At 73.7% G+C, this 56836-nt stretch carries 53 protein-coding genes, 1 tRNA gene and 1 pseudogene (2 of these 55 cut by a window edge); 23 read left to right on the top strand and 32 right to left on the bottom strand.

Going from position 1 to position 56836, the window contains the following annotated elements; translation table 11 throughout:
- A protein-coding gene (locus tag N0B34_RS10315) for a hypothetical protein (RefSeq protein WP_263731283.1) crosses the window boundary here: on the top strand, positions 1-406 show its final stretch. Its footprint begins 899 nt before the window's first position; the window shows 406 of its 1305 coding nt (coding positions 900-1305); its start codon lies off the left edge, out of view; it ends in the stop codon at positions 404-406.
- 171 nt (positions 407-577) lie between these two features.
- On the opposite strand, the gene N0B34_RS10310 is transcribed toward N0B34_RS10315, so the two are convergent.
- From N0B34_RS10310 to N0B34_RS10300, 3 genes are all read right to left on the bottom strand, one after another.
- Positions 578-799 (bottom strand): hypothetical protein, encoded by a 222-nt coding sequence (locus N0B34_RS10310; protein ID WP_263731282.1) that lies wholly within the window; start codon positions 797-799, stop codon positions 578-580.
- 204 nt (positions 800-1003) lie between these two features.
- Positions 1004-1378, bottom strand: coding sequence for a hypothetical protein (locus N0B34_RS10305; protein WP_263731281.1), 375 nt, complete (start codon positions 1376-1378; stop codon positions 1004-1006).
- Positions 1379-1532: 154 nt separating this feature from the next.
- Complete coding sequence (locus N0B34_RS10300; RefSeq protein WP_263731280.1) at positions 1533-2285, bottom strand: alpha/beta hydrolase; 753 nt, start codon at positions 2283-2285, stop codon at positions 1533-1535.
- 358 nt (positions 2286-2643) lie between these two features.
- Between N0B34_RS10300 and N0B34_RS10295 the strand changes: the two genes are divergently transcribed.
- The gene (locus N0B34_RS10295) at positions 2644-2859 is read left to right on the top strand and encodes a hypothetical protein (RefSeq protein WP_263731279.1); all 216 of its coding nucleotides are present in this window, start codon (positions 2644-2646) and stop codon (positions 2857-2859) included.
- 73 nt (positions 2860-2932) lie between these two features.
- On the opposite strand, the gene N0B34_RS10290 is transcribed toward N0B34_RS10295, so the two are convergent.
- From N0B34_RS10290 to N0B34_RS10265, 6 genes and pseudogenes are all read right to left on the bottom strand, one after another.
- Positions 2933-3943 carry a LacI family DNA-binding transcriptional regulator gene (locus N0B34_RS10290; RefSeq protein ID WP_263731278.1) on the bottom strand — a complete coding sequence of 337 codons (1011 nt, stop codon included), beginning with the start codon at positions 3941-3943 and terminating at the stop codon, positions 2933-2935.
- A gap of 144 nt (positions 3944-4087) precedes the next feature.
- Positions 4088-4783, bottom strand: a pseudogene (locus N0B34_RS10285) (nucleotidyl transferase AbiEii/AbiGii toxin family protein).
- 122 nt (positions 4784-4905) lie between these two features.
- Complete coding sequence (locus tag N0B34_RS10280) at positions 4906-5478, bottom strand: type IV toxin-antitoxin system AbiEi family antitoxin domain-containing protein (RefSeq protein ID WP_263731277.1); 573 nt, start codon at positions 5476-5478, stop codon at positions 4906-4908.
- A gap of 219 nt (positions 5479-5697) precedes the next feature.
- Positions 5698-6015 (bottom strand): hypothetical protein, encoded by a 318-nt coding sequence (locus tag N0B34_RS10275; protein WP_263731276.1) that lies wholly within the window; start codon positions 6013-6015, stop codon positions 5698-5700.
- A 282-nt stretch (positions 6016-6297) separates the two neighbouring features.
- Positions 6298-6373 (bottom strand) — tRNA-Thr (locus N0B34_RS10270).
- Between the two features lie 116 nt (positions 6374-6489).
- Positions 6490-8082 carry an alpha/beta hydrolase gene (locus tag N0B34_RS10265; RefSeq protein ID WP_263731275.1) on the bottom strand — a complete coding sequence of 531 codons (1593 nt, stop codon included), beginning with the start codon at positions 8080-8082 and terminating at the stop codon, positions 6490-6492.
- A 131-nt stretch (positions 8083-8213) separates the two neighbouring features.
- On the opposite strand from N0B34_RS10265, the gene N0B34_RS10260 reads away from it, so the two are divergent.
- The 4 genes from N0B34_RS10260 to N0B34_RS10245 all read left to right on the top strand — a co-directional run bounded on the left by N0B34_RS10260 (position 8214) and on the right by N0B34_RS10245 (position 11166).
- Complete coding sequence (locus N0B34_RS10260) at positions 8214-8684, top strand: hypothetical protein (protein WP_263731274.1); 471 nt, start codon at positions 8214-8216, stop codon at positions 8682-8684.
- Positions 8681-9010, top strand: a complete 330-nt coding sequence (locus N0B34_RS10255; RefSeq protein WP_263731273.1) for a hypothetical protein — start codon at positions 8681-8683, stop codon at positions 9008-9010. Before N0B34_RS10260 ends, N0B34_RS10255 begins: the two co-directional genes overlap by 4 nt.
- A 45-nt stretch (positions 9011-9055) precedes the next feature.
- Entirely contained in the window at positions 9056-9886 is an 831-nt protein-coding gene (locus N0B34_RS10250) for a response regulator transcription factor (RefSeq protein ID WP_263731272.1), read from the top strand.
- Positions 9887-10008: 122 nt separating this feature from the next.
- Positions 10009-11166 carry a sensor histidine kinase gene (locus tag N0B34_RS10245; RefSeq protein ID WP_263731271.1) on the top strand — a complete coding sequence of 386 codons (1158 nt, stop codon included), beginning with the start codon at positions 10009-10011 and terminating at the stop codon, positions 11164-11166.
- On the opposite strand, the gene N0B34_RS10240 is transcribed toward N0B34_RS10245, so the two are convergent.
- From N0B34_RS10240 to N0B34_RS10170, 15 genes are all read right to left on the bottom strand, one after another.
- The gene (locus N0B34_RS10240; protein WP_263731270.1) at positions 11156-11764 is read right to left on the bottom strand and encodes a TetR/AcrR family transcriptional regulator; all 609 of its coding nucleotides are present in this window, start codon (positions 11762-11764) and stop codon (positions 11156-11158) included. The genes N0B34_RS10245 and N0B34_RS10240 overlap by 11 nt on opposite strands.
- A 54-nt stretch (positions 11765-11818) precedes the next feature.
- Positions 11819-13210, bottom strand: coding sequence for an HNH endonuclease signature motif containing protein (locus N0B34_RS10235; RefSeq protein ID WP_263731269.1), 1392 nt, complete (start codon positions 13208-13210; stop codon positions 11819-11821).
- Between the two features lie 232 nt (positions 13211-13442).
- Positions 13443-14579, bottom strand: coding sequence for a DNA polymerase III subunit delta' (locus N0B34_RS10230; protein ID WP_263731268.1), 1137 nt, complete (start codon positions 14577-14579; stop codon positions 13443-13445).
- The gene (tmk, locus tag N0B34_RS10225) at positions 14576-15238 is read right to left on the bottom strand and encodes a dTMP kinase (protein WP_318529983.1); all 663 of its coding nucleotides are present in this window, start codon (positions 15236-15238) and stop codon (positions 14576-14578) included. Before tmk ends, N0B34_RS10230 begins: the two co-directional genes overlap by 4 nt.
- 95 nt (positions 15239-15333) lie before the next feature.
- Complete coding sequence (locus N0B34_RS10220; protein WP_263731267.1) at positions 15334-16347, bottom strand: Gfo/Idh/MocA family protein; 1014 nt, start codon at positions 16345-16347, stop codon at positions 15334-15336.
- A 74-nt stretch (positions 16348-16421) separates the two neighbouring features.
- Positions 16422-19151 (bottom strand): type I DNA topoisomerase, encoded by a 2730-nt coding sequence (topA, locus tag N0B34_RS10215; RefSeq protein ID WP_263731266.1) that lies wholly within the window; start codon positions 19149-19151, stop codon positions 16422-16424.
- A 57-nt stretch (positions 19152-19208) separates the two neighbouring features.
- On the bottom strand, positions 19209-20093 hold the full coding sequence (locus tag N0B34_RS10210; RefSeq protein ID WP_263731265.1) for a phosphatase PAP2 family protein: 885 nt from the start codon (positions 20091-20093) through the stop codon (positions 19209-19211).
- Between the two features lie 59 nt (positions 20094-20152).
- On the bottom strand, positions 20153-20509 hold the full coding sequence (locus tag N0B34_RS10205) for a hypothetical protein (RefSeq protein ID WP_263731264.1): 357 nt from the start codon (positions 20507-20509) through the stop codon (positions 20153-20155).
- Positions 20510-20624: 115 nt separating this feature from the next.
- Positions 20625-21659 (bottom strand): alkaline phosphatase family protein, encoded by a 1035-nt coding sequence (locus N0B34_RS10200; protein ID WP_263731263.1) that lies wholly within the window; start codon positions 21657-21659, stop codon positions 20625-20627.
- Positions 21660-21753: 94 nt separating this feature from the next.
- Positions 21754-22845 (bottom strand): ABC transporter ATP-binding protein, encoded by a 1092-nt coding sequence (locus N0B34_RS10195; RefSeq protein ID WP_412175729.1) that lies wholly within the window; start codon positions 22843-22845, stop codon positions 21754-21756.
- Positions 22846-22853: 8 nt separating this feature from the next.
- Positions 22854-23846, bottom strand: a complete 993-nt coding sequence (locus N0B34_RS10190) for an ABC transporter permease (RefSeq protein WP_263731261.1) — start codon at positions 23844-23846, stop codon at positions 22854-22856.
- A gap of 1 nt (position 23847) precedes the next feature.
- Positions 23848-24828, bottom strand: a complete 981-nt coding sequence (locus N0B34_RS10185; protein ID WP_263731260.1) for an ABC transporter permease — start codon at positions 24826-24828, stop codon at positions 23848-23850.
- Positions 24825-25955, bottom strand: coding sequence for an ABC transporter ATP-binding protein (locus N0B34_RS10180; RefSeq protein ID WP_263731259.1), 1131 nt, complete (start codon positions 25953-25955; stop codon positions 24825-24827). The genes N0B34_RS10185 and N0B34_RS10180 overlap by 4 nt, the downstream gene beginning before the upstream one ends.
- Positions 25956-26051: 96 nt before the next feature.
- The gene (locus tag N0B34_RS10175; protein ID WP_263731258.1) at positions 26052-27740 is read right to left on the bottom strand and encodes an ABC transporter substrate-binding protein; all 1689 of its coding nucleotides are present in this window, start codon (positions 27738-27740) and stop codon (positions 26052-26054) included.
- Between the two features lie 60 nt (positions 27741-27800).
- The gene (locus N0B34_RS10170; protein ID WP_263731257.1) at positions 27801-30329 is read right to left on the bottom strand and encodes a beta-glucosidase family protein; all 2529 of its coding nucleotides are present in this window, start codon (positions 30327-30329) and stop codon (positions 27801-27803) included.
- 107 nt (positions 30330-30436) lie between these two features.
- Between N0B34_RS10170 and N0B34_RS10165 the strand changes: the two genes are divergently transcribed.
- From N0B34_RS10165 to N0B34_RS10140, 6 genes are all read left to right on the top strand, one after another.
- A complete protein-coding gene (locus N0B34_RS10165) occupies positions 30437-31180 on the top strand; it encodes a TetR/AcrR family transcriptional regulator (protein ID WP_263731256.1) in 744 nt (247 codons plus the stop codon).
- 60 nt (positions 31181-31240) lie between these two features.
- The gene (locus tag N0B34_RS10160; protein ID WP_263731255.1) at positions 31241-31564 is read left to right on the top strand and encodes a DUF2277 domain-containing protein; all 324 of its coding nucleotides are present in this window, start codon (positions 31241-31243) and stop codon (positions 31562-31564) included.
- A gap of 88 nt (positions 31565-31652) precedes the next feature.
- Positions 31653-32390, top strand: coding sequence for a response regulator transcription factor (locus tag N0B34_RS10155; protein WP_263731254.1), 738 nt, complete (start codon positions 31653-31655; stop codon positions 32388-32390).
- Positions 32387-34099: a sensor histidine kinase gene (locus N0B34_RS10150; RefSeq protein WP_263731252.1), complete on the top strand. Its 1713-nt coding sequence runs from the start codon at positions 32387-32389 to the stop codon at positions 34097-34099. Before N0B34_RS10155 ends, N0B34_RS10150 begins: the two co-directional genes overlap by 4 nt.
- Positions 34100-34121: 22 nt before the next feature.
- Positions 34122-35546, top strand: a complete 1425-nt coding sequence (locus N0B34_RS10145) for a bifunctional glycosyltransferase family 2/GtrA family protein (RefSeq protein ID WP_263731250.1) — start codon at positions 34122-34124, stop codon at positions 35544-35546.
- On the top strand, positions 35543-37801 hold the full coding sequence (locus tag N0B34_RS10140) for a glycosyltransferase family 39 protein (RefSeq protein ID WP_263731249.1): 2259 nt from the start codon (positions 35543-35545) through the stop codon (positions 37799-37801). Before N0B34_RS10145 ends, N0B34_RS10140 begins: the two co-directional genes overlap by 4 nt.
- Here the strand turns inward: N0B34_RS10140 and N0B34_RS10135 are convergent.
- Both N0B34_RS10135 and N0B34_RS10130 read right to left on the bottom strand, forming a co-directional pair.
- A complete protein-coding gene (locus N0B34_RS10135) occupies positions 37741-38226 on the bottom strand; it encodes a hypothetical protein (protein WP_263731248.1) in 486 nt (161 codons plus the stop codon). The two genes, N0B34_RS10140 and N0B34_RS10135, sit on opposite strands and share 61 nt — an antisense overlap.
- 57 nt (positions 38227-38283) lie before the next feature.
- Entirely contained in the window at positions 38284-38616 is a 333-nt protein-coding gene (locus N0B34_RS10130) for a hypothetical protein (RefSeq protein ID WP_263731247.1), read from the bottom strand.
- 217 nt (positions 38617-38833) lie between these two features.
- On the opposite strand from N0B34_RS10130, the gene N0B34_RS10125 reads away from it, so the two are divergent.
- Positions 38834-39355: a GNAT family N-acetyltransferase gene (locus N0B34_RS10125; protein ID WP_263731246.1), complete on the top strand. Its 522-nt coding sequence runs from the start codon at positions 38834-38836 to the stop codon at positions 39353-39355.
- 30 nt (positions 39356-39385) lie between these two features.
- Here the strand turns inward: N0B34_RS10125 and N0B34_RS10120 are convergent, their stop codons facing one another.
- Positions 39386-40066 (bottom strand): hypothetical protein, encoded by a 681-nt coding sequence (locus N0B34_RS10120; RefSeq protein ID WP_263731245.1) that lies wholly within the window; start codon positions 40064-40066, stop codon positions 39386-39388.
- Positions 40067-40184: 118 nt separating this feature from the next.
- Between N0B34_RS10120 and radA the strand changes: the two genes are divergently transcribed.
- Together radA and disA are read left to right on the top strand one after the other, a co-directional pair.
- Positions 40185-41648, top strand: a complete 1464-nt coding sequence (gene radA, locus N0B34_RS10115) for a DNA repair protein RadA (protein WP_263731244.1) — start codon at positions 40185-40187, stop codon at positions 41646-41648.
- 109 nt (positions 41649-41757) lie between these two features.
- The gene (gene disA, locus N0B34_RS10110) at positions 41758-42831 is read left to right on the top strand and encodes a DNA integrity scanning diadenylate cyclase DisA (RefSeq protein ID WP_412175726.1); all 1074 of its coding nucleotides are present in this window, start codon (positions 41758-41760) and stop codon (positions 42829-42831) included.
- 55 nt (positions 42832-42886) lie between these two features.
- Here disA and N0B34_RS10105 read toward each other — a convergent pair whose 3' ends face one another.
- Positions 42887-43525, bottom strand: coding sequence for a hypothetical protein (locus N0B34_RS10105; protein ID WP_263731243.1), 639 nt, complete (start codon positions 43523-43525; stop codon positions 42887-42889).
- 110 nt (positions 43526-43635) lie between these two features.
- Positions 43636-44343 (bottom strand): GNAT family N-acetyltransferase, encoded by a 708-nt coding sequence (locus tag N0B34_RS10100; protein WP_263731242.1) that lies wholly within the window; start codon positions 44341-44343, stop codon positions 43636-43638.
- A 63-nt stretch (positions 44344-44406) separates the two neighbouring features.
- On the opposite strand from N0B34_RS10100, the gene N0B34_RS10095 reads away from it, so the two are divergent.
- On the top strand, positions 44407-45330 hold the full coding sequence (locus tag N0B34_RS10095) for an A/G-specific adenine glycosylase (protein WP_318529982.1): 924 nt from the start codon (positions 44407-44409) through the stop codon (positions 45328-45330).
- A 12-nt stretch (positions 45331-45342) separates the two neighbouring features.
- On the opposite strand, the gene N0B34_RS10090 is transcribed toward N0B34_RS10095, so the two are convergent.
- Entirely contained in the window at positions 45343-45843 is a 501-nt protein-coding gene (locus tag N0B34_RS10090) for an amino-acid N-acetyltransferase (RefSeq protein WP_263731240.1), read from the bottom strand.
- A 68-nt stretch (positions 45844-45911) separates the two neighbouring features.
- Complete coding sequence (locus tag N0B34_RS10085; RefSeq protein WP_263731239.1) at positions 45912-46901, bottom strand: sugar-binding transcriptional regulator; 990 nt, start codon at positions 46899-46901, stop codon at positions 45912-45914.
- A 176-nt stretch (positions 46902-47077) separates the two neighbouring features.
- Between N0B34_RS10085 and N0B34_RS10080 the strand changes: the two genes are divergently transcribed.
- The 7 genes from N0B34_RS10080 (at position 47078) to N0B34_RS10050 (ending at position 56653) form a co-directional block, all read left to right on the top strand.
- On the top strand, positions 47078-48898 hold the full coding sequence (locus N0B34_RS10080; protein ID WP_263731238.1) for a glycerol-3-phosphate dehydrogenase/oxidase: 1821 nt from the start codon (positions 47078-47080) through the stop codon (positions 48896-48898).
- A 41-nt stretch (positions 48899-48939) separates the two neighbouring features.
- Complete coding sequence (locus N0B34_RS10075; protein WP_412175725.1) at positions 48940-49710, top strand: MIP/aquaporin family protein; 771 nt, start codon at positions 48940-48942, stop codon at positions 49708-49710.
- Positions 49711-49757: 47 nt separating this feature from the next.
- Positions 49758-51278: a glycerol kinase GlpK gene (gene glpK / locus N0B34_RS10070; RefSeq protein ID WP_263731235.1), complete on the top strand. Its 1521-nt coding sequence runs from the start codon at positions 49758-49760 to the stop codon at positions 51276-51278.
- Between the two features lie 74 nt (positions 51279-51352).
- Entirely contained in the window at positions 51353-52300 is a 948-nt protein-coding gene (locus N0B34_RS10065; protein WP_412175724.1) for an aldo/keto reductase, read from the top strand.
- A gap of 58 nt (positions 52301-52358) precedes the next feature.
- Positions 52359-53150, top strand: a complete 792-nt coding sequence (locus N0B34_RS10060; RefSeq protein ID WP_263731233.1) for an exodeoxyribonuclease III — start codon at positions 52359-52361, stop codon at positions 53148-53150.
- 97 nt (positions 53151-53247) lie between these two features.
- Positions 53248-54291: a DUF4190 domain-containing protein gene (locus N0B34_RS10055; protein WP_263731232.1), complete on the top strand. Its 1044-nt coding sequence runs from the start codon at positions 53248-53250 to the stop codon at positions 54289-54291.
- An 88-nt stretch (positions 54292-54379) separates the two neighbouring features.
- Positions 54380-56653, top strand: a complete 2274-nt coding sequence (locus N0B34_RS10050) for a glycoside hydrolase family 3 C-terminal domain-containing protein (RefSeq protein WP_263731231.1) — start codon at positions 54380-54382, stop codon at positions 56651-56653.
- 26 nt (positions 56654-56679) lie between these two features.
- On the opposite strand, the gene N0B34_RS10045 is transcribed toward N0B34_RS10050, so the two are convergent.
- Positions 56680-56836, bottom strand: partial view of a heme-degrading domain-containing protein gene (locus tag N0B34_RS10045; protein WP_263731230.1) — the 3' end only. 374 nt of this gene lie beyond the right edge of the window; only the last 157 of its 531 coding nucleotides appear in the window; its start codon lies off the right edge, out of view — the gene reads right to left on this strand; its stop codon occupies positions 56680-56682.

Raw genomic sequence — 56836 nt, 5'->3', positions numbered from 1 at the left:
CCTGCCGCACCCGCCGTCGACCGCCGCGCAGGAGCTGGCGCTGCGCGCCCTCGAGCACGCGCTGGTGGTGCTGCGCCGCGGACCGTTCGACCGCGAGGCCTTCGTCATGCTGGTCGAGGACTCGGGCACCCGCACCCTCGCCTGCACCGGTGAGCCGTCGCAGGCGCTGCGACAGGCACGGGACACGGCCCGTAGCTCCGGCGCCCGCGCCGTGGCGATCGGCTGGATCGACCGGCACCCGGCCGGTGTCCCCGACCCGCGTCAGGGTTTCCCGGCTGTGCTGATCGAGGCCTCGGAGGCCGGAGCACCAGGGTTGAAGGTGGCGCACCGGTTCGTCGAGGACGCGCTCGGCACCGGCCCGCTCGGTGACCCCGTGCTGGTGGGCGAGGTGCCGCCGCTGCTCTAGCTGCAGCCGCGGCTCGCTCCGGCTGGTGCGCAGCTCAGGTGGGACTGGATGCTCCGGGTTGCGTCGGCCTCCGGACGCAGGAGTCGCCCGGCGACGTCGTCGTCGGGCGACTCGGTTTGACCGGCCTCGCATGAGACCTGCGGGCGCGACGCTGCGTCCGCGTGGTGCGTCTCAGGCGATGCGGCGCTTGGCGCGGAACTCGTCGGCGATCTGCTGGGCCTGCAGGCTGATCAGGGCCCGGTAGTACTCGAAGAGGATGGCCACCCGCTCGGCGGGCACCTCGTCGTCGCCGTCGCGCGCCGCCAGCCACTCGTACTTCGCCACGCGGATCTCCGCGTCCGATATGTACAGCTGCCAGTCCGCTGTCGTCGGGAGCTCGTTGTTCGGTTCCATGCCGTGAGTCTGGCCCGGCCGGAGCGCGCCTGGGACGAACGTCCTGTGTTTTCGCCCCCCATGACAATGCGACGCGACACCGTGTCACATAACCCGGCCGGGTGAGCGACTCACCGCCGGGACCCCGGCTGACCTGCAAGGACACGTGCGCAGGGATCTTGGACGATTGTCATGGTCAAGCGTCCAGTTCACCCTTTACTGCCACTAGGCGAGACGGCTCCGGGGCGCTTCCGGCACCTCGACCGGGCCGTCGACACCGCTGCCGACCCAGCCGTCGGCACCGTCGCGGTACGGGCGGTCGGCACCGTCGCGGTTCGCACCATCGGCACCGTCGTCGTCCAGCTGCCGCTGCAGCCCGTCGAGCTCGGTCCGGAGCTCCGCCGCCGTCTGCGCCCACCGGCGCGCGTCGTCGTCGCGACCCCACACCTCCGCGTAGCCGCGCGCGCGGAACATCGCCAGGCTGAGGCGGACGGTGGTGTCGCGGACGCGCGCCCGCAGGAACGCGTCCCGCAGCCCCGTCAGCCCAGGGTCGCCCGGGTCCCCGACGAGCGGGTCCCGTCGATCCAGGGAAGCGGTCATGCCCTATCGATCGACCGGAAGGCGTCGCTCGGTAGGCCATCGGTGGGGGTGCGCCACGGATCGCGCCGCGGCCAACCCCCGGCCCCGTCAGGCACCACTCCCCGTCAGGCGCCACTCCCCGTCATGCGCCACTCCCCGTCAGGCACCGGTCCCGTCAGGCACCACTCCCCGTCAGGCACCGCTCGAGGAACCGCTCCGACTGCTCGACCTCGAACCACGGCACCTGGTGGTGGCCGCCGACGTGGGCCCGCAGCGTCTTGTGCGGAGATCCGAAGGCGTCGAACAGCGCCAGCCCGGAAGGGCGGTCCAGCTCGGGGTCGTCCCAGGAGAGGATCACCTCGACCGGGATCGTCACCCGCCGAGCGAGGGCGAGCACGGGCTCGGTGCCGAAGTACCCGCCCAGCACCGCCGCGCGGATGCGGGCGTCGGCCAGGATCAGCGGGATCCCGATGCCGGTGGCCAGCGTCAGGCCGGTGTACCCGATCGGCGCCTCGGCACCGACCTGCGGGAGGGCCTGCAGCGCATCGACCGTCGCGCGCCACTCCGGCACGGCCCGCTCGGCGATCGACGCGTTGAGCTCGACGACGATCGGCGCGAGCGGCTGACCGGCCGCGCGGGCGGCCAGCATCGCGTCGACCAGGCGCTGGTCCGCGGCGCTGCGCGGACGGTCGCCGTGCCCCGGCGCGTCGACTGCCGCGACGGCGTACCCGTAGGTGCCGACCAGGTGACGAGCACGCGCCACGAGGCCCGGCGCGCGCTTGTGCAGTCCTCCGCCATGACCCATCAGCACCAGGGCGGGGGGTGGCTCGACGGCACCGCTGGGGGTCCACAGGACCCCGGGGACGTCGTCGACCGTGAAGTCGTGCTCGTCGACGCCGTCGGCGGACGAGGAGGTGTGCAGGTGCATGGCGGACGCCTTCCGATCAGCTGACGGAGGGCTCCCGGCACCGAGCGAGCAGGCCGGTCAGTGACGACGCGGGGAGCACCCGTGGGACACAGCGGTCATCGGTGCTCACCCCCTCCGGTCGTCGGCCTCGCGCCGCCAGGATCCCGTTCGTCGGCGCGGGTGTCGACGACATTTCAGGGCCTCCACCTGCAGGGGGGACGCGGCGCTGGTGGTAGCGGACCTCGAGCGGCTGCAGGCGCTGCTGGAGCGGTGAACCCCATGCCGCAGAACGCCCCGAAAGGGGCACATCGGCCCCGTCCGCCTGCTAGCGTCGCCCCGGCCCTGGCGACCGCACAGGTGCGCTGATCAGGGGGTTCGCATGAGTGACGGTCGTGGTGCGCCGCGCGGCGGCGGTTGGCCGGACATGGTGGAGCGAGTCGTCATCGCGCTCGCGGCCGGCGGGTTCACCTCGTGGTCGATCTACCACACCCTGCTCACCTGGGTCCCGCTCGCGTACCTCGCGGCGTTCCTCGCCGTGGACGGCTGGCGACTCACGGGCCGGGCGCGTCTCGCGCGCCGGCGACGCAGCACCTGACCCCGAGCGCCTGACGTCGGCAAAGGCCCGCCTCAGCAAGGCCAGGCGTCGCAGCGCCCCGCGATCCTCGGGGTCAGGCGCGCGGGGCGCCCGTGCTGCCCCGCACCACCAGGCTGGTCGGGATCAGCTCGGTCCCCGGCCCGCTCCCGCCGGCGATCGTCTCGAGCAGCACCTGCAGGCAGCGCTCCCCCAGCCTGCCGAAGTCCTGGCGGACGGTGGTCAGCGGCGGGACGAAGTGCGCGGACCCGTCGACGTCGTCGAACCCCACCACCGACACGTCGTCCGGCACCCGCAGGCCGGCCTCCCAGAACGCGCGGAGCAGGCCGAGCGCCAGCTGGTCGTTGGCGGCGAACACCGCGGTCGGCAGCCCGCCCGCCACCAGCTCCCGCCCGACGGCGTAACCGCGGTCGGCGCTCCAGTCGCCGATGCTCGGCTCCCGCGACTCGAGGCCGGCGGCCGCCAGCTCGTCGTGCCAGCCCTGGATGCGCCGCCGTGCGTCGAGCCAGTCGGTCGGGCCCGCCAGGTGCAGCACGTCCCGGTGCCCGAGGTCCAGCAGGTGCCGAACCGCCTGGCGCGCGCCGGTGTAGTGGTCCACCGCGACCGACCGCAACGGTGCCGGCAGGTCCATCGGCCCCACCATCACCACGGGTACCGGGGAGGCGAAGGCCCGCACCGCCTCGACCGCGTCGTCGTGCGCCGCGAGCACCAGGACCCCGTCGACCCCCTCCGTCATGAAGTGCTCGAGCACGGAGGCGACGTCGTCCGAGCTCCACGCCGGCAACGTGGCCAGGGACACGAACAGCCCGAGCTCGCGGGCCGCGTTCTCGATCGCGATCAGCGTGCTGGTCGGCCCGAACAGCGCGGATCCGGACGAGAGGACGCCGATGGTGCCGCTGCGGCGGGTCACCAGCGCCCGTGCGGCGAGGTTGGGGCGGTACCCGAGGGCCGCGACGGCGTCGAGCACCCGCCGTCGCGTGGCCGGACGCACGCTGGGGTGGTCGTTGAGGACCCGGGAGACCGTCTGGTGGGACACCCCGGCGAGCGCGGCGACGTCGCTCATCACGGGTGGGCGTGTGCTGGACATCGGTCCGAATCCTCCACCCGTCCGGGGGCCGGAGGTGACCGGACGCTCCGTGGACCCGTGAGACACGAAGGCCCCGCGCCGGCATCGGTGCTGGTCGCGGGGCCTCCACCGGCGCGCCGGTCCGGTCGAGACCCTGAGTCGCCGCTAGCCGACGGCCCGCTCCCAGGCTGCGACGACGACGTCGTACGCCTGCGCTGCGGTGACCCGCGGGACGCACTGGTGCGACAGGGACGTCAGCCAGTGCTCCTGCGCCGGTGGACCAGCCGGGAACGACCACCGTTGGGGTGCGCGCCCAGTCGGTCCGGCGTGCTTGTACGCGCTGACAGCTTCAGCGTTGATCCACCCGCGCTCGGTGAGCGCCCACAGGTCGTACAGGTCGCGTGGAGCGTTGCGCGTCTGGTCGCACCAGGCGACGGTCTTGGCGCCGACGAACCCGGCGGGGGTGAAGGTCACCATCTGCACGGTGCCCAGACCGGCGTACCGCAGGTCCACAGGGCTCGTCGCGGTGGGCCAGCGGGCATAGGCGCGACCGTCGATGAGCTGCACCCTGACCGTGGCTCCGGCGATGGTCACGAGGGACGCGTCGGTGTCGCGCCGGGCGGCGGCCAGTGGTGGGGAAACCTAAACGGGGCCGAGGTGAGCTTCGAGACCGGTGATAGCGGTGTCCAACACGCTGGCGGCCGCTGGCCGGGGCCCGACGGACAGCAAATCGATGTCCTCACTCAACCGCAGGTCAGGCAGGTGTGTGCGCGCCAGGGCGGTACCGCCGTAGAAGATGACTCGGTCGGCGTGCGGGGCGAGGACGTCGAGCAGGTGGGAGATGACGCAGTCGCGGCGCACCTGCTCCTGCGGGACGCCGAAGCGGGCAGCCCACTGGGACGCTTCGGCGCTGGACAGGGAGTACCGCGACCGGGCTGCGGTGCCGACTCGCGCGCGGCGGGTAGGGCGCGGTGCGGGGCCGCTCACAGGGTCGCCGCCAGGAAGGCGGTCACGGTCGCGGCAGCGGTCATCGGTCCGGTGTCGAGCAGCTCGCGCAGGCGGGTCGTGTCGATCCGAGGGGCGAGGGCCCGGGCCGCGTCGGTCGCCTCGTCGGGGATGCCCCCCAGGTTGCGGCGCGTGACCAGGTCGATGAGGGTCTGCTCGGCGGTGGTGACGAGGAACGTCCCGAGAGTGCCGGGCACGGCGACGGTGGCCAGGGTGCCGGCTTGGCGGACCGTGAACACGACCGTGCCGCCCGTGGTCAGCGTGACGGGACGGTGCTGCTCCGGGACGGCGACTACGGTGACAGCCAGGGCGCGTGGGATGGCGTGCCACCAGCGGGCCGCGCCGACCCCGGCGAGGACGGGTACCCGGTCGCCGTACGCGGCGGTGGCGTACGCCATGGCGGCCTCCTCAACCGGCGGTGCCCACAGCTCCTCTGGGGCGACCGTGTCAGGCTTCGCGGTGTAGGTGCCTCGCGCGATCTGGACGAGCGTGCCCGCGTCGCGCATCCGGACGAGCTCCTTCTCCGGGTTCGCGTACAGTCCGCGCAGCATCACTGGTCGTACCGTGCGCAGGGGTGCGTCCGTGATCGTGGCCGGCACCCGGCCTACACCCTGTCCCATATGCAAAACACTACCGTTTAGGTAGCCTTCTGCATACAAGACACCGGCCGCGACCAGCGCATCCGACTGCGCCTGCGGTCGGTCTATCACCTAGACCGTCACGAGCTCGGAGCGCGTCCTTGCGCCCCACCGTGCCGCGCGGGGCCCGGTTCAGGCGTCGTCATCCCCGGACGCCGAAGGGGCAGCCGGGAACAGCACCCCCGCTGCCCGGTCTGCGTGCGCCGCCAGCCGGTACGCCCCCGCCGACAGCAACGACGCGCCCAGCAGCACGCACGCGTACCCCACCCACATCGCCGCGGTCACCGGGGACGTGCCCGATGACAAGTACGACGAGCTGGACGTCACCGTCGCCGCCGCGACCACACCGGCCAACGGGTTCGTGAACCCGACCACGGTGAAGAACACACCAGACCCGATCAGCCCCGCCGACGCCTTCGGGACCGTGGGAACCCTGTGCTGCTCAGTCATGGGACGCATCGTGACACCAGCACCGACAGTCCCGCAGGCGGTTGGGCGGACCTCATCCGACACGTCGACGGGACGGCTACTTGGTCCCCCAGTCCGGGCACAACGACTTCGGTGCCTGCATCGCGGCGAAACCAGCCCCGGGCTCGTCGGGGAACTGCAGCACCGCCCACGTCAGCACGTGATCCGGTGGGGTGAGGAGACCCTGGCTACCACCGGCTCCGCAATTGGCTCCCCCGTATACACGGGAAACCCGTCATCATGGCCTGTGACCTGCGGTGTTGCTGGAGCCGCCTGAGAGAATCGAACTCTCGACCTTCTCATTACGAGTGAGACGCTCTGCCGACTGAGCTAAGGCGGCGTCGTCGTGGGGTGACGCGGAGCGACCCCCGGCACGGCGAGCGGGCCCACTGTACCCGGAGCCCGGTCCGCCCTCCAAAGCGGGTCCGCGGCGGCCGCGCACACCGGGGGAGGGCGTCAGCAGCGCGTGCCGGCCTTGGGCGCCGTGCCGTCGAGGAAGTAGTCGTCCACGGCGTTCTGCACGCACGAGTTGGACAGGCCGTAGGCGCCGTGCCCCTCCCCGACGTGGGTGAGCAGGACGCCCGACGACAGGGTCGTGGCCATCTTCTGCGCCCAGACGTAGGGCGTCGCCGGGTCGTTGGTGGTGCCGATGATGACGATCGGCGGCGCACCCTTCGCCGAGTAGTCGGTCAGGTCCGTGACCTGCGGCACCGGCCAGCTGGCGCAGGTGGTACCGGAGTACGCGAAGAAGTCCCCGACGGTCGGTGCCGCCTGCTTGATGGCGGCGGCCTGGCTGCGCATCGTCGCCAGGTCCGACGAGCCGCGGGAGTCGAGGCAGCCGATGGCGGTGAACGCCTCGGTGGTGTTGGTGGTGTACCGGCCGGAGGAGTCACGGTCGTAGTAGGCGTCGGCCAGCTGCAGCAGGCCCGAGCCGTCGCCCTTCACCGCGGCGGTCAGCGCCTGGGTCAGCATCGGCCAGGCCTTCTGCGAGTACAGCGGGTAGGCGATGCCGGTGAAGGCGAGCGGCGCGGTGAGCCGCCGGGACGTGCCGGTGGGCAGCGGGGTGGTGTGCGTGTGGGTCAGCAGGCCGGCGATCTCCTTCATCGCCGTGTCCACGTCGCCCGTCAGCGGGCAGCCCTTGCCGCCCAGGCAGTCGGTGACGTACGCGCGCAGGGCGCTCTCGAACCCGGCCGCCTGGCCGGCCGCCACGGCGTCCGCGTCGAGCGTCGGGTCCAGCGCCGAGTCGAGCACCATGCGGCCGACCGTCTTGGGGAACAGCGCCGCGTAGGTGGCGCCGAGCTTGGTGCCGTACGAGTAGCCGAGGTAGTCGAGGGTCACGTCACCGACCGCGGCGCGCACCACGTCCATGTCCTTGGCGGAGCTGATCGTATCCACGTGCCCCAGCACCGCACCCGTGTTCTGGGCGCAGGCGGCGCCGAAGTCGGCCCACGCCTTCTCCTGGGCCTGCACGCCGGCGTCCGTCGACAGGTCGAAGTCGGCGGAGACCAGCTTGTCCATCTGCGGGCCGTCGTAGCACTTCACCGGCGCCGACCGCTGCACGCCGCGGGGGTCGAAGGCCACGAGGTCGTACTCGTCCCGGACCTCGGCGCTCACCACGGTGCCGGCCGTCTCGAGGAAGTCGACCGCCGAGGCGCCCGGGCCACCCGGGTTGACCAGGATCGACCCGACGGTGTCCGAGCCCTTCGCCTTCAGCCGTGCGACGGCCAGGTCGATGGTCGGGCCGGCGGGCTGGGCCCAGTCGAGCGGGACGGTGACGGTGCCGCACTGGGCGGTCTCGCCCTGCGGCGCCGCGACGCCGGAGCAGCCCTTCCACTGCACGGTCTGCGAGTAGAACCGGCTCAGGTCCGCCGGGACCGGGGTGGCGGGCGCCGACAGGGTGCGCGAGGCGTTGCCCGTGGGGCTGGTCCGGTGCTTGGCGGGGGCCGGCGTGCAGCCGGCCAGCACGAGTCCGACGACGAGCAGGGCCGATGCCGCTCCGAGGCGGGTCGACCGGCGCAGGCCGGTGGACGGCCGGGCGGCGATGAGCATGGCGCCCACCGTAACGGTCGGGGCTGAACAGTCTTGACGGAACCCGAACACAGGACCGACATGCCCCGAACCGAGGTCGGCGACAGTCCTCCTCGTCGGCGGGAGCGGCCCGCCCTGGTGAAGGAGTCGTCATGACGCTGCCCCTTGCACGCATCGTCGGGACCGTCGCGCTGACCGGTGCGCTCGCGCTCGGTGCCGCCGTCCCGGCGCTCGCCGACGGGACGTCCACCCCGGACGCGACCCCGGCGGCCACGTCGTCGCCCAGCCCCTCCACGCACGTGACGGTCGACGGGAACACCGTCACCATCACCACGGACCTGGCGACCGTCCAGGCCTGGTGCACCCGCGACCACAAGGCGCAGGCCCGGTTGACGGCCCTGCAGCAGCGCATCGAGGCCGGGGCCGACACCAAGGGCTCGGTGGCCTGGCTGCGCGCCAAGGCGGCCGCAGCGGCGACCGCCGGGCACCCCGAGCAGGCGAAGCGGCTCAACGAGCGCGCCGACCGGCGCCAGGACCGCCTGCCGCAGATCGCGAACGCGCTGACCCGGCTGAAGAACGCGGACACCACCGTGTGCTCCGCCCTGCCCGGCGCCGGCGCATGAGCCTGCGCGCGGACGCACGCCGGGGCGGCGTCGCGCTGCTGCTCACCGCGGGGCTCGTGGCCGGCCTGGCCGGCTGCGGCCTCGCGGGGCACGGCGGCGGGACGACGAACGGCTCGCTCAGCGGGACGGCGGGCGGGAGCGCGGCCCGTGGCGGGGCAGCGGCCGGCAGCCCCTCCGGCGGGACGGGGCCTGCTGCCGGAGGCTCGTCCGGCGCGTCGGCGTCGCCTGCCGCAACAGACGTCGACGGGCTGCAGCAGGCTGTCGACCAGGCCGGCAGCCTCGCCGACCAGGTGGACCAGGACATGGCGGGCGACGCCTCGTCCTGACTCCCTCGCCCGGCACGACGGGCGAGGCAGCCGACAGGAGGATCGATGGCGCAGGGCAGCGGGCTGGTGGTGCTCGCCGAGGACGACCCGGCGGTGACCGAGCTGGTGCGCCTGTACCTGACCCGCGACGGGTTCACGGTGCAGGCCTACGCCGACGGCTCGCACGCGCTGCAGGCCGTGCTGACCCACCGGCCCGTCGCCGTGGTGCTGGACATCGGGCTGCCCGGCCTGGACGGCATCGAGGTGTGCCGACGGCTGCGGGCTCGCGGGGACCGCACGCCGGTGCTGTTCGTCACCGCACGGGACGACGAGGTGGACCGGGTGCTCGGGCTCGAGCTCGGCGCCGACGACTACGTCACCAAGCCGTTCAGCCCCCGCGAGCTCGTCGCCCGGGTGCACGCGGTGCTGCGCCGGACGCAGCCGGTGGACGCCGAGCGGCTCACGCTGGGGCCCGTGACCGTCGACGTGCCCGGCCGGCGGGTGTGGGTCGCCAACCGTCCGGTGCACCTGACCGCCACGGAGTTCGACCTGCTGGCGCACCTGCTGCGCTCGCCGGGACGGGTGTGGCAGCGCGAGGAGCTGCTCGCGGCGGTCTGGGGCTACGCCGACGCGGGCAGCCGCACGGTCGACGTCCACGTCGCCCAGCTCCGCGCCAAGCTGGGCCCGGACGCACCGCTGCGCACGGTCCGCGGGGTCGGCTACGCGGCCGACGAGGCGGTGGGCGGCACCGAGCAGGGCGGACGCGCCGATGCTGACCAGGGGGAGCGCGCGTCCGGTGACCCGGGCGAGCCAGACGCAGCCGACCAGCAGGAGCGCAGCGCTGCCGACCCCGACCCCCGTGGACCCTCCGACCAGCGTGGGCGAGGTCGGCGGTGACCGGCAGGCCGGCGGACGATCGGTCTCCCGCCACTGTTCCGATCCCCGTCGCCAGCCCTCCGGACGCACCCCGCCGCGACGCCCCCCGTCGGTGGTACGGCCCCCTGAGCCTCAGCGTCCAGATGACCCTGGTGTGCGTCGCGGTCGCGCTGGTCGCCGCCGCCCTCTCGGGGGTGGCCGCCGCGCGCGCCGTCGTCCAGGAGGACCGCATCGCGGCTGCCGCGGCGGCGGCGCCCGAACCGGTCGCCACCACTCCGGCGGAGCGAGCTCGGGAGCGGGCGCGTGAACGGGCACTGGCGCGCGCCGAGGCCCGGCCGCTGCAGCGCGTTGAGCGGGCGGTGGCCATCGCCCTCGCCGTGGGGCTCGGCGTCGGTCTCCTCGCCGGCGGAGGTGCCGCCCGGCTGCTGACCCGTCCGCTGCGACGCACCGCCGTCGCGGCGGCCGCCCTGCAGCACGGCCGGCGTGACGTCAGGGTGCCGGCCGAGGGTCCTCCCGAGATCGCCGAGGTGGCCGACTCGCTGAACTCCCTGGCCGCGGCGCTGGCGACGTCCGAGGCCCGGCAGCGTCGGTTCCTGCTGTCCGTCTCCCACGAGCTGCGCACACCGCTCACCGCGGTGCAGGGGTTCGGCGAGTCGATCGCAGACGGTGTGGTCGAGGGTGAGCAGGCCCGGGAGGCCGGCCGCGTGGTGGTCGCGGAGTCGCAGCGGCTGGCCCGGCTGGTGGAGGACCTGCTGGCGCTGGCCCGGATGGGTGCGGACGACTTCCGGCTGGAGCCGGCCACGGTGGACCTCGGCGCACTGGTCGACGATGCCGGCCGCAGCTGGTCGGCCCGGGCGGCGACGTCCGGCGCGGTGCTGCGGGTCGAGCTGCCGCCCGTGCCGCTCGTGGTCCGCACGGATCCCGGCCGGTTGCGGCAGGTGCTCGACGGCCTGGCGGCGAATGCCGTCCGAATGACCCCGGCCGGCCGCCCGGTGGTGCTGGCCGCACGCGCGCCTGCTCCGACCGACCCGCCTGGGACGGCCGCCGTGCTGCAGGTGCGCGACGGCGGGCCAGGACTGACCGAGGCCGACCGTGCCGTCGCCTTCGAGCCCGGTGCGCTCGGCGCGCGCTACCGCGACGAGCGGCCCGTGGGCGTCGGCATCGGCCTGTCGCTGGTGCACGGTCTGGTGCAGCGGCTCGGCGGCGCCATCGCCGTCGACGTCGCCCCGGAGGGCGGTGCGGCGTTCACGGTCGCCCTGCCCGTTGCGGCACCGGCCGGCGCGCCGTCCCCTATGGCGTGACGGGCTGCTCCCCGCCGGTGAGCAGCGGGACGACGACCTCGTCGACGATCGCCCTCACGGCCTGGGCCGACGGCGCCCGCAGCGTCGTCGTCACCTCCTGACGCAGCAGGTCAGCGGCGAGGCGCAGGGTGCGCGACGTGACCCGGCTCGGGTCCACCTCGCCCCTGCGCTCGGCACGGCGCACCACCTCCACGACCGCGGCACCGCCGCCGCCGAGCCAGTGCTCGCGCAACGCGTACGGGGCGATGCCGGTCTCCCGGTAGAACTCCCCCATCTGCACGCCGAGCAGCACCATCACGTCCGAGCGCCCCGTCATCGCCTGCAGGATCTCGAGCAGGTCGCCGCGCAGGCTGCCGGTGTCCGGCACCGGTCCGGCGTCACCGGCGGTGCGGTGCCGCAGGGCCGCCAGCGCCAGGTCACGACGAGTGGCCCAGCGGCGGTAGACGACGCTGCGCGACGTGCCGGCCCGCGTGGCGACGGCCTCGAACGTCAGATCGGCATAGCCCCGCTCCACCAGCTCGGCCCACGCCGCCTCGAGCAGCGCCGCGTCGAGCTGAGCGCCGCGGCGTCGGCGCCGCGGGACCCCATCAAGATCCACGAGCGCATCTTATCGAGGCCCACGATTCAAGAGACACTGATGCCTCTAGTGCCGCTACCCGCCGCCCAGGACAGCCAGCCTCCCGGCGTCCGTGCGACCACCCGCTGTCGCGACGAGCGGTACGCCGTGGCGGCTGGTGAACGACCACCCGCCGCCCGACGACCGGCGAATCTGTACGTGGTGCCGGTGGACCACGTCGTGGTGGTGCCAGCACAGCAGGACGCCCGTGTTGACGTCGGTCTCGCCACCGTCCCGCACCCACTCGGCGACGTGGTGGATCTCGCCCAGCGCCGGCGGCGCAGTGCACCCGGGATATCGGCACGTGCCGTCGCGGGCCACCACCGCCCTCCGGCGGGGTCCGGCGTAGGTGCGCTCGGCGCGGCCGACGTTGATCACCTGGGAGTCCGGACCGAACACGAGGCGCGAGACGGCGGAGTCGCAGGCCAGTCGCGCGAGGACCGTCTGCGGCACCGGCCCGGCACCGACCAGCTCCGCCACCGCGAACCGGTCGACCTCCGCGACGGTTGGCAACCGGAACGGTCGTCGCGCTCCTGTGCGCGCGCCGCCCTCCACCACTCGACGCTCCGCCACTCGGCGCTCCGCAGCTCCACCGGCGTCGCGCAGGTCCGGGGCGCCGGCCTCGACAGCACGCCGCAACGTCTCGAAGTCGACGACGACGTCGAGGTGCGGTCGGACCGCTGCACCGGTGCCGACCAACCCGTGGTCGAGAACGAGCCGTGCCACGTCCGCCAACCCCTGCGCGCGACGCTGCTGCGTGGTCCGCCGGTCGTCCGGCGCCGGGGCCGTCATCACGGTGTCCAGCGCGGCGTCGACCGCAGCACCGTGCTCGGTCGTCAGGAAGCCGGAGAGGTGGTACCCGCCCTTCGTGGCAGCGAGCCCCACGAACTCCCGGTCGCACGCCTCTCGGTACCCGCGCTCGTCCGCCTCGGGATCGGCCGCAGCGGCCCAGCGCCGAGCCAGCCGGCGGAACCCGTCGGCGCCGTCCTGAGCGGCGTGCTCGACGAGGAACTCCTCACCGCACTCCTCCGCCGAGGCCGCGAGAGCGTCGCACCGCGGCTCGCTCGTCGCGACGACCGTCACCATCGTCCGCACCTGGTCCCGGCCCACCACCCCGGCCAGTGCTGCGGCGCTCGTGCCGGGCAGATGGGCACGCAGCACGCGGCCCGTGGTGACGAGCTCGCGCGCCCTGACGAACGACATCCCGGTGCGTGCGGCCAGCCAGTGCGCGAACGAGCGGGAACCGTCGGCCGCCCACATCCCGTCCTCGGCCGCCGACGCCGACAGCCACGCAGCGGCGGCGCTCAGGCGGTCCACCTGCTCGACGAGGTTGAGCAGCACGTCGAGGGCTTCACCGCCGAGAAGACCGCCGACCGACGAGGGCTGCCGCACACCCTCCACGACGGCGTCGACCGCCACAGTGAGCACGCCGACGACTCCGTCCGCCGCCGACCCGTGCACCGCCACCACCGCCCACCCCTGAGACCCGTCCCGCCAGGACCAACGATATCGGGTCCTTGCGCTATTCGAACGTGTGTTCGTCGCCCTGTGTGTTCGCTGTGAGCGATACGGCCCGTGCGCCGACGGCAGCGTCCACCGCATCGCCGCCCAGAAGCTGCGTAGAGATACGAGGCCGACTCTTACCTGAGCGCCCCTACCCTCAGCCCTGCGGCCGGAGCGCCACCGCCATCGCTTCGACCGCCAGCAGCGGCGCCACGTTCCCGGCCAGCCGCGTCCGTGCGATGCCCACGGCATCCATCCGCCGCAGCGTCTGCTCCGCGGTGCTGTCCGCCGCCAGCCCCCGCACCAGGGCCTCGTGCTCGCTGTTGACCAGCTCCACACCCGCCCCGAGCTGCACCACCAGCACGTCGCGGTAGAGCGACAGCAGGTCCACCATCGCGCGGTCCAGCACGTCGCGCTGCGAGCGGGTCGCGCGGCGCTTCTGCTCCTCCTCGAGCTGGCGCACCTGCGCCCGCACCGTCGGCGGCAGCGTCGCGGCGTTCTCGGCGCCGAGCGTGTGCAGCAACGCCGCACGCTCGGCCGCGTCCTTCTCGTCCGTCCGCGCGCGGGCCTCCGCCTGCGACGTCTCGACCAGCTCCCCCGCCGCGAGCACCGCGTCGCCGACGCCGCGGATGCCGCCCGCCAGCTCGAGCACGCGGTTGCGGCGAGCCCTCGCGTCCGCGTCCCGCGCGAGCCGGCGCGCGATACCGACGTGGCTCTGCGCGGCACGGGCCGCCACCAGGGCTGTGGTCGGGTCGATACCGTCCCGACGAGCCAGCAGCTCCGCGACCGCATCGACCGGCGGCACCCGCAGCGGCACCGAACGGCAGCGCGAGCGCAGGGTGACCAGCACGTCCTGGGCGCTCGGCGCGCACAGCACCCAGACGGTGCGAGCCGCCGGCTCCTCGATCGCCTTGAGCAGCACGTTGCCCGACGAGTCGTTCAGCCGGTCCGCGTCCTCGACCACCACCACCCGCCACCGGCCCTGCGACGGCGCCCGCGCCGCCAGCTCCACCAGCGGGCGCGCGGTGTCGACGCGGATGAACACGCCCTCGGTGGCCACCAGCGTCACGTCCGGATGGGTGCCCGCGAGCGTCGTCGTGCACTCGTGGCACACCCCGCAGCCGCCGCGTGGGCACTGCAGCGCCGCGGCGAAGGCCCGCGCCGCGTTGGACCGGCCCGATCCCGGCGGCCCGGTCAGCAACCAGGCGTGGGTCATCGCCGTCGGGTCCGCCACCGCGTGCGAGAGCACGGCGACGGCCGGCTCCTGCCCGACGACGTCGTCCCAGACGGTCACGACGAGGCCCGGCCCGAACGCCCGACGTCCCCCGCGGCACCCACCGGCACACCGCTCAGCAAGGGCTCCACACGCGCCCGGATCGCCGCTGCCAGCTCGTCGGCCGGCCGCGTCCCGTCCAGCACCAGCCACCGCCCCGGGTCCGCCGCCGCCCGGTCGAGGAACGCCTGTCGCGTCCGCCGGTGGAACTCGTCACCGGCGCGCTCGAGCCGGTCCGGCTCCCCGGTCAGCCGCGCCTTGCCCGCCACCGGGTCGATGTCGAGCAGCACCGTCAGCGCCGGCAGCAGCCCCTCGGTCGCCCACAGCGACAGCTGCTCGACGGCGTCCGCACCCAGGTCCCGGCCGACCCCCTGGTACGCCACCGACGAGTCGAGGTACCGGTCGGTCACCACCACCTCGCCCCGCTCCAGCGCGGGACGCACGACGGTGGTGACGTGGTGCGCGCGGTCGGCGGCGTACAGCAGCGCCTCGGTGCGGGCGTCGACGTGGTCGCCGTGCATCACCGCGGTGCGGAGCACGCGGCCCAGCTCGGTGTCCCCCGGCTCGAAGGTGAGCAGCACCGTGCGGCCGGTGTCCTCGAGCCAGTCGCGCAGCGCACGGGCCTGCGTCGACTTCCCGGCCCCGTCACCGCCCTCGAAGGACACGAACAGCCCGTTCACGTGCGCCAGGGTAGCCGCCGGCACCGACAGCGCCCGGCACGGCGAGGGGGACCGGCCGCCTCGACCGGTCCCCCTCCGCCACCGTCGGCTGCGGGTCAGCCCCGCGGCTCGCCCGGGTACACGACGCCGACCTGCCGCCGCACCTCGTCCATCGTCCGCAGCACGGCCAGCGTGCCCTCCCACGTCATCCGCGGGCTCTCGGTCTCGCCCGCGGCGACCCGACGCGCGACCTCGGCCGCCTCGTACTGCAGGCCGTTCTCGGCCGGCTGGGAGAACGTCCACACGCGCCCGTCCCGACGGGTCACCTGGAACGACGTCGGCCGGTAGAACTCCCCGGCCACCCGGATGTGACCTTCCGTGCCCGAGATGGAGGACGTGGTCGGCGTCTTGGCCCACAACGTGGTGTTCAGCGTGGCCAGAGCCCGGTCGCCGTACTTCAGCACCGTCGACACCTGCCCGTCCACGCCCGTCTCGGTGAGCACGCCGACCGCGTGCACCTCGTCGGGAACCCCCAGGAAGTCGTGCGCCCAGGCGGTGGTGTACACGCCGAGGTCGAGCAGGGCGCCGCCGGCCAGCTCAGGGGCGAACACGCGGCTGCGCGGGTCGAAGGCGAACCACTGACCGTGGTCGGCGCGCAGGTTGACGATCTCGCCGATCTCACCGGCGTCGATCACCTGGTGCAGCGCGGCGACGTGCGGCAGGAACCGCGTCCACATCGCCTCCATGACGAAGACGCCGGCCTGCCGGGCGGCGGAGAAGATCTCCTCGGCCTCGCCGACGTTGCGCGTGAACGCCTTCTCGACGAGCACGTGCTTGCCGGCCTTGATCGCCTGCAGGGCGTTGTCGCGGTGCTCGGAGTGCGGGGTGGCGATGTAGACGGCGTCGACCTGCGGGTCCTCGACCAGCTGCCGGTAGCCGACGTGGGTGGTGGGGATGCCGTGCGCCGTGGCGAACCGCTCGGCACGGTCACGGTTGCGGGAGCCGACGGCCACGAGCTGGGCCCGCGTGTGCTGCGCCACCGCATGGGCGAACACGGAGGCGATGCCGCCGGCGCCGAGGATGCCCCAGCGGATCGGAGGTGCGGTACGGGGGTCCTCGGTGCGTGGCATGGCGCCAACGTAGCGCTGCGGCGACCGCCTCGTCGCGCGCGCCCGAACGCGTCACGGCGAGCCTGGCGAACCCGTCAGGAGCGCGAGCTCGCCCGGCTCTTCCCGGCACCGGCACGGGCCCGGGGAGCGGCCTTCCGCTTGGTCGGGCCGGCCTCCCGCTTGGCCGCCAGCAGGGCGATCGCCTCTTCCGGGGTGATGGACTCCGGCGTCGTGTCCTTGGGCAGCGTGCGGTTGGTGACGCCGTCGGTGACGTAGGCACCGAACCGGCCGTCCTTCACCACGATCGGCTTGCCGCTGGTCGGGTCGGTGCCGAGCTCGCGCAGCGGCGGCGTGGCCACCGCACCACGGCCCCGCTTCGGCTGGGCGTAGATGGCCAGCGCGTCCTCGAGGGTGACGTCGAACAGCGCCTCCTCCGACGGGAGGGTGCGCGCGTCGGTGCCCTTCTTCAGGTAGGGCCCGTAGCGGCCGTTCTGGGCGGTGATCTCGGCACCCGTCTCCGGGTCGGTGCCGACCACGCGCGGCAGGGACAGCAGCTTGAGCGCGTCCTCGAGCGTGATCGTGTCCAGGGACATCGACTTGAACAGCGAGCCGGTGCGCGGCTTCGGTGCGGCGGCCAGGGCCTTCTTCTTCGCGGCCGCCGAGAGGTTCGGGTCGAGCTCCGGCTCGGGCAGCACCTCGGTGACGTAGGGGCCGTAGCGGCCGCTGCGCGCGACGATGGTGGTCCCGGTGGACGGGTCGGTGCCCAGCTCGCGGTCGCCGTCCGGCTGCGTGGTCAGCAGCTCGTGGGCCTTCTCGACGGTCAGCTCGTCCGGTGCCAGGTCGTCCGGCACCGACGCGCGCTGCGGGTCGGTGGAGCCCTCCAGCGGCGGCGCCTCGAGGTAGGGCCCGTACCGGCCGACGCGCAGCGTGATGCCGTCGCCGACGTCGATCGAGTTCACGTCCCGCGCGTCGATCTCGCCGAGGTTGTCCACCAGCCCGTGCAGCCCGCCGGACTCGCGGGAGTCGGAGCGGTCGCCGAAGTAGAACTCGGTCAGCCAGTCGACCCGGTCCCGCTGGCCCTCGGCGATCGCGTCGAGGCCCTCCTCCATGTCGGCCGTGAAGGAGTAGTCGACCAGCCGGTCGAAGTTCTCCTCGAGCAGCCGCGTGACGGCGAACGCCAGCCACGTCGGCACCAGCGCCTGGCCGCGGCTGGTGACGTAGCCGCGGTCCTGGATGGTCGAGATGGTGGCGGCGTAGGTGGACGGGCGGCCGATGCCGCGCTCCTCGAGGGCCTTGACCAGGCTCGCCTCGGTGTACCGGGGGGGCGGTGAGGTGCGGTGCCCCTCGGCGTCCAGGTCCGTGGCGGTCAGCGGGTCGCCCTGCGCCATCCGCGGCAATCGCGCCTCGCGGCCCTCGCCGGCGGAGCCGGCCGCGGCGTCGTCGTCGTACCGGGAGACGTCCCGGCCCTCCTCGTAGGCGGCGAGGAACCCGCGGAAGGTGATCACGGTGCCGGAGGCGGAGAACACGGCCTCGCGCCCGTCGCTCGCGGTCGCCGCGAGCCGCACCGAGGCCGTCTGGCCACGGGCGTCCGCCATCTGCGAGGCGACCGTGCGCTTCCAGATCAGCTCGTACAGCCGGAACTGGTCGCCGGACAGCTCGCGGGCCACCTGGGCCGGCGTGCGGAAGTGGTCACCGGCGGGGCGGATCGCCTCGTGCGCCTCCTGGGCGCCCTTCGCCTTGGCCGTGTAGATGCGGGCCGCGTCCGGCACGTACTCCGCGCCGTACAGCTCGGCGGCCTGCCGGCGGGCCGCGTCGATCGCCTGCGTGCTCAGCGCGGGCGAGTCGGTCCGCATGTAGGTGATGTAGCCGTTCTCGTACAGCCCCTGCGCGGTGCGCATCGCCTGGCGGGCGCTCATCCGCAGCTTGCGGCCCGCCTCCTGCTGCAGCGTGGAGGTGGTGAACGGCGCCGCGGGACGGCGGGTGTACGGCTTGGTGTCGAGCGACTGCACGGCGAACGGCGAGTCGGCCAGAGCGGTGACCAGGGCGGTCGCGGCGGCCTCGTCGAGCGCGACGACGCCGGACGACGAGCGCAGGGCGCCGCGGTCGTCGAAGTCGCGGCCGCTCGCGACGCGCGCCCCGTCGAGCCCGGTCAGCCGGGCGGAGAACGTCGGCTCGTCGTCGTCCGCCACCGCGAAGGTGCCGGTCAGGTCCCAGTAGTCCGCGGCGCGGAACGCCATCCGCTCCCGCTCGCGCTCCACCACCAGGCGGGTCGCCACGGACTGCACGCGGCCGGCCGACAGCCCGGGCCGCACCTTGCGCCACAGCACCGGCGACACCTCGTACCCGTACAGGCGGTCGAGGATGCGGCGCGTCTCCTGCGCGTCCACCAGCCGGTCGTCCAGCTCGCGGGTCGACGTGAGGGCCCGCTGGATCGCCTCGCGGGTGATCTCGTGGAACACCATCCGCTTGACCGGCACCTTGGGCTTGAGCTCGGCCAGCAGGTGCCAGGCGATCGCCTCGCCCTCGCGGTCCTCATCGGTGGCGAGGTAGAGCTCGTCGGAGTCCTTCAGCAGCCGCTTGAGCTCGGCGACCTTCTTCTTCTTGTCCGCATCCACCACGTAGTACGGCGTGAACCCGTTGTCGACGTCGACGGCGAACTTGCCGAACGGACCCTTCTTCATCTCCGCCGGCAGCTCGGACGGCTGCGGGAGGTCGCGGATGTGGCCCACGGACGCCTCGACGTCGTACCCCTCGCCGAGGTACCCCGCGATCGTGCGCGCCTTGGCAGGCGACTCCACGATGACGAGCTTGCGTCCTGCAGCCATGCTGTCCGGCCTCTCCAGCGTTCCGGCGCATCGGTCGAGCGCCGTTCCCGCCGAACCCTACGACCTTCCGTCAAGCGAGCCGGTGGCCCGGCGCAGCACCAGCATCGCGTCGAAGGTCAGCGCCGAGGCGGCGATCACCGCGCTCACCCCACCGGCGTAGGCCAGCACCTCGGCGGCCCGGGTGGCCGTGGCGGCGCGCACGGACCACGTGCGGACCAGCAGCAGCGCCCCGACGGCTCCCGCCGCGACGCCGCCGGCCAGCAGCACGCCGAGCACCACCGAGTACGTGCTCGGCCCCCGCTCGGTGCGGACCACCGGCACCTGGTCGGTGACGGTCGGCGCGGAGCGGCGGTAGGTGGACAGGGCGCACGCGACGGCGGTCCACGCGAGCACGACGAGGGTCGCGGCCACGGCGTCTGACGGACGGTGCCAGCGGCCGATCAGCGTCGAGACGCCGGTCGCCGCCGTGTACGCGCCGCCCAGACCGGCCACCCACGGACGGGCACGCGGCGGGACGACGAACAGCAGGGCCGCCGAGACGGAGGCCGCCGCGGTGGTGTGACCGCTCGGCAGCGTGTTGTCGCCGGTGCCGGGCTGCAGGTGCGGGCGCTGCAGCACCACCAGCTTGAGCAGCCGCGTGGTGCCGTTGGCGCCGATCACCAGCACGGCCACCTGCACGGCGAGCTCCCACCGGCGCCGGACCAGGGCCACCACCACCGAGACGGCCAGCGCCGCCGCGATGAACCACGTGGACACCACGTCGAGCACGCCGTGCGCGGTGCTCCACAGGTGCGTCTGGCCGAACCGCGCACCGTCGAACGCCAGCCGCTCCACCTGCTGACCGGCCACCGTGTCCACGAAAACCCGCCACAGCAGCCACACGCCGACGGCCGAGACGGCCGCCACCGACCAGGCGACCAGCGCCGCGCGTCGCCTGCTCACGGCCCCACGGTAGGCGACGGCACCGCTGCCACGCCGCCGGCCCGTCGGCCCACGGCCCGTCAGGCCACGGCGACCGGCACCGGCTCACCGGCGCCGACCACCAGCGCGTGCGTGCACGCACCCAGCCGGCCCCGCGCCTCGTCGTCCGCGTTGATGCACAGCAGGCAACCGCCACGGCCCTCGAGCCGGGCCGCCGCCTCGTCGATCGCCGCGGCCGCCCGTCCGGACCGCAACCGCGCCGCGCCGAGGTCGAGCACGACGAGCGAGGCGCACGCGGAGAGCGCGTCCAGCAGGGCCCGCAACCGGCCGACGTCCTCCCGCCCGAACGACCCCGCCGGTCGCACCTGGGCGGTGAGCCACCCCTCGCCCTCCAGCGGTCGGTGCTCGGACGTGCGCGGCACGGTGGGAACCGTCATGGCTGGCCTCCTGGTCGATGTGACCCGGTCAGCCCATCGCCCGATCCTGGGACGGTGCTGGGAGCCGACGTCGGGATGCCTGAGAGCGGCGCGGTCCCGACGACGACCCGCCCGGTCAGCCGCCGAGCCCGGGGATCGTCGTCGCCTGGGCCGCGGAGCCGAGCAGCGGCAGGCCGAGCAGCTGCTCGGTGGTGCGCAGCAGGGAGTAGTGGTCCAGGCGCGTGCCGATCCGGGTCTGCGCGGGGACGGTGGGCGCGACCACCAGCAGCGGGACGTGGTTGTCGTGCGCGCTGTCGTCCTCGTCCCACGTGATCAGCACCACCGTGGTGCCGCGGGTGTACGCGCTGCTGTTCAGCACCGCCGGCAGGTGCTCGCGCAGCCACGTGTCGCCGGTGGACACCGAGCAGTCGTGCATGTCGTGGCACAGGTCGGGCGTGACCAGGGAGAACGCGGGCAGCCGGTCGGTGGCTAGGTCGGTGGTCAGCTGGCCGAGGCCGACGTCCCAGCGGGCGCAGTCGGCCCGGAGTGCCGTGTAGTAGGCGGCCGGGTTGTGGCGGACGGCATAGGAGCCCGAGGAGCTGGGTGCGCACGGCGACGGCATCCCCTCCTGGTACGACCGCCACTGCTTGCCGGCGGCCGCCACCTGACCGAACAGGGACGGGCCGGACAGCGGGTGGACCGCGGGGTCGCCGTCGTCCGCGACGCCGTTGGTGGAGCCGGAGGTGGCCGCGAGGTAGTTGGGCAGCGACGGGTGCGTGACGCCGTGGTAGTCCATCGCGAGCGCGCACGAGGCGGCGAGCGTGGTGATGTAGGACGCGTCCGGCGAGCCGATGATGCTGGTCGAGGGCTTGTACTCGAACCAGATCCAGATCACGTGCTCCCAGGTGGCCGGCTGCGCGGCGCCGACGCACGGCCGGTTCGACGAGACGCCGGACACGCTGGGTGACGGCGCCGACGTGGACCCGTCGGCGGCCGTGGCGATCGAGGACCCGGCCTCCGCTCCCGCCGACGGCCGCGCGGACGCCGCGGTGGCCGAACCGTCGGACGGCGACGTGCCGACCGTGCACCCGGCCAGCAGCAGGAGCACCCCGGTGGCGCCGACCAGCGCCGACCGTCCCGTCGTCAGCCGACCCTGCACCCGAACGCGCACCCGCACACTGTGCCGCCCCCACCTACCGGGACGCGAACCGGCGGGCCGCCGGGGACGGACCCGGCGGCCCGCCGGCCGGCTCAGCGGGCCCGGCTCAGCGGGCTGCGAGCTCCGCCGGCACGGGCACCGGCTCGAACCCGGCGGCGGCCACCCGGTCCGGGTCGTGGCGCAGGCACGCCACCGACCGTCGCGGGTCGTCGCCGGCCACCGCCGGGACCACCAGCTCCGGCCGCACCGCCGCGCACGCGTCGAACGCGTACGGGCAGCGGGCCCGGAACGCACAGCCGGACGGCAGGGCCGCCAGGTCCGGCGGAGAGCCCGGGATGCCGCCCAGCTCGCGCTTCGGCCCGCGCAGCGGCGGGAACGAGTGCAGCAGACCGCGCGCATAGGGGTGGCGCGGGCGGCGGTACACGTCCTGGGCGGCGGCGTCCTCGACGATCTCGCCCGCGTACATGATGGCGATCCGGTCGGCGATCTCGATCAGCAGGGACACGTCGTGCGTGATGAAGACGACGGAGAAGCCGAGGCGTTCGCGCAGGTCGGCGATCTGCTCGACGATCTGCCGTTGCATCACCACGTCCAGGGCCGTGGTCGGCTCGTCCATGATCAGCACCTGCGGGTCCAGGGCCAGCGCCATCGCGATCATCACGCGCTGCCGCATGCCGCCGGACAGCTGGTGCGGGTAGCTGCGCAGCCGGTCGGTGGAGATGCCCACAAGCTCGAGCAGCTCGGCCGCCTTCTCCAGCGACTCGGCGCGGCCCATCCCGGGCCGGTGCGCCCGGATGCCGTCGGCGATCTGGCGGCCCACCCGGAACACCGGGTTGAGGGAGTTCATCGCCCCCTGGAACACGATCGCCGTGTCCTGCCAGCGGGAGGCGCGCAGCTCGGTGTCGCTCAGCGCCAGCAGGTCGCGGCGCGACCCGTCCCGGTCGGTGAACACCACCTCTCCCCCGGTGACCAGGCCCGGCGGGGGCAGCAGGCGAGTGGCGGCGTAGGCCAGCGTCGACTTGCCGCAGCCCGACTCACCGGCCAGGCCCAGCACCTCGCCGCGGTGCAGGGTCAGCGACACCTGGCGCAGCACGTGCACCGGGTCCTCGTCGTACCCGTAGTCCACCGACAGGTTGCGGATCTCGAGCACGGGATCGCCGACCACCGCCCGCCCCGGGCTGGTCTCCTCCAGCACCACGTCCACGCTCACTTCTCCTTCGCCTCGTGCACCACGGGCGTGAACCCGACGCGCGGCCGGATGCCGCGCCGGCGCAGGGAGCCGGCGTTGAGGCCGGTGCTGCGCAGGCGGGGGTTGACGAACTCGTCGATGCCGAAGTTGATCAGCGTCAGGCCGGTGCCCAGCAGGGCGATGCAGAGGCCGGCGGGCACGAACCACCACCAGGCGCCGCGCTGCAGCGCGAGGTTGCCCTGGGCCCAGAACAGGATGGTTCCCCAGTTCCAGCTGGACACGCTGGTCACGCCGATGAACGCGAGCGTGATCTGCGAGAGCACGGCGAACACCACGGTGCCGACGAAGCCGCTGGCGATGATCGCCGTCAGGTTGGGCAGGATCTCGCTGGTGATGATGCGCCACGTGCTCTCGCCGTTGGCGCGCGCGGCCTCCACGAAGTCCCGACGACGCAGCGACAGCGTCTGCGCGCGCAGCACGCGCGCGCCCCACGCCCAGCCGGTCAGCGCGATCACCATCGCGACGGTGATGCCGCCGGCCGACGGCAGCTGCCCGGCGATGATGATGATCAGCGGCAGCTGCGGGATCACCAGGAACACGTTGGACAGCGCCGACAGCGTCTCGTCGCCCGCACCGCCGAGGTAGCCGGCGGTCACGCCGATCAGCACGCCCATCGCGGTGGCCACCACCCCGGCGATCAGGCCGACCACCATCACGCCGCGGGTGCCCACGACGATCTGCGACAGCACGTCCTGACCCAGGTGGGTGGTGCCCAGCCAGTGCTGGGCCGACGGCGGCTTGAGGATCGCCGTCGAGACGGCGCTCGGGTCGTACGGCGCGATCCAGGGGCCGATCACGGCGAGCACGCCGAAGAACCCGAGGATCGCCATGCCGGTGATCGCCTTGGCGTTGCGCAGGAACAGCAGCCGGCGCCGCTTGCCCTTGCGAGCCCCCTGCACGGGAGCGGTGACGTCGGCGCCGGTGGTCAGCGCGGTGGTGTCGACGGCCATGTCAGCCCTCCTGCCGGGTGCGCGGGTCGAGCAGGGCGTACACGACGTCCGCGACGGCGTTGGCCACCAGCACGGACAGGGTGATCACCAGGAAGCAGCCCTGCATCAACGGGTAGTCGTGGTTGGACACCGCGGTGTAGAGCGCCCAGCCGATGCCCTGGTAGCTGAAGACCATCTCCATCACCAGCGTCCCGCCGACGATGAAGCCGAGGGACAGGGCGAAGCTGGACACCTGCGGCAGGATCGCGTTCCGCGCGGCGTAGCCGAACATCACGCGGCGCTCGGACAGGCCCTTGGCGTGGGCGACGGTGACGTAGTCCTCCGAGGAGACGGTCACCATCATGTTGCGCATCCCGAGGATCCAGCCGGCGATGGACGACAGCACGATGGTCAGCGCCGGCAGGGTGCCGTACCGGATCACCGACCCGGCGAACTCCGGCGTCAGCGCCGGCACCATCGACCGGTCGTAGCTGCCCGAGGCCGGCAGCCAGCCGAGCTTCACCGAGAACAGCGCGATGCACAGCAGGCCGAGCCAGAAGTACGGCACCGCCTGGAAGAAGGTGGAGACCGGCAGGAGCATGTCCGCCCAGGTGCCGCGCCGCCAGCCGATGCCCGCCCCGATCAGCGTGCCGATGACGAAGCTGAGCACCGTGGCGATGCCGACCAGCCCGATGGTCCACGGCAGCGACTGCTTGATCACGTCGACCACCGGCGTCGGGAAGTAGCTGAACGACAGCCCGAGGTTGCCGTGCAGCAGCAGCCGCCAGTACTGCACGTACTGGCTCCAGATCGACGCGTGGCTGTCCAGGCCGAACAGCACGCGCAGCGCCTGCTCGGCGGAGGAGTCGAGGCGGCCCTGGTTCTTGGCGATCAGCGCGGCGACCGGGTCGCCCGGCATCATCCGCGGGATGACGAAGTTGATGGTGACCGCGGCCCACGCCGTGATGACGTAGAAGATCGCGCGGCGGACGAAGAACTTCACGACAGGTCCTCCTCGACCGGCACGGTGGACGGGCGCGCGGGGCCCGTGGCGGCGGCCAGTGCCGCGCGGTCGCCGTAGGCGTCCAGCACCGAGCCGAGCACAGGTGCGTCGGGCCGGTCCGAGTAGCCCCAGCACGCCGACTGCCGGCCGGCACCGACCTCGAGCAGCGGCGGCACCTCCGCGCTGCACAGGTCCACCGCGAACGGGCAGCGGGGGTGGAACCGGCAGCCGCTCGGCGGGTGCACCAGCGACGGTGCCTCGCCGTGGGCGCCGTGGGCGCGGGCCGCGAGGTCGTCGGGGTCGGGCGCCGACCGCACCAGCAGCTGCGTGTACGGGTGCGCCGGCTCCTGGGTCACCGACTCGGCGTCCCCCGTCTCCACGACGCGGCCGGCGTACATCACCATCACGCGGTCGGCGAAGTACCGGGCCGAGGCGATGTCGTGCGTGATGTAGAGGATGGCGATCTGCAGGCGGTCCCGCAGGTCGCGCAGCAGGTTGAGGATGCCGAGGCGGATGGACACGTCGAGCATCGAGATCGGCTCGTCGGCCAGCAGCACGTCGGGGTCGGCCGCCAGCGTCCGGGCGATCGCGACGCGCTGGCGCTGCCCGCCGGACAGCTCGTGCGGGAACTTGTCCACGTACTGCGCCGCCGGCACCAGCTGGACGCGCTCCAGCAGCCCGGTCAGCGCCGCCTCGAGCTGTTCGCCGCGCAGCCGTCCCTGGTGGATCCGCACCGCGCGGGTCAGCGTGTACCGCACCGTGTGGATCGGGTTCAGCGAGGCGAACGGGTCCTGGAAGATCATCTGCACGCGCCGGGTGTAGGCCCGGAACGCCCGCCGACCGTGCACGGTGGCGTCCTGGCCGTCCACCAGCACCTGGCCGGCGGTCGCGGGCATCAGCTGGGCGAGCAGCCGGGCGATCGTCGACTTGCCGGAGCCGGACTCACCGACCAGCGCGACGACCCGGCCGCGGTGCAGCTCCAGGTCGACGTCCTCGACGGCGTGCACCACGTCGTGCGAGCGGACGCCGCGGACGGGGAAGTGCTTGCGCAGGCCCACGGCCTGCAGCGCCGGGACGTCGGGGGCGGGGGCCGACCGGGGCCCCGGCACGTGCGGGGGGTTGCTCAACGTTCACCTCGAGGGGACGGGCTCACCGGGTGCGGCGACCGCGGGGGACGCGGCCGCCGCACCCGGTTCGAACAGCTGACGGACGGGGTCAGGGGCTCACTTGGTGGGCGTGAGCTTCATGACGATCTGGGCGGCCTGCGGACCCGTCGGCTGCGGGTTCGCGTACGGGTCGTCGTCCGTCGGGAAGCCCGTGTAGTTCGCCGTCGAGTACTGCGCGACGGACGGACGGGCCCAGATCACCAGCGCCGGGGCGTCCTCGACGAAGTGCTTCTGCACCACGGCGAGCGAGGACTTGCGGGTGGCGTCGTCGGACGCGCCGCGGAAGTCGGCGAGCGCCTTGGTGACCTCGTCGTTCTTGTACCGGCCGAAGTCCCACGTCGCCGTCTGGCCCAGCGGCACGTACGAGGCGCCGTCCATCACGTCCGCGTACATGTTCCACGGGGTGGCGCCGCCGTCGGTCCAGTGCAGCGTCGCCTGGAAGTTGCCGTTGGGGATGATGTCGTTGAACCAGGCGTCCTGGTTCGCGGCGTTGACGGTGGCGTCGGCACCGAGCTGGGCGGCGGCCGTCTTGATCAGGTCGAGCGCCGTCAGGTAGTCGTTCCAGCCGGCCGGGTTGACCAGCTCGAAGGTGACCTTCGCACCCTTGGGGTCGAGCAGCTTGCCGGAGCCGTCCCACGTGTAGCCGGCGTCCTTGAGCAGCGCCTTCGCGGCGTTGACGTCCACCGACTGCTTCTTGCCCTTGTAGTCCGGCGCGATCCAGTCGTCACCCGACGGGCTCGGCATGCCGGTCACGGACCCGATCGCGGGCCACACGCCGGAACCGGCGAGCTGGGAGATCTGCTCGCGGTCCACCACCATGCTCAGGGCCTTGCGGAACGCGACGTTGTCGAACGGCGCCTTCTCGTTGTTCAGGTACAGCACGTCGACACCGAAGCCCCCGCCGGCGACCTGGTGGAAGGCCTTCGGGTTCTTGGCGATGTACGTGTTCTTGTAGTCGGCGATGAACGTCCAGCCCCACTGCGCCTCACCGGTGGTCAGGGCCGTGGTCAGGGCGTTGTTGTCGTTGTACGACGAGTACTGCAGCTTGGCGACCTTCGGCGTGCCGCCCCAGTAGGTCGGGTTCGGGACGAGGGTCGCGGCCTGCGGCGTCCAGGACTGCAGCACGTACGGGCCGGTGCCTACCGGCTTGGTGTCGGTGTAGGTGGTCGGGTCGACGTCCTTCCACAGGTGCTCGGGCACGATCACCTGCTTGAGCAGCTTGATCTGGTTGACGTACTCCGGCTGCGTGAAGTCGACGGTCACCGTGTTGCCCGACGCGGTCGCGGACTTGATCTGGTCCGGGAAGTCGGCGTTGATCGCCTTGTACTTGATCAGCAGGTTGATCGTGAAGGCGATGTCGTTCGCGGTGAACGCCTGGCCGTCGGACCACTTCACACCGTCGCGGGCGACGATCTTCGCCTCGGTGTAGTCGGCGTTCCACGTCACCGACGTGGCCAGCCACGGCGTCGGGTTCTCCAGCGGCTTGATGTCGTTGACCTGCATGAGCGACTCGTAGATCACCCACGCGTAACCCAGCGACTTGGCCGCGGAGCCGGTGGGGATGATCGGGCTCTGGTTCTCCGTCAGCGTGCCGTTGGGCATGCCGACGGTCAGCACCGCGCCCGATCCCTTGCCGCCGGTCCCGGACGACGAGGTGCTGCTGGCGCTGCCCGACGAGCAGGCGGTGACGGCCAGCGCGACGGCCGTCAGTCCCACGACGAGCGGTGCGAGCTTCCGCGTTCTCACAAGTGCCTCCTTGCACTGGTTGCTGCCGAACCTATGAGTGGGGGCGGACGCCCCCACCGATCACTGAGGTGCTGCTGCGCGCGTCGGCTGGACCACGTCCAGCGCCAGGCGCAGATCCCGCGAGGACCGGCCGATGCGCAGCCGGTACGTGCCGGCCGGGACGGTCCAGCCGCCCGCCCTCCAGGTGCGGAAGGCCTGCACGGCCACCGGCACCCGGACCGTGGTGGTGACGCCCGGCTCGGCGTCCACCACGGCGAACCCGCCGAGCACGCGCACCGGACGCTCGCCGCGAGGCGTGCCCTCCGGGGGCTCGACGTACACCTGCACCACCTCGCGGCCGTGCCGCACGCCCGTGTTCCGCACGGTGACGGCCAGCTCGACGGACCCGTCGGGCGCCTGGTCCGCGAGCGTCGCGGACTCGTGCTCCCAGGTGGTCCAGCCCAGCCCGTGACCGAACGGCGCCGCCGGCGTGCGGTCGAGCAGGTCCCACGACCGGTGCCCGACGTGCACGCCCTCGCGGTACTCGACCACGCCGTCCACGGGGACCGCGTCCGGCACCGGCACGTCCTGCGCGCGGGCGGGCAGCGTCCACGGCAGCCGCCCGGACGGCTCCGCACGGCCGGCCAGCACGTCGGCCACCGCGTCGGGCCACTCCTGCCCGCCGAGCCAGCCCCACACCACGCACGGCGCCCGGTCCAGCCACGGCAGCAGCACCGGCGCGCCGGCGTTGACCACCACGACGGTGCGCGGGTTGGCGGCCAGCACGGCGTCGACCAGGGCGTCCTGCTCGCCCGGGAGGGCCAGCGAGGTGCGGTCCCAGCCCTCGGACTCCACCTCCTCGGTGGTGCCGACGACGACGACCGCGACGTCGGCCGCAGCGGCTGCCGCCACGGCGTCCTCGCGCAGCCGGGCTGCCGACGGACCGGGCACGCGGTGCACCAGCAGGGCGCGGGCGAACGAGTCGTAGCCGACCGGGTGCACCGCCTGCACGGTCGCGTCGAGGTGCACCGTGGCCGGGCCGGCGACGGTCAGCGTCGCCGGGACGGGGTGGTTGACGGTCGAGTCGAGGATCACCTCGGCCCCGACCAGGTGGTCGGACGAGGACACGGTGACGCCGTCGACCAGCAGGCGATGGGCGCCCACGGTGCCGACGCCGATCTCGTGCAGGCCCGGCTCGGTCAGCCGGATCGCGGTGCGCAGCCGCACCGAGGCGGCGGCGGCCGGCGGCTCGGTCAACCAGCCGTTCCAGGTGGTGACGTCGCGGCTGTCCAGCACCGTCCCCTGGGCGTCGAGCAGCTCGACGCGCAGGCCGCGGGTGCCGTCCGGCGTGGTGCACGCCGCCAGGTCGAGGTCGGGCGGCACCAGCCGGGACCGCGCCCCGACGTGCACGTCCACCTGCACACCGAGCGCGTCCGCCAGCCGGTCGGCCAGCACCGCGCGCCGGTCCGGGGCGACCATCGAGGAGCCGCCGCCCTGCAGGAACGGCTCGACGGCGTTCGCGCCGATCAGCGCCACCCGGGTGGGCGCCGGTCCGGCGGCCGGGACGCCGGGCGCGCCGACCAGCGGCAGCAGGCCGTGGTCCCGCAGCACCACCATCGACGCCGTGACCAGGGCGCGCAGCTGAGCGGCGACCTGCGCCGGATCGGGCAGCGGGATCACGGCCGGCACGGGGTCGGTCTCGTCGTCGTCCGACGCCAACGCGCCCACCCGCTGCGCGAGCCGCAGCAGCCGCACCACCTTGTCGTCGAGCTCGCTCTCGGCCACGACACCGGCACGAACCGCGTCGAGCAGCCCGTCGCCCCAGGGCCCGTCCGGACCGGGCATCTGCAGGTCGAGCCCGCCGCGCACCGCGCCGGCGACCGACCGGGTGGCCACCCAGTCGCTGACCACGGCCCCGTCGAAGCCCCACTCGTCCTTGAGCACCTGGGTCAGCAGGTGCCGGTGCTCGAGCGCCGGGGCCGCCTCCACGCCGTCGTCCACGCCGCTGTAGGCGCCCATCACGGACCAGGCACCGGCGCGCACCGCCGCCTCGAACGGCGGCAGGTAGACCTCGCGCAACGTGCGCTCGTCGACCCGTGACACGTACCGGGTGCGGTCCGTCTCGGAGTCGTTGGCGACGAAGTGCTTGACGCACATGGCCACCCCGGCGCGCTGCGCGGCGTCGACCAGCGGCACCGTGATCAGGGACGTCAGCAGCGGGTCCTCGGAGAAGCACTCGAAGTGCCGGCCGCCCACGGGCGTGCGCTGCAGGTTCACCTGCGGGGCGAGCACCACGTCGACGCCGTGCCGGTGGGCCTCGGCCGCGAAGAACGTGCCGACGCGGTCCGCCAGCTCGACGTCCCAGGTGGCCGCGAGCGCGGTCGGGGCAGGAAACGACGCGGACGTCCCGGCGTCCGGGCCGATGCCGCGCACCCCCGCCGGTCCGTCGGACAGCACCATCGCCCGCAGCCCGATCCGGGGGATCGCGGTGGTGGTCCACAGCCCGGCGCCGACGACGAGCGCGACCTTCTCCTCGAGGGTGAGGGTGCCGGCGAGCGCGACGAGCGCGTCGGTGCCGGTGCTCGGCTGCTGAGCCGTGTCGAGTGCCACTGCGGTGGGGCCTTCCGATCGGGGGACGTCGTCGTCCGACCGGAGAACAGAACCACATCGCTTACTTACCTGTCAGTAAGTGATTGATAACAGTATGGTGTCGGTCCATGGCGGACCCCGCTCCTCCGACGTCGGCGTCGACGGACGCCGCACCGGGCAGCGCCGCGCCCGCGGGCCGCTCGACGAAGCCCGGCGCCACGGCCGCGCGCGGGCCGCGCCGCCGCCCCGCCACAGCGGAGCGCCGCGAGGAGATCCTGCGCGCGGCGGCCCACACCTTCGGCGCCAAGGGCTACAAGACCGGTTCGCTGGCCGACGTGGCCGAGCAGGTCGGCATGACCCACGCCGGCGTGCTGCACCACTTCGGCTCCAAGGAGCAGCTGCTGATCGAGGTGCTCGAGTACCGCGACAAGGAGGACGTCCGCGACCTCGAGGGCCAGAAGATCCCCAGCGGCCTCGAGCTGTTCGTCCACCTGCTGCGCACGGTCCGGGCCAACGAGCAGCGCCGCGGCGTGGTGCAGGGCTACACGGTGCTGACCGGGGAGTCGGTCACCGAGGGGCATCCGGCCGCGGCGTGGGCCGGCAACCGGTTCTCGATCCTGCGCGGGGAGATCGTCGACGCCCTGCGCGAGCTGGCCGGCCCCGACGTGCCCGAGCTGACGTTGAGCCAGGCCGCCAGCGCGATCATCGGCGTGATGGACGGCCTGCAGGTGCAGTGGCTGCTCGACCCCGACGCCGTGCACCTGGCCGAGTCGACGACGTTCGCCATCGAGGCGATCGTCGCGGCGGCGGTCGCCGGGGCTGCCGCCCCGCTGCCGGTGCCACCGCCGGCCCCGTCCGGACAGGGCCGCTGAACCACCGACGTCCGGACCACGTGCTGGGCCGATGTCGGCCGGCGCGCCTACCGTCGAGGGATGTGCCGCAACATCACCACCCTGCGCGGCCTCGAGCCGCCCGCCACCACTGACGAGATCCAGGCCGCGGCGGTCCAGTACGTCCGCAAGGTCACCGGCATCACCAAGGTCACCGACGTGACCCGGGAGGCGTTCGACGCCGCCGTCGCGGCGGTCGCGGCCGCGACCGCGCAGGTGCTCGACGACCTGCCGGAACGCCGGAACCCGCCGGCGAAGCTCCCGCCGCTGCGCCGTGAGGACGTCGCCGCCCGGGTGGCTGCGCGTCAGCGCGCCCGTGAGGAGCACGAACGGCTGCACGAGCTGGGCCTGCCTCACACGCACTGAACCGTGCTCGGCCGCCGCCCGCGCGTGGCACAGCAAACTCTCAGGCTCGATCCAGGGCCGCCACAGCGTCCGCTCCCACGCTGGTCGCATGACGACCACCGCCGCCCGACGCCCCGACGTGCTGACCCGTGCCGACGGCTCCCCCGTCCGCGCGCTCGTCGTGGACGACGAGCCCAACCTGGCCGAGCTGCTGTCCACGGCGCTGCGGTACGAGGGCTGGCAGGTGGAGCACGCGCTGACCGGCCACGCGGCCGTCCGTCGGGCCAAGGACCTGGACCCGGACGTCATCGTGCTGGACATCATGCTGCCGGACCTCACCGGTCTGGAGGTGCTGGCCCGCGTCCGCGCGACCCACCCCAACGTGCCGGTGCTGTTCCTCACCGCGAAGGACGCCGTCGAGGACCGCATCGCCGGCCTGACCGCCGGTGGCGACGACTACGTGACCAAGCCGTTCAGCCTGGAGGAGGTCGTCGCACGCCTGCGTGCGCTGCTGCGCCGGGCCGGTGCGGCGTCGGGTCGTGAGGAGGCCCAGCTGGTGGTGGGCGACCTGCGGATGGACGAGGACAGCCACGAGGTGTGGCGGGGTGCCGACGAGGTCCACCTGACCGCCACCGAGTTCGAGCTGCTGCGGTACTTCATGCGCAACCCGCGCAGGGTGCTGTCCAAGGCCCAGATCCTGGACCGGGTGTGGCAGTACGACTTCGGCGGGCAGGCCAACATCGTCGAGCTGTACGTCAGCTACCTGCGCCGCAAGATCGACAAGGGACGGGCGCCGATGCTGCACACCCTGCGCGGCGTGGGGTACGTGCTGCGCCCGGCGGCGTGAGCACGCGCTGGACTCTGCGGCGGCGGCTGCTGGCCACCGTCCTGGGACTGCTCGCCGTCGTCGCGACGGTGATGGGGGTCGCCTCGACCCTCGCGCTGCGGGCGTCGCTCGTCGCGCAGATGGACGACCGGCTGCGGTCGGCGAGCCAGCGTGCGGTGCACGCGCCCGAGCGGAGCACGAGCGGCACCAACGGCACGACCGGCACCGGATCGGCCGCGGCGGCGTCCGGCACCTCCCCGACCCCGTCTGCCACCACCCCGCCGACACCCTCCGCCGACACCCGCCCGCCCTGGTTCGAGGGTCCGGGCCAGGAGGTCGGGACGGCCAACATCGTCGTCACCGCCGGCGTGACCCGCGCCGGCTACATCGGCACCGACGGCACCTACCACCACCTGGACGCCACGCAGCAGGCGACGCTGCTCGCTCTGCCGCCGGACGGCACCGTGCACCCGGCCGACCTCGGCGCGCTCGGCGGCTACCGGGCGGTGGCCGTCCACACCGAGACGGGCGCCACCGTGGTGACCGCCCTGCCGACCAGCGACATGGAGGCGACGGTCGAGCGGTACGTCGTCGTCGAGGTGCTGGTGGCCGTCGTCGGGCTCACCCTGGCCGCCGTCGGCGCCAACGTGCTGCTGCGCCGCGAGCTGCGACCGCTGATCCGGGTGGCCGCCACGGCCACGCGCGTGTCCGAGCTGCCGCTGGACAAGGGCGCCGTGCGGATCCGTGACCGGGTGCCGGCGCGCGACACCGACTCGACCACCGAGGTCGGCCAGGTCGGTGCGGCACTGAACCGGATGCTGGGCCACGTCGAGCAGGCGCTGGCCGCGCGCCACGAGTCCGAGTCGCAGGTGCGCCGGTTCGTCGCCGACGCGAGCCACGAGCTGCGCACCCCGCTCGCGTCGATCCGCGGGTACGCGGAGCTGGTGCGCCGCTCCGAGGAGGAGCTGCCGGGCGACGCGCGGCAGGCGATGACCCGGGTCGAGGCGGAGACGGTCCGGATGACCGCCCTGGTCGAGGACATGCTGCTGCTGGCCCGGCTGGACGCCGCGCAGCCGCTGGAGCACGAGCCGGTGGACCTGTCGGCGCTGGCCGTGGATGCGGTCGCGGACGCGCACGCCTCCGGGCCGGACCACACGTGGAGCCTCGCGCTGCCGGGTGGCGACGACGTCCCGGACGATGTGCCCGACGGCTTCGTGGACCGCTTCGACGACGACGACCTCACCGACGACGCCGTCGACGAGCTCGATCCCGACCCGGACGACGAGCCGTCCACCGAGGTGCTCGGTGACGACCACCGCCTGCGCCAGGTGCTCGCCAACCTGCTGACCAACGCCCGCGTGCACACCCCGGCGGGCACGCACGTGCAGGTGGCCGTGACCCGGGAGGGTGCTGACGTCGTCGTGCGGGTGACCGACGACGGCCCCGGCATCCCGCCGGACCTGCGCGAGCGGCTGTTCCAGCGGTTCACCCGTGGGGACGCCTCGCGCAACCGCGCCGCGGGCTCGTCGACCGGGCTCGGGCTGGCGATCGCGCACGCCGTGGTCGCCGCGCACGGCGGCGAGCTGTCCGTCGAGAGCGAGCCGGGGCACACCCAGTTCGTCGTCCGGCTGCCGGCCGCCGCACCTCCGCCGACGCCGGCTCCGAAGCCGGCCCCGGCTCAGTCGCGGGCCCCACAGCAGCGCCACAGGGAGCACCTGCCGACCGCGTAGGTCCGCTCGGCAACCTCGAGGCATGGACACCACCAGCCTCGACCAGCCGGCTCCCGCGCCGGCGCCGGACCAGGTCCCCCGGACGCCGCTCGCGCCGGTGCTCGACCTGGTCATCCCGGTGCACGACGAGGAGAAGGACCTGGAGCGCGCCGTGCGCGCCACCCGGCGGTACCTCGACGAGCACTTCCCCTACCCGGCACGGCTGACCATCGCGGACAACGCCTCGACGGACGGCACGTGGGCGATCGCCCTGCGGCTCGCCCAGGAGCTGCCGGGCGTGCGACTGCTGCACCTCGAGGCCAAGGGCCGCGGGAGGGCGCTCCGCACCGCCTGGACCGCCTCGGACGCCGCCGTGCTCGCCTACATGGACGTGGACCTGTCCACCGACCTGTCGGCCCTGCTGCCGCTGGTCGCCCCGCTGATCTCGGGCCACTCGCACCTGGCCATCGGCACCCGGTTGTCCCGCTCGTCGCGGGTGCTGCGCGGCCCGCGCCGCGAGGTGATCTCCCGCTGCTACAACGTGCTGCTGCACGGCACGCTGGCCGCGCGGTTCTCGGACGCGCAGTGCGGGTTCAAGGCGATCCGCGCGGACGCGGCCCGGCAGCTGCTGCCCCTGGTCAGCGACACGGGCTGGTTCTTCGACACCGAGCTGCTGGTGGTGGCCGAGAAGGCCGGGCTGCGCATCCACGAGGTGCCGGTGGACTGGGTGGACGACCCGGACAGCCGGGTGGACGTGGTCGCGACGGCTCGGGGCGACCTGGCCGGCATCGTCCGGCTGGCACGCGAGCTGGTCTCAGGGCGGCTGCCGCTGCAGGAGATCCGCCAGCACCTGACGCTGGCGTCCGACGCGGCGTTCGCGGCGGACGAGACGGCGTACGACGAGGCCGTGGCCGACGAGGTCGACGCCGCGTCCGGGGGGACACCACACCCCGGCAGCACCGCACGTCGCGACCGCCGGCTGCTCGGTCAGCTGGTCCGGTTCGCCGCCGTCGGGGTCGCCTCGACGCTCGCCTACGCGCTGCTGTACCTGGTGCTGGCCCCGGTCTTCGGTGCGCAGGCCGCCAACGTCCTGGCGCTGCTGATCACGGCCGTGGCCAACACCGCCGCGAACCGCGCGTTCACGTTCGGCGTCCGCGGCCGGAACCGCGCCGTGCAGCACCAGGGACAGGGGCTGCTGGTGTTCGCCCTGGCCTGGGCGCTGACGTCCGGCTCGCTGACGGGCCTGCACCTGCTGGCGCCCGGTGCCGGGCGGACGGCCGAGCTCGTCGTGCTGACCGTCGCCAACCTCGTCGCCACCGTCCTGCGCTTCGTCCTGCTGCGCGGCTGGGTGTTCCGCGCCGCGGCCGCACCGGCCGCCGCGCTCGTGCCCGGCTCACCGACCACCGCGGCCGCGCTCCCGGCACCGGCTGCCACGACCGTGCCCGCCACGGAAGGGATCCTCCGATGACCACCACCGCCCCGATCCAGCCCCCCGGCGCCGCCGGCGGCCCCGCACCCATCCCGGCGCCCGTGCCCCTCGGCACCCCGGCCTTCGACCCGACCACAGGCCCGCACCCGACGGACGTCACCCCGTCCGACGGCGCCCCGGCCCCCCTCGGCCCACGCCCGACGCTCACCGACCTCCCCGCCCACCGCCGCTGGGACACCCCCGCGTTCGTCGGTCTGCTCGTCGTCACCGCGGCCCTGTTCCTCTGGAACCTCGCCGCCTCCGGCTACGCCAACTCCTTCTACTCGGCGGCGGCCCAGGCCGGCAGCAGGTCCTGGTCGGCATTCCTCTGGGGGGCGTCCGACGCGGGCGGCTCCATCACCGTGGACAAGCCCCCGGCCGCCCTGTGGGTGATGGGGCTGTCGGTGCGGATCTTCGGCCTGTCGTCCTGGTCGATCCTGGTGCCGCAGGCGCTGATGGGCGTCGCGTCCGTCGCCCTCCTCTACCGCACGGTCCGCCGCCACTTCGGTGCCACGGCCGGCCTGCTGGCGGGCGCCGTCCTGGCGCTGACCCCCGTCGCGGCCCTGATGTTCCGGTTCAACAACCCGGACGCCCTGCTGGTCCTGCTGCTGATCGCCTCGGTGTGGGCCACCATGCGGGCGGTCGACGGCCCACGCACCACCCGGTGGATGGTCCTGGCCGGCGTGTTCGTCGGACTCGCGTTCCTCACCAAGCAGCTGCAGGCGTTCCTCGTCCTGCCCGGCCTGGCGGCCGTGTTCCTGTGGGCCGGTCCCGTGCCGCTGCTCAAGCGGGTCCGCGACGGCCTGCTCGCCGTCGCCGCGATGGTCCTCTCCGCCGGCTGGTGGGTGGCACTCGTGGAGCTGTGGCCCGCGTCGTCCCGGCCGTACGTCGGGGGCTCGCAGACCAACTCGTTCCTCGAGCTGACGTTCGGCTACAACGGCCTCGGCCGCATCACCGGGAGCGAGGTCGGGTCGGTCGGCGGCGGTGGCGGCAACGCCGGCGGCAACTGGGGCGCCACGGGCATCACCCGGATGTTCGGCTCCGAGGTCGGTGGTCAGATCGCGTGGCTGGTGCCCGCCGCGCTGATCCTCGCGGTGGCGGCGCTGTGGCTGCTGCGTCGCGCGCCGCGGACCAGCGGTGCCCGCGCCCAGGTCGGTGCCTGGCTCGCGTGGCTCGTGGTCACGGGCCTGACGTTCTCCTTCATGGCCGGCATCTTCCACGCGTACTACACCGTCGCCCTCGCCCCGGCGGTCGCCGCCCCGGTCGGCATCGGGTCGGTGCTGCTGTGGCGGCGGCGCACGACGATCGCCGCGCGCCTCGTCCTGGCCGGAACCACGCTGCTCACCGCGGCGTGGGCCTGGCAGCTGCTCGGCCGCTCGTCCACCTGGCTGCCGTGGCTGCGGGTGGCGATCCTCGCCGCCGCCGTCATGGGCGCGGTGCTGCTGCTGGCCGGGCCCGGCCTGGTCGGCGGGCGTGCCGGCCGGCGCATGACCGGCGTCGGTGCCGCGGTTGCCCTGGCCGCCTCGCTGGCCGGGCCCACCGCGTACACGCTGCAGACCGTGTCCACCGCGCACACGGGCTCCATCGTGAGCGCCGGTCCGACCGTGGCCGGCAGCGGGTTCGGCGGCGGTCCTGGCGGGATGCGCGGCCAGTTCCGCGGTGGCCAGTTCCGCGGTGGCCAGTTCCCGGGTGGCACGCAGGGGCAGCCTCCGGTGGGTGCACCGGGCGGGACGACGGGTCAGCTGCCTGGCGGTCAGCCGGGCACCGGCTCGACCGGGACCGGCCAGACTGGCACCGGCGCCGTGCCGAGCCAGGGCTTCGCCGGCCGCACCGCCGGTGGCGCAGGCGGCATGGGCGGCCTGCTCAACGGCACGACGGTCAGCGCCACCCTCAAGACGATGCTCGAGGCCGACGCCTCGCGGTACCGCTGGGTCGCCGCGACCACCGGCTCGCAGAACGCCGCGAGCTACCAGCTGGCCACGCAGCAGTCCGTGATGCCGATCGGCGGCTTCAACGGCTCCGACCCGTCACCGACCCTCGCGCAGTTCCAGGCGTGGGTCGCCGCCGGCCAGGTCCACTACTACATCGGTGGCAGCGGCCTCGGCCGGTCGAACGGCGGCTCGGACGTCGCCGGCCAGATCAGCTCGTGGGTCGCCGCCACCTACACCGCCCAGACGGTCGACGGGGTGACGGTCTACGACCTCACGGCCCCGGCATCCGGCTCCGCCTCCTCGTCGTCCACGACGGGGGCCTGACCCGCGACCATCGCCGTCACATCGGTGCGAGGCAGGTAGGCCAGCGCACGCAGACCGGGCCCGGCGGTCCGCTCGAGCAGGAAGTCCCCGACCAGCTCGAGCGGGCCACCGGGCCCCGCCACGTGCCACTGCGCGGTCACGACGAGACGGGCCGCACCCAGCTCCACCACGTCGACCCGTCCCAGCCGCGGCGCGGGCAGGTCGGCCATCGCGTGCTGCCGGCCGACGACCGCCGCGACGAACCGCTCGCTCGGCAGCGCCGTCGTCGACGGCGGGGCGCCACCGGCGACGCCGGCACCGCCGACCAGGATCACCGGCCCGAGCAGCCGCTGCGCCACTGCAGGATCGTCGAGCCGGGTCCAGTCCTGGAGAAACTGCCGGACGGCGGGATCGAGGCCCGCCAGAGAATCGTCATGTGAAGACATGACATTCTATTATATCACAATTCTTGCATTTGTGTCACATTTGTCCGCCGTCGAGCGCTACCGCTGCATCGGCATCGACTCCAGCACGCCGCCCGAGTCCGCATCGAGCACCACCAGCTGGTTCCCGCTGAGCCCGCTCGGCGGCCGGAAGTCGGGGATCTGCCCGCAGGTGCGCCGGTCCCAGCTCGAGACAACGCGGCCCGTGGCCGCGTCCACGAGCGCGGTCCGTGGGTGCTCCCGCAGCTGGGCGGGCCAGTCCGCCGGATCGGTCAGCACGTTCCCGTCCGCGTCCGCCGGCGTGGAGCTCCACCAGCCCTCGACATCGCCGGGGAGCGGGGGCTGCGGTGGGAACTCGGCGCAGAGCGTCGGTGTCGGCGTCGGAGCGCTCACGGGCCCGCTCACCGGCCCCGGCGCCGCACCCGCGACGCCGCACCCCCCGAGAAGCAGCACCGTCGCCACCGCCGCCGCGGACCCGTACCTCGTGCCCATCCCGACCGCCCCCTGACGTCACCGTCACCGTAGCGGCGGCGACCTCTCCGCCGAGGCCGTTCGGGCGTCGTCCCGCCCACCACCCCTGCCACCGGCGACCGCCCCCTACCATCGGCGGATGCCCGAGCCGACCCTGCTGCTCCGCCCCCTGACGACGGCCGACGAGGCCCAGGCGCTGCTCGCCGAGCGCGAGCTCGCCGCCGAGGGTTTCGACTTCCTCGTCGGGCGCGACGGCCGGCCGTTCGACCGGTACGTCGAGCTTCTGGCGGCGACGCGGGAGGGGCGCGACCTGCCGCCGGGCTACGTGCCGGCGACGTTCCTGGTCGGCGTGGTGGACGGCGACCTGGTCGGCCGCGTGTCCGTGCGGCACCGGCTGAACGAGTACCTCGCCCGCGTCGGCGGGCACATCGGCTACGGCGTCCGGCCGGCCTACCGCCGGCGCGGCTATGCCACCGCGCTGCTCCGCGGGGGTCTGGCGATCACGGCCGGTCTCGGCATCGAGCAGGCGCTGGTGACGTGCGACGACGCCAACGTGGCGTCAGCGGCCGTCATCGAGCGCTGCGGCGGCGTGCTCCAGGACGTGCTGGCGGACGGTGCGGCACGTGTGCGGCGCTACCTCGTACCGACGAGCCGGGTGTAGGCGGCCGACGAGCGACCAGGTCGCCCCGGCTCAGAGCGGGAACGCCGTGTAGGCGGCGTACGCCTCCGCAGCGGGCGCGACCAGCATGAACACCGACTGGCCGTTGGTCCACACCGCCGTCGCGGTGCCGTCCCCGGAGTCCACCACCGAGTAGGTGCCGACCGTCGCACCACCGGCGGTGACGTCCCCCGACTTCGGCAGCCCGGCGGTGGCGGTCGAGCTCGCTCCGGCCGACGGGGTGGCGGCGGCCGAGGCGGTCGGTGCGGGCGTCGCCACGGCCGCCACCAGGGTCGCCGCGAACGCCTTCGCCTGGTCGGCGGTCTCCCACTGGCCCGCACGCAGCTTCAGCGTGTGCGCGGACCCGTCCGTGTACGTCTCCTCCCACGCCTCGAGGGCACCGGCGTTCTGCCAGGCGGTGTCCGCCGTCGAGGTGGCGAGCGCGTACTGCAGCACGCTGGTCGGCAGCGCCTTGGCGAAGGCGGAGGTCGCCTGCCGCGCGACGGCCGTGACGGTCGGCGTGGGCGACGGCAGCACCACGGTGCTGGCGGCGGCGGGCGAACCGGTCGCGCCGCTCTTGCCCGAGCGCTGCGACAGCACGACGCCGACGACGATCCCGGCGACCACCACCACGGCGGCGACGATCGCCACCGGAAGCAGCCAGGCCGGACGCCCGCCCGTCCCCGACCCGCTGTGGTGTGCCGTCTCGCTCATGCCGTCCCACCCCCGCACCGCCGGCCGAGCGCCGGACGGACGGCAGCCTATCGACGCGTCCGCCGCGTCGTGCCCCTGCTCCGGGGCCGTGTCGGTGCCCACCGCTACCGTCCGACGCGTGACCAGCACCTCCGTGCGCCGCCCGGCGACCCCCCGTGGTGACGCCGCTCGCGCCGACCGCAGCCGCCCGGCCTTCCGCTGCGTCGAGTGCGGGTGGACCACGTCGAAGTGGGTCGGCCGTTGCGGCGAGTGCCAGGCGTGGGGGTCGGTGTCCGAGGACGTCGGGCCGGGCGGCGGCGCGCCCCGCACGGCCGCGGTGGTGCCGACACGGTCGCCCGCACGGCCCATCGGCGAGATCGACGTGGAGGCGGCCCGGGCCCGTCCCACAGGTGTGTCCGAGCTGGACCGCGTGCTCGGCGGCGGGCTCGTGCCCGGCGCCGTCGTGCTGCTGGCCGGCGAGCCGGGCGTCGGCAAGTCCACGCTGCTGCTCGACGTGGCCGCCCGCACGGCCGCTGCCGGCCGCACCGTGCTGTACATCACCGGCGAGGAGTCCGCGGGCCAGGTCCGGCTCCGCGCCGACCGCATCGGAGCGCTGCACCCCGGACTGCGGCTGGCGGACGAGACGGACCTCGCCACCGTCCTGGGTCACGTCGAGCAGGTCGACCCGGACCTGCTGGTGCTCGACTCGGTGCAGACGGTCGCGTCCGCCCTGGTGGACGGCACGGCCGGCGGTGTCGCGCAGGTCCGAGAGGTCGCCGCGGCCCTGATCGCCACCGCCAAGAGCCGTGACCTGCCGGTGGTGCTCGTCGGCCACGTGACCAAGGACGGGTCGGTGGCGGGCCCACGGACGCTGGAGCACCTGGTGGACGTCGTGTGCCAGTTCGAGGGCGACCGGCACTCTCGCCTCCGGATGCTGCGCGCCACCAAGAACAGGTACGGCCCGACGGACGAGGTCGGCTGCTTCGACCTGTCGGAGCGCGGCATCGTCGGCCTCGCCGACCCGAGCGGTCTGTTCGTGTCCCAGGCGCTGCACCCGGTGCCCGGCACCTGCCTGACGGTGACGCTCGAGGGCCGCCGCCCGCTCGCCACAGAGGTGCAGGCGCTCGTCGCACCGAGCGCGGCACCGAACCCGCGCCGGACCACCTCCGGGGTCGACTCCGCCCGGCTGTCGATGGTGCTCGCCGTGCTGCAGCGCCGGCTCGGCGCACGCCTCTCCGACCAGGACGTCTACGTGTCCACCGTCGGCGGGGCCCGGGTCGTCGAGCCGGCAGCCGACCTGGCGCTGGCACTCGCGACCGTCAGCGCGCGGGAGGACGAGACGTTGGTGCGCGGGCTGGTCGCGGTGGGCGAGGTCGGCCTCGCCGGCGAGATCCGGACGGTGGCCGGGGTGGACAGGCGGCTGGCGGAGGCCGCTCGGCTCGGCTTCCGGCGGGCCGTGGTGCCGGCCGGCAGCCTCGAGGGCCTCATCGTCCCGGAAGGCATGCAGGTGATCGGCGCCGGCGACCTGGCGCAGGCGGTCGACGCCGCGGGAGTCGGTGTCCCCGCCAATGTGACCCGGCTGCGGGGTGGCCAGCACGGCTGACCTGCTCCGGGTCGACGCCGTCGTGCCCGTCCCGCGGGCGGTGCCATCTCACCCGAACGCCCGCGGACCCCTCCAGGCTCTCCGCAGCATCGGCCTATACCATCGCCTGGTGCCTGCCCCGTCCCAGGAGGAGCTGCTCCGCTCCACCCTCAGCGCCGTCGCGCCCGGCAGCGGCCTGCGCGACGGGCTCGAGCGCATCCTGCGGGGGCGGACCGGGGCGCTGATCGTGCTCGGCATGGACGAGGCCGTCGAGCGCCTGTGCTCGGGTGGCTTCGTGCTGGACGTCGAGTTCAGCGCCACCCGCCTGCGCGAGCTGTGCAAGATGGACGGCGCCGTGGTGCTGGACCCGGTGACCAACCGCATCGTCCGCGCCGCGGTGCAGCTGCTCCCGGACCCCAGCATCGAGACGTCCGAGTCGGGCACCCGTCACCGCACCGCCGAGCGCGTCGCCAAGCAGACCGGCCTGCCGGTGATCTCGGTGTCCGCGTCGATGCGGATCATCGCGATCTACGTCGGCGACGCCCGGCACCAGCTCGAGGACTCGACCACCATCCTGTCCCGCGCCAACCAGGCGCTGGCGACCCTGGAGCGGTACAAGGCCCGGCTGGACGAGGTCAGCGGCACCCTGTCGGCCCTCGAGATCGAGGACCTGGTCACGGTGCGGGACGTGTCCGCGGTGGTGCAGCGCCTAGAGATGGTGCGCCGCATCAGCGAGGAGATCGACGGCTACGTCGTCGAGCTCGGTTCCGACGGCCGCCTCCTGGCACTGCAGCTCGACGAGCTGATCGCCGGGGCGGGCGCCGATCGGGCGCTGGTGATCCGCGACTACGTCGACACCTCGCGCCGCGACGTCGACCAGGTGCTGGCCGCCCTGGCCGACCTGACGTCCACCGAGCTGCTGGACCTGGCGCACATCGCCCGCGTGCTGGGCCTGCCGGGCAGCACGGACACGCTCGACGGCGCGGTCGGCCCCCGCGGCTACCGCCTGCTGTCGCGGGTCCCGCGCCTGCCCAGCACCGTGGTCGACCGGCTCGTCGCACACTTCGGCGGCCTGCAGAAGCTCCTCGCGGCCGGCGTGGACGACCTGATGTCCGTCGACGGTGTCGGCGAGCAGCGCGCCCGGTCGGTCCGCGAGGGACTGTCCCGGCTCGCCGAGTCCAGCATCCTCGAGCGCTACGTCTGACACCCGTCCCGCTGGGGTCGTCGACGACCCTCCGTGCCGCCCGTGCAGCGCGAGCTCAGTGCAGGACGAACACCGCCGGCCCGCCGGTCGCGCCCGCGAGGTTCAGCGTCGCCTGGTACGTCCCCGTCCCCGGACGTGACAGCCCACCGGGGCACCCGGCCGCCGAGCGCACCCGGTTCCACGGCACCTGGGTGGTGTCGGACTGGCCCGCGGCCAGCAGCAGCGTCCGCCGCGGTGCGTTGGCGGCCACGCAGTCCTTGGACGACCACACCCGGTCCGCACCGGACGTGATCACCACCTCGCGGTAGGCGTCGCCGGCATCGACCAGGCACGGCGCCGTCCCCGTGTTCTTGATGGTCACCGTGAACGTCGGGCTGACGCCGGCCGGCACGTCCACCGCCGTCGGCGTGAGGCCGAGCGCGAGCTGTGCCGGCTGGCAGTCGCCGACACCCCCACGCAGGGACGGTGTGGGGGTCGGCGTCGGTGACGGGCTCGCCGGCGCGGCGGGTGCCGCCGCGGACGTCGTCGCCGACGTGGTGACCGGTGCGCGGGCGGCGGCGCGGTCCGCGGCCTTGCCGGCCCACGGGTGGATCACGACGAGCACCAGGAGCAGCAGCACCAGCGGCACGCCGAGCACCACCGCCCGTCGCACCCAGTACACCCGGGCCGGCAGCCTCCGGCTCGTCGTCGCCACGTTCGTCGCCCTCCGTCGTGCAGGCGGCCGCCCCCACCGGACGCCCGTCGGGCAACCACGCTACGAAGCGCAGCGAACGGATCCGCGCAGGACGCGCCCGCGCGGGGTCCCTACAGCTCGAGCCGGACGATCGCCCGCCCGTGCCGCGGCCGCGCCACCAGCTCGAAGCCGGCGCGCTGGAACAGGTGCAGCGTCCCCCGGTGCAGCGAGTCGCCCTCGGGCTCGGACCGCTCGGAGGTGTCCGCCGGGTACCCCTCGAGCCAGCCGGCGCCGGACGAGCGGGCGTGCTCGACGGCCGCGTCGAGCAGCGCGGTGGCGACCCCACGCCGGCGGAAGCCGGCGCGCACCACGAAGCAGGTGACGGACCACACCGCGGGGTCGTCGGGCTGCGTGCTCGGCACCGACATCGCGCTGCAGCTGCGCGCGCGCACGAACTCCGCGCGCGGTGCCACGGAGCACCAGCCGACCCGTTCGCCCCCGATGCTCGCGATGACCCCGGGGGCCGGTGAGTCCTGCGCGATGCGGGCGGCCAGCCGGGCCCGCAGCTCCGTCGGCGTCAGGGTGTGCAGCTCCGCACCGGACAGCCGGTCGGCCTGGCACCAGCAGTGGGCGGCCGCACCGTGGGAGCCGATCACCTCGTCCACCTCGCCGATGGACCGGCACAGCGCGGTCTGCACCACGGGTCGCGCTGACACCACGGGGATGCCGGCGGTGGTGGGCGGCGGCTGGTGCACGCAGGTGGTGGTCCCGGGCGTCGCCGACCGTTGCGTCACCCAGTGGGTCCGCGCACCGGTGTCCGCCGACGGGCCGTCGACCATGTGACGACGGTACGCGTGGGGCGCTCTTCCTGTCCTGGGACGAACGTCTGGGACCATGGTCCGGTGCTCGAGGGCCCGCCTCCGCTGTCGTCGGACGCCGCCGCACTGCACGGCACGCTCCTCGACTGGTACCGGGACAACGCCCGCGACCTGCCGTGGCGGGCGCCGGACCGGACGGCGTGGGGCGTGCTGGTCAGCGAGGTGATGCTGCAGCAGACGCCGGTGGTCCGGGTGGAGCCGGCGTGGCGGGCATGGATGGACCGCTGGCCCACCCCGGCGGCGCTGGCCGCGGCCTCGACGGCGGACGTGCTGCGCGCGTGGGACCGGCTCGGGTACCCCCGGCGGGCGCTGCGGTTGCGGGAGTGCGCGTGCACGCTCGTGCAGCGGCACGGCGGGCAGGTCCCCGACGACCCGGCCGCGCTCCGCGCGCTGCCCGGAGTCGGGGAGTACACCGCCGCCGCCGTGCTGGCGTTCGGGTTCGGCCGTCGGTCCGTGGTGCTGGACACCAACGTGCGCCGCGTGCTGGGCCGGCTGCTCGGGGGGACCGCCCTGCCGCCGCCGGCCCAGACCGTCGCCGAGCGGCAGCGCGCCGCCGCCTGGGTGCCCGACGACGACGCCACCGCCGCCCGGTGGGCGGTCGCGACGATGGAGCTGGGTGCGCTGGTGTGCACCGCGCGGTCCCCGCGCTGCGGGGTGTGCCCGGTGGCCGACCGCTGCGCCTGGCTGCTCGCCGGGCGGCCGGACGACGAGCACGCCCACCGCCGCCGCACCCAGGCGTTCGCCGGCACCGACCGGCAGGTCCGTGGACGGGTGATGGCCCTGCTGCGAGAGGCGCTCGAGCCGGTCCCGGCGGCGGGCGTCGAGGCGGTGTGGCCGGACCGCACGCAGCTGGAGCGGGCGGTGCGGGGCCTGCTCGCGGACGGCCTCGTCGAGACCCTGCCCACGGCGTCCGACGACGAGCCGGCCCGGTACCGGCTACCCGCCTGACCTGCGCGGCCGCTACAGCTCCAGCAGCATCCGGGTGTTGCCCAGGGTGTTCGGCTTCACGCGCGCCAGGTCCAGGAACTCCGCGACGCCGTCGTCGTGCGAGCGCAGCAGCTCGGCGTAGACGGACGGGTCCACCGGCGTCCCCTGGATCACCTGGAAGCCGTGCGAGGCGAAGAAGTCGACCTCGAACGTCAGGCAGAACACGCGCGCGAGGCCGAGGTCCCGGGCGCGCTCCACCAGGCCGCCGAGCAGCGCGTGCCCCACGCCGTGCCGGCGCTGGTCGGGGCGCACCGCCAGCGTGCGGATCTCGGCGAGGTCCGACCACATGACGTGCAGGGCGCCGCAGCCGACCACCTCGTCGTCGACCACGGCGACCAGGAACTCCTGGACGGCCTCGTAGTACCCGACCCACTCCTTGGGCAGCAGGATGCGCTGCTCGGCGTAGGGCTCCACCAGGTCGTGGACGGCGTGCACATCGGCGGGCACGGCGGCCCGGACCACGACCTCGCTCACGCGGGTCACGGTACCTGTCGCCCGGCGCGGGCCCCGACCCGGGTTCGACGTCGCCGGGGCGCAGAGCCCTACGTCCGCGAGCGCGGCCGTCCGACCCGCGGCACGTCGACGTGCTCGAGCAGCCCGGTCGCCGTGATCTCGTCCACCACCAGGTCGGTGACCACCCCGGCGCGCAGGGCGGCGAGCAGCGGCGCCACCTTGTTGTCACCGGCGACGACGCACACGCGCCGCGGGATGTGCTTCAGCTCGTCCGGCGACGGGCCGGTGGCACGGGCGTTCAGCGGCACGTCCGCCCACGAGCCGTCGGCCCGCAGGAACACCGTGCACACGTCGCCCACCACGCCCTCGTCGTGCAGCGCCTGCACGTCGTCGTCGTCCAGGTACCCGGCCGAGTACACGTGGCTGGGCACGGCACCGGCCACCGCACCGACGCTGAACAGGGCGATGTCCACGCGCGCCTGCATGTCCAGCACGCGCCGCACCGACCGTTCGCGCCACATCGCGGCCTTGGTGTCCGGGTAGTCGAAGAAGGCCGGCACCGAGAAGTGGTGCACGCCCGCGCCGAACGCCGTCCCGAACGACGAGATCAGGTCCGACGCGTACTCGATCCCGCTGGTGCGCATGTTGGCGGCGCCGTTCAGCTGCACCACCGCCGACCCCCGGGTGGCCTTGGGGGTCAGGTACCGGGAGACGGCCGCCAGCGTGGTCCCCCAGGCGACCCCGAGCACCATGTCGGAGTCGAACCACGAGGTCAGCAGCTTGGCGGCCGTCATCGCGACCTGCTCGAGGCGTTCCACGGTCCCCGCCGAGTCGGGCACGGCCACCACGTAGGCGTCGACCCCGAACGCCGCGGTGAGCGAACGGCCGATGCCCGGTGCACGCGTGCTCGCCGGCCGGAGCGTGATCTCGACCAGCCCGGACTGCCGTGCGCGCTTGATCAGCCGCGAGACGGTGGAGCGGGAGGTCCCGAGGTGCCGGGCGATGACCTCCATCTTCATGTCCTGCAGGTAGTACATCGACGCGGCCCGCAGCACGTCCTGCTCCCGCTCCACGTACACAGGTGCCTCCTCGCCCCTGCGTGCACATTTGTGCACTGCTGTTGCGCGTACGTTCCGCCGCTGCCGAGGATAGGGCGAAACCGGGCCGTTCGTCCCGGGCCCATGGCCCGAACGGCCGCGACACCGTCGTCGCGACAGCCCGGCAGCACCGTCACCAGCACCGAGGAGCCAGCCACATGAGGACCGCCCCGCTCACCGTCCAGGCCCGGACCGACTCCCTGGAGCGGTTGCGTCGCTCGACGGAGCGGGACTCCGAGCTGGACATCCTGGTGATCGGCGGTGGCGTGACCGGTGCCGGCATCGCGCTCGACGCGGTCACCCGCGGGCTGGACGTGGCGATGGTCGAGGCGCAGGACTGGGCGTCGGGCACGTCGAGCCGGTCGTCGAAGCTGGTGCACGGCGGCCTGCGGTACCTGCAGATGCTCGACTTCCACCTGGTGCACGAGGCGCTGACCGAGCGGGACCTGCTGATCTCCAAGCTGGCGCCGCACCTGGTCAAGCCCGTCAGCTTCCTGTACCCGCTGGAGAACCGCGTCTGGGAGCGCGCCTACGTCGGCGCCGGCGTCGCGCTCTACGACACGCTGGCCACCGCGTCCGGCACCCGCCGCGCGATGCCGATCCACCGCCACCTGACCCGCAAGGGCATGGAGCGGATGTTCCCGGACCTGCGGCACGACGCCGCGATCGGCGCCATCCGCTACTGGGACGCCAGCGTCGACGACGCCCGCCTGGTCGAGACGCTCGTCCGCACCGCCGTCTCCTACGGCGCCCACGCCGCCTCGCGCACGCAGGTGCTCGACCTGCACACGACCACCGGCGGCGCCGTCAGCGGCGCGCTGCTCGAGGACCTGGAGACCGGGGAGCGGTTCGACGTGCGGGCCCGGGCCGTCATCAACGCGACCGGCGTCTGGACGGAGAAGACCGAGGCCCTGGCCCGCAGCGGCGGTGGCCTGCGGGTGCTGGCCAGCAAGGGCATCCACATCGTCGTGCCCCGCGCCCGCATCCAGGGCGACACCGGCCTGATCCTGCAGACCGAGAAGTCGGTGCTGTTCATCATCCCGTGGTCCCGCTACTGGGTGATCGGCACCACGGACACCCCGTGGCACCAGGAGCTGACCCACCCGGTCGCCACCAGCGCGGACATCGACTACGTGATCGAGCACGCCAACGCGGTGCTGGCCCGGCCGTTGACCCGCGAGGACGTGATCGGCGTGTGGGCCGGCCTGCGGCCGCTGCTGCAGCCCGGCACCAAGGAGGGCACCAGCTCCGCCAAGGTGTCCCGCGAGCACACCGTCGCGTCCCCGACGCCGGGGCTGACGGTGATCGCCGGCGGCAAGCTCACCACCTACCGCGTGATGGCCAAGGACGCGGTGGACTTCGCCATCGGCTCGCGGGCGACGACGCTGCCGTCGATCACCCACGAGGTGCCTCTGGTCGGTGCGGAGGGGCTGCGCGTGTTCCAGCGGCAGGCGCGGGCCATCGGGCTGCGGTACGGCTGGGAGCAGCACCGGATGGACCATCTGCTGCACCGGTACGGCTCGCTGCTCGGCGAGCTGATCGACCTGGTCGACGCCCGTCCCGAGCTGGCGCAGCCGCTGCACGGCGCCCCGGCGTACATCGGTGCGGAGATCGTCTACGCGGCGACCCACGAGGGCGCCCTGCACCTGGACGACGTGCTGATGCACCGCACCCGGCTCAACTACGAGCAGGCGGACAAGGGCGTCGGCGCGCTCGACCAGATCGCCGACCTGCTGGCGGCCGAGCTCGGCTGGGACGCCGCGACCCGCGAGAAGGAGATCGAGGCGTACAAGGCCCGGGCCAAGGCGGAGCACGACGCCGCCGAGCAGCCCGACGACGCCTCGGCCGAGCACGTCCGGCTGCAGGTGCCGGACCTGTCGCCGATGCAGCCGCTCGAGGGCGTCGCGACGCCCGGGACCGGCACCGGCTCGGTCGGCCCGGGTTCCGCCGGGTCGGCCGGCACCACGGGGCACGCCTGACGGCTGCCCCCTCAGGACCCCCGCGACCGATGTCGCGGGCGATGCAGACAACGACGTCGACGAAAGAGGTCCACGTGAACTACACGATCGGGCAAGCCTTCATCTCGGAGGTGCTCGGCACCGGAATGCTGATCCTTCTCGGTGGCGGCGTGGTTGCCAATGTGATCTTGCCCAGGAACAAGGGTTTCAACGGCGGGTGGATCGTCATCACCTTCGGATGGTGCATCGCCGTCATGGCCGGCGTGTACGTCGCCTTCAAGTCGGGCGGCTACCTGAACCCCGCCGTGGTTCTCGGCGTCTGGGCGTCCGGCGCCAAGACGCTGGCCCCGGGCATCGACATGACCGCGACGAACGCGCTGCTGTTCATCGTGGCTGAGCTCCTCGGTGCCTTCATCGGTGCCGTGCTGGTGTACCTCGCCTACAAGAAGCACTTCGACGAGGACGCCGACCCGGCCACCAAGCTGGGCGTCTTCTCCACCGGCCCGGCGATCCGCTCCTACGCCTGGAACTTCATCACCGAGGTCCTGGGCACGTTCGTCCTGGTCTTCTGGGTGCTCGTGTCCGGCAAGACGCCGGCCCAGATCGGCCCGCTCGCCGTGTCGCTCATCGTCCTCGGCATCGGCCTGAGCCTCGGTGGTCCCACCGGGTACGCCATCAACCCCGCCCGTGACCTCGGCCCGCGCATCGCGCACTTCGTGCTGCCGATCCGGGGCAAGGGCTCCAGCGACTGGGCGTACTCCTGGGTGCCGGTCTTCGGCCCCATCGTCGGCGGCGTGCTCGCCGGCCTGACCGGTCACTGGTTCGTCGGCTGACCACCGTCCACGGCACATCTGAGAACGACCCTCGACGAGGAGGCACCATGGCTGACAAGTACGTGATGGCGATCGACCAGGGCACCACGAGCACCCGCGCGATGATCTTCGACCACGCGGGTTCGGTGGTCGCGGTCGGCCAGAAGGAGCACGAGCAGATCTTCCCCAAGCCGGGTTGGGTGGAGCACAACCCGAAGGAGATCTGGGACAACACGCGTGAGGTGGTGGGCCAGGCGCTCGGCCGGGCCAGCCTGAACTACGACGACCTCGCCGCGGTCGGCATCACCAACCAGCGCGAGACCACCGTGGTGTGGGACCGGGAGACCGGCGAGCCCGTCTACAACGCGATCGTCTGGCAGGACACCCGCACCCAGAAGATCGCCGACGACCTCGCGGCGCTCGGCGGAGGTGCCGACCGGTACAAGTCCCGCGTCGGCCTGCCGCTGGCGACCTACTTCTCGGGCCCGAAGATCCGCTGGATCCTCGACAACGTCGAGGGCGCCCGGGAGAAGGCCGAGGCCGGCAAGCTCGCGTTCGGCAACACCGACTCGTGGGTGCTGTGGAACATGACCGGCGGGGTCGACGGCGGCATCCACGTCACCGACCCGACCAACGCCTCGCGCACCATGCTGATGAACCTCGACACGCTGACGTGGAACGAGGAGATCGCCGGCGAGATGGGCATCCCGCTGTCGATGCTGCCGCAGATCCGCTCGTCGTCCGAGGTGTACGGGCACGGTCGCAAGGGCGGCCTGGTGCCGGGCGTGCCGATCTCCGGCATCCTCGGCGACCAGCAGGCGGCGACGTTCGGCCAGGCGTGCTTCGAGGTCGGCAACGCGAAGAACACCTACGGCACCGGCAACTTCATGCTGCTGAACACCGGCACGTCGCCCATCCCGTCCAAGAACGGCCTGCTCACCACCGTCTGCTACAAGATCGGCGAGCAGCCGACGGTGTACGCGCTCGAGGGCTCGATCGCCGTCACCGGCTCGCTGATCCAGTGGCTGCGCGACAACCTCGGGTTCATCCAGAACGCGGCCGAGGTCGAGCAGCTGGCCGAGACCGTCGAGGACAACGGCGGGGCGTACTTCGTCCCGGCGTTCTCGGGCCTGTTCGCGCCGTACTGGCGCGGCGACGCCCGCGGCGTCCTCGTCGGCCTCACCCGGTACGTCCACAAGGGGCACATCGCACGGGCCGCCCTGGAGGCCACCGCCTTCCAGACCCGTGAGGTGCTCGACGCGATGAACGCCGACTCCGGCGTGGACCTGACCGAGCTCAAGGTCGACGGCGGCATGGTGGCCAACGAGGCCCTCATGCAGTTCCAGGCCGACATCCTCGGCGTGCCCGTGATCCGGCCGAAGGTGGCCGAGACCACGGCGCTCGGCGCGGCCTACGCGGCCGGCATCGCCGTCGGGTTCTGGAACGGCGAGCAGGACGTCATCGCCAACTGGGCCGAGGACAAGCGCTGGACGCCGTCGATGGACGACGCCGAGCGCGACCGCCAGTACCGGCTGTGGAAGAAGGCCGTCACCAAGTCCTTCGACTGGGTGGACGAGGACGTGCGCTGAGCGCACGCTGACCCGACGAGGGGTCGCGACGACGGGCGGAGAAGCCGGCGTCGCGGCCCCTCGTCGTGCTTACGATGCGCGGCGTGACGACGACAGTGCAGGTGGGCCACTCGGACCTCGCGGTCCTTCCGCTGGCCCTGGGGGGCAACGTCTTCGGGTGGACGGCCGACGAGGCGACGAGCCTCGACGTGCTCGACGCGTTCGTGGACGCGGGCGGGTCGATGGTGGACACGGCCGACGGGTACTCCCACTGGGTGCCGGGGCACACCGGCGGCGAGAGCGAGGCGATCATCGGCCGGTGGCTGGCCCGCCGCGGCCGCCGGGACGACGTGGTGGTGGCGACGAAGGTCTCGCGGCACCCGGACTTCCTGGGCCTGGCACCGGAGACGATCCGCGGTGCGGTGCACGCGTCGCTGCAGCGGCTGGGCACCGACCACATCGACCTGTACTACGCGCACTTCGACGACCCGTCGGTGCCGCTGGCCGACTCCCTCGGGGCGCTGTCCGCCCTGGTGGACGAGGGGCTGGTGCGCTACCTCGGCATCTCCAACTACACGCCGGACCGCATCGACGAGTGGCTGTCCGTCACCGAGCGGGAGAACCTGCACCGGCCGGTCGCGCTGCAGCCGGAGTACAACCTCGTCGAGCGCGGGTTCGAGGACGGGCTGCGGGCCCGGGCCGAGACGTACGGCCTGGGCGTGTTCCCGTACTACGCGCTGGCGTCCGGGTTCCTCACCGGCAAGTACCGCGCCGACGGCTCGCCGAGCGGTCCGCGGGCCGGCCGGGCGGCGCAGTACCTCGAGGGTCGAGGGGCCGCGGTGCTCCCCGTGCTGGACGAGGTCGCGGCGGCGCACGGCGTGTCCGATGCGACCGTGGCGCTGGCGTGGCTGCGCGGTCGGCCGACGGTGGTGGCACCCATCGCGAGCGCCCGCAGCCTCGACCAGCTGCCGGACCTGCTGGCGTCCACCACCCTCGAGCTGACGCCCGACGAGGTCGCCGCGCTGGACGCCGCCTCGCGCTGACCCTCGCGATCGCGGGCGTGCGGCGAGGCTGTCACCGGTCGCAGGTACCGTGCCGTCCATGCGCCTGGCCACCTGGAACGTCAACTCGATCCGTGCCCGCGTGGACCGGGTGCTCGCCTACCTCGAACGCACCGGCGTCGACGTGCTGGCGATGCAGGAGACCAAGGTCAAGGACGAGTCGTTCCCGCGGGAGGGCTTCGAGGCCCTCGGGTACGAGGTGGTCACCAGCGGGTTCAGCCAGTGGAACGGCGTCGCGATCGCCTCGAAGGTCGGCCTGGCGGACGTGGAGCACGGTTTCCCGGGCCAGCCGACGTGGGGCGACCCCGGAGCGGTCGAGGCGCGGGCCGTGGGCGCCACCTGCGGCGGGGTGCGCGTGTGGAGCCTGTACGTGCCCAACGGTCGCGACGTCGGCGACCCGCACTTCACCTACAAGCTCGAGTGGCTGGACCGCCTGCGGGAGGCCGCCGGCGGGTGGCTGCAGGCGGACCCGTCGGCCCGGATCGCCATGGTGGGTGACTGGAACATCGCCCCGCTGGACACGGACGTCTGGGACATCGGCTTCTTCGCCGGGCGGACGCACGTCACGCCCGCCGAGCGGGAGGCGTTCGAGGCGATCGCGGCCGCCGGGTACACCGAGGTGTCCCGCCAGCACGTCCCTGCGGAGCACACCTACACGTACTGGGACTACCAGCAGCTGCGGTTCCCCCGGAACGAGGGCATGCGCATCGACCTGACGTACGCCTCGCCGGCCCTCGCGGCGTCGGTCACCGACGTCGTCATCGAGCGGAACGAGCGCAAGGGCAAGGCTCCGTCCGACCACGTGCCGGTGGTGCTGACGATCGCCGACTGACGTCGGGGGCCCACCTGGGCGGGCAGGTGCGCCGGCCGGCACAGATCGCCCGCGGACCAGGGCATACGTGGGGGAGCGCTGCGCTACGTTGCGGCGCATGAGTCAGGACCCGGGTGCCGCGGAGCGCTCCGCGCAGCAGCCCGACCCGTACGCCGCACCGATCTCGCAGCCCCAGGGTGGGGGCAGCGCCCCGGCCCCGATGTACGGGCAGCCGAACCCGTACGGCGAGGCACCGGTGCCGGCTTCGTACGGGCCGGCGCCGGTGTACGGGCAGCAGCCGGTGTACGGGCAGCAACCGGTCTACGGCCAGCAGCCGGTCTACGGGCAGCAGCCGGTCTACGGGCAGCAGCCGGCGTACGGGCCACCCGGTCAGGTGCCGACGTACGGCCCGTACGGCTACCCCACGGCGCAGCCGTACGGCCCGGCGGGTGGCTGGGACACCCCCAAGACCGACCCCATGTCCATCGCCGCACTGGTCGTCGCGCTGAGCGGGTTCCTGTTCGGCCTCACGTTCCCGGTCGGGCTGGGGCTCGGCATCGCCGGCATGGTGCGCACCAAGCGCCGCCAGCTCGAGGGACGCGGCCTGGCCATCGCCGCCGTGGTGGTCGGGGCCTTCGGGACGCTGCTGATCATCGGGTTCGTCGTGCTGATCGCTGTGGTGGGGAACAGCGGCGGGTTCGACGACTCGGCGTCGTCCTCGTCGCGGGCGTCGTCGGGGCCGGTGCGCACCGGCTCCGCGTCGAGCACCACGCTGCCGGAGTACCGACTGGTGCAGGGCCTGACGCCGGGCGAGTGCCTGCAGGGCGACGCCAGCTCCTGGTCGCTGGCCGACGCCGTCCCGGTCGCCTGCACCGCGCCGCACAACCTCGAGGTGGTGTCGGTGTACCAGCTCGCCGAGCGGCCGGTGAACAGCACCGACGAGCCCGGCGCCGAGCTGGACAGGGCCCTGTCGACCTGCGAGGACGACGTGCTGGCCGCGAACTCCGCGCTGCTCGGCGCGGACGACTGGTCGGACGTCTGGGCGCCGCACCCGGACCAGTGGGACGCGGGCGAGAGGTCCGCCTACTGCCTGTGGGGCACGGACTCGACCGTCACGGGCTCGGCCACGCAGGGCTTCGGGGCCCAGAGCTCCAACCTCTGACCCACGTGCCGGTCCCACCGGCCGCCTGATCGCTCGTCAGACAGCGGCGATAGCCTGACCGCACCGCCGCCACAGGAAGGTTGCACCGATGGTCGACGTCGACCGCGTGCTCGCAGCACTGACCCTCCAGGAGAAGGCCCGGCTGACGTCGGGAGCGGACTTCTGGCACACCAAGCCCGTCGAGCGGCTCGAGCTGCCGGCCGTCATGGTGGCGGACGGCCCGCACGGGCTGCGCAAGCAGGTGGCTGAGGGCGGCTCGGCTGAGCTCGGCGAGTCGGTGCCCGCCACCTGCTTCCCGACGGCCGCCGCCCTGGGCTCGTCGTGGGACCCGGAGCTGCTGCGCCGCGTCGGCGCGGCGCTGGGCCGCGAGACCAGGGCGAACGGGGTCTCGGTGCTGCTCGGCCCCGGCGTGAACATCAAGCGGACGCCGCTGTGCGGGCGCAACTTCGAGTACGTGTCCGAGGACCCGTTGGTGGCGGGGGCGCTCGGCGCGGCCCTGGTCGAGGGGGTGCAGAGCGAGGGCGTCGGCACGTCCCTGAAGCACTTCGCGGCGAACAACCAGGAGACGGACCGCATGCGGGTCTCCGCCGACGTCGACGAGCGGACGCTGCGCGAGATCTACCTGCCGGCCTTCGAGCGGATCGTCACGCAGGCGAAGCCGTGGACGGTGATGTGCTCGTACAACCGCATCAACGGCACGTACGCCTCGCAGCACCAGTGGCTGCTGACCGAGGTGCTGCGGGACGAGTGGGGGTTCGACGGGGTCGTCGTGTCCGACTGGGGCGCGGTGCACGACCGGGTGGCGGCCCTGACGGCCGGCCTGGACCTGCAGATGCCCGGCGTCGGGTCGCGTCCGGACCTCGAGGTGGTGTCAGCCGTGATCGACGGCCGGCTGGACGAGCGGGTGCTCGACCGCTCCGTCCGCCGCGTGCTGCAGCTGGTGGACCGTGCGCAGCCGGCCGTCGCCGACCCGGGGACCGCCGACCTCGACGCCCATCACGAGCTGGCCCGCGAGGCGGCCGCCGCCGGTTCGGTGCTGCTGCGCAACGAGCGGGTGGGCGGTGCACCGCTGCTGCCCCTCGACGCGGACGTGGCCCGCGGTGCCGTCGTCGTCGGCGAGTTCGCCCGCACCCCGCGCTACCAGGGCGCGGGCTCGTCCCAGGTGCACGCGACCCGCGTCGACGACGCTCTGACGGCGCTCCGCGCGGCCACCGGGACGGAGCTGCCCTTCGCCCCCGGCTTCTCGCTGGCGGGTGACGACGAGCACGACGAGGTGCTCCGGACGGACGCGGTGGCGGCGGCGCGCGACGCGTCCGTCGTGCTGGTGTTCCTCGGTCTGCCGGCCGCCGACGAGTCCGAGGGGTACGACCGGCCCCGCTGGGGCCTGCCCGACAACCAGGTGCGGACGCTGGCCGCCGTCGCGCAGGTCAACCCGAGGATCGTCGTGGTGCTGGCCAACGGCAGCGCCGTCAACGTCTCACCGTGGCGCGAGCTCGCCCCGGCCGTCCTCGAGACGTGGCTGTCCGGGCAGGCGGGCGGCTCGGCGGTGGCCGACGTGCTGCTCGGCCACCGCTCCCCCGAGGGCCGGCTGACCGAGACGATCCCGCACCGCCTGGTGGACACCCCGGCGTTCGGCAGCTTCCCCGGCGAGGGCGGCCACGTCCGGTACGGCGAGGGCGTGCTGGTGGGCTACCGCTGGTACGACGCGCGTGACCTGGAGGTGGCGTACCCCTTCGGGCACGGGCTGACGTACACGACGTTCGCGTACGACGAGGTCGCGGCGCAGGTGCAGGGCGAGGGTGCGGCCGTGACCGTCGACGTCAGCGTCCGGGTGACCAACACCGGCATGCGCGACGGTGCCGAGGTGGTCCAGGTGTACGTGGGCGACCCGGAGGCGGCCGTGCAGCGACCCGTGCGCGAGCTGCGGGCGTTCCGCAAGGTGCGGCTGGCGCCCGGCGAGTCGCAGGTGGTGAGCCTGACCCTGACGGCACGCGACCTGTCGTACTGGCACCCCGACCTGCGTCGGTGGGTGGTGGAGGGCGGCACGTTCGTCGTCGAGGTCGGCGCCTCGTCGCGCGACCTGCGCGGTTCCGTCGAGGTCGAGGTGGTCGGCGAGCCGATCTGGCCGCCGCTGACCGCCATGTCCACGGTCGCCGAGTGGTTGGCGGACCCTGCGGGCGGTCCCGCGCTGCGGGCGGCGCTCGCCGCCGGCGGGGTGAGCGAGCTGGCCGCCCACTGGTCGGCGGAGCTGGCGCAGGTGCCGCTGCGGGTGGCCGTGGACTTCGGCATGGCCGCCGGCTTCGGTCCCGACGAGGTGAACGCCCTGGTGCGGGACGTGACGGCAGCGGTGCCGACCGCCTGACGCCGCGGTGTCCGGCAGGCGGTGGATCAGCCGGCGAGGTAGGCCGTGAGGCCTTCGACGACGAGCGCGTGGTCCTCCTGCTGCGGCAGCCCGGACACGGCGACGACGCCGACCAGCCGGCCGTCCACCCGCAGCGGGAAGCAGCCGCCGTGCGCCTTGTAGGTCTCGTCCAGACCGGACGAC

The organism is Cellulomonas sp. SG140, from assembly GCF_025770785.1.
GTDB lineage: Bacteria > Actinomycetota > Actinomycetes > Actinomycetales > Cellulomonadaceae > Cellulomonas.
Note: the sequence above shows the minus strand (reverse complement) of the source record. Positions and strands in the feature narration are given on the sequence as shown.

Excerpts from the sequence above, each read along its gene's own strand:
- glpK (WP_263731235.1), top strand. The coding sequence starts at position 49,758 with ATGGCTGACAAGTACGTGATGGCGATCGACCAGGGCACCACGAGCACC.
- N0B34_RS10100 (WP_263731242.1), bottom strand. The coding sequence starts at position 44,343 with ATGGTCGACGGCCCGTCGGCGGACACCGGTGCGCGGACCCACTGGGTG.
- N0B34_RS10265 (WP_263731275.1), bottom strand. The coding sequence starts at position 8,082 with ATGCTCATCGCCGCCCGGCCGTCCACCGGCCTGCGCCGGTCGACCCGC.
- N0B34_RS10245 (WP_263731271.1), top strand. The coding sequence starts at position 10,009 with ATGACCCTGGTGTGCGTCGCGGTCGCGCTGGTCGCCGCCGCCCTCTCG.
- N0B34_RS10155 (WP_263731254.1), top strand. The coding sequence starts at position 31,653 with ATGACGACCACCGCCGCCCGACGCCCCGACGTGCTGACCCGTGCCGAC.
- N0B34_RS10135 (WP_263731248.1), bottom strand. The coding sequence starts at position 38,226 with ATGTCTTCACATGACGATTCTCTGGCGGGCCTCGATCCCGCCGTCCGG.
- N0B34_RS10160 (WP_263731255.1), top strand. The coding sequence starts at position 31,241 with ATGTGCCGCAACATCACCACCCTGCGCGGCCTCGAGCCGCCCGCCACC.
- N0B34_RS10145 (WP_263731250.1), top strand. The coding sequence starts at position 34,122 with ATGGACACCACCAGCCTCGACCAGCCGGCTCCCGCGCCGGCGCCGGAC.
- N0B34_RS10055 (WP_263731232.1), top strand. The coding sequence starts at position 53,248 with ATGAGTCAGGACCCGGGTGCCGCGGAGCGCTCCGCGCAGCAGCCCGAC.
- N0B34_RS10305 (WP_263731281.1), bottom strand. The coding sequence starts at position 1,378 with ATGACCGCTTCCCTGGATCGACGGGACCCGCTCGTCGGGGACCCGGGC.
- N0B34_RS10140 (WP_263731249.1), top strand. The coding sequence starts at position 35,543 with ATGACCACCACCGCCCCGATCCAGCCCCCCGGCGCCGCCGGCGGCCCC.
- N0B34_RS10290 (WP_263731278.1), bottom strand. The coding sequence starts at position 3,943 with ATGTCCAGCACACGCCCACCCGTGATGAGCGACGTCGCCGCGCTCGCC.
- N0B34_RS10120 (WP_263731245.1), bottom strand. The coding sequence starts at position 40,066 with ATGAGCGAGACGGCACACCACAGCGGGTCGGGGACGGGCGGGCGTCCG.
- N0B34_RS10205 (WP_263731264.1), bottom strand. The coding sequence starts at position 20,509 with ATGACGGTTCCCACCGTGCCGCGCACGTCCGAGCACCGACCGCTGGAG.
- N0B34_RS10060 (WP_263731233.1), top strand. The coding sequence starts at position 52,359 with ATGCGCCTGGCCACCTGGAACGTCAACTCGATCCGTGCCCGCGTGGAC.
- N0B34_RS10050 (WP_263731231.1), top strand. The coding sequence starts at position 54,380 with ATGGTCGACGTCGACCGCGTGCTCGCAGCACTGACCCTCCAGGAGAAG.
- N0B34_RS10125 (WP_263731246.1), top strand. The coding sequence starts at position 38,834 with ATGCCCGAGCCGACCCTGCTGCTCCGCCCCCTGACGACGGCCGACGAG.
- N0B34_RS10075 (WP_412175725.1), top strand. The coding sequence starts at position 48,940 with ATGCAGACAACGACGTCGACGAAAGAGGTCCACGTGAACTACACGATC.
- N0B34_RS10280 (WP_263731277.1), bottom strand. The coding sequence starts at position 5,478 with ATGCTGCGCGGACTGTACGCGAACCCGGAGAAGGAGCTCGTCCGGATG.
- topA (WP_263731266.1), bottom strand. The coding sequence starts at position 19,151 with ATGGCTGCAGGACGCAAGCTCGTCATCGTGGAGTCGCCTGCCAAGGCG.
- N0B34_RS10275 (WP_263731276.1), bottom strand. The coding sequence starts at position 6,015 with ATGACTGAGCAGCACAGGGTTCCCACGGTCCCGAAGGCGTCGGCGGGG.
- N0B34_RS10310 (WP_263731282.1), bottom strand. The coding sequence starts at position 799 with ATGGAACCGAACAACGAGCTCCCGACGACAGCGGACTGGCAGCTGTAC.
- N0B34_RS10165 (WP_263731256.1), top strand. The coding sequence starts at position 30,437 with ATGGCGGACCCCGCTCCTCCGACGTCGGCGTCGACGGACGCCGCACCG.
- N0B34_RS10250 (WP_263731272.1), top strand. The coding sequence starts at position 9,056 with ATGGCGCAGGGCAGCGGGCTGGTGGTGCTCGCCGAGGACGACCCGGCG.
- N0B34_RS10295 (WP_263731279.1), top strand. The coding sequence starts at position 2,644 with ATGAGTGACGGTCGTGGTGCGCCGCGCGGCGGCGGTTGGCCGGACATG.
- N0B34_RS10255 (WP_263731273.1), top strand. The coding sequence starts at position 8,681 with ATGAGCCTGCGCGCGGACGCACGCCGGGGCGGCGTCGCGCTGCTGCTC.
- N0B34_RS10300 (WP_263731280.1), bottom strand. The coding sequence starts at position 2,285 with ATGCACCTGCACACCTCCTCGTCCGCCGACGGCGTCGACGAGCACGAC.
- N0B34_RS10220 (WP_263731267.1), bottom strand. The coding sequence starts at position 16,347 with ATGCCACGCACCGAGGACCCCCGTACCGCACCTCCGATCCGCTGGGGC.
- N0B34_RS10065 (WP_412175724.1), top strand. The coding sequence starts at position 51,353 with ATGCGCGGCGTGACGACGACAGTGCAGGTGGGCCACTCGGACCTCGCG.
- N0B34_RS10260 (WP_263731274.1), top strand. The coding sequence starts at position 8,214 with ATGACGCTGCCCCTTGCACGCATCGTCGGGACCGTCGCGCTGACCGGT.
- N0B34_RS10080 (WP_263731238.1), top strand. The coding sequence starts at position 47,078 with ATGAGGACCGCCCCGCTCACCGTCCAGGCCCGGACCGACTCCCTGGAG.
- N0B34_RS10190 (WP_263731261.1), bottom strand. The coding sequence starts at position 23,846 with ATGGCCGTCGACACCACCGCGCTGACCACCGGCGCCGACGTCACCGCT.